Consider the following 54,368-nt stretch of genomic DNA (forward strand, 5'->3'; position numbering starts at 1 on the left):
GCCGCCGTCGCGGACGAAGTTGTTGGAGAAGAGCCACATGGTGCCGTCGGCCTTGACGCCGAGCAGGTCGGTGAAGCCGTCGCCGTTGGCGTCGGCCGGGACGATGTTGGCGTAGTTGGTCCAGCCGCTGCCGATCTGGCGCACGTCGCCGTAGGGGACGCCGCCGTCGCGGACGAAGTTGTTGGAGAAGAGCCACATGGTGCCGTCGGCCTTGACGCCGAGCAGGTCGGTGAAGCCGTCGCCGTTGGCGTCGGCCTGCACGAGGCGGTTGTAGTTGTTCCAGCCGGAGCCGATCTGGCGCACGTCGCCGTAGGGGACGCCGCCGTCGCGGACGAAGTTGTTGGAGAACAGCCACATGGTGCCGTCGGCCTTGACGCCGAGCAGGTCGGTGAAGCCGTCGCCGTTGGCGTCGGCCGGGACGATGCGGGCGTAGTTGGTCCACCCGCTGCCGACCTGCCGCACGTCGCCGTAGGGGACGCCGCCGTCACGGTTGAAGTTGTTGGAGAACAGCCACATGGTGCCGTCGGCCTTGACGCCGAGCAGGTCGGCAAAGCCGTCGCCCGTGACGTCGGCGTTGATCAGGCGGTCGTAGTTGCTCCAGCCGCTGCCGATCTGGCGCACGTCGCCGTAGGGGACGCCGCCGTCGCGGGTGTAGTTGTTCGAGAACAGCTGCATCGAACCGTCGGTCTTCGTGGCCACCAGGTCGGCGAAGCCGTCGCCGCTGACGTCGGCGATCCACGGGTCCCGCTCGGCCGGCGGGGTGCTGCCGGTGACCCCGGCCGCCGTGGTGAAGCCCACGACGTCGGAGTTGCTGGCGTAGTTGTAGTAGGTGTGCGCGGCGATCCGATCGCTGGTGTTGCCCTCGATGGTGTAGAGGTTGCTCCCCGACGCGTACTTGACGATGCCGACGTGGTCGATGACGCCGTCGTGCTCCCAGTCGAAGACGACCGCGTCACCCGGCTTCGGAACGTAGCTGCCGCGAGCGTGCCAGGTGCCGTGGTTCTGCCCGTAGGTCCGGAAGGACGCGGCGTAGCCGTTGATCTGGGAGAGGTCGGTGGTGACACCCCCTTCCCGCCACACGTACTTGGCGAACGCGGCACACCACGCGTAGGCGGAGCCTCCGCCGCCCCAGCCGGACCTGCCGCCGCAGGAGGGCCAGCCGAACATGGTGCCGCCGTAGTAGCTGCAGTTGACCGGGATCTCGTAATTCCGACTCGAGTCGTTGAGCTCCCGTTTCGCGATCGCCACTATGCCGTCGCCGCTCGGCGCCGCCTGAGCCGCCGGCGGGGCGGCGGCGATGCCGAGAATGATGCCCGCCGTCGCTGCGGCGGTGGCCATCCTGCGGAGGTTGCTGAGCTTTCTCATCGTGTCTCCAAACAGTTTCGTCGTGACATTTTCGAATGTGGAGCTGTCGCATGAATGGGGGGTCAGATGATCCGCCACAGGCGGAGCAGGGGTTCCTGACGAATCGCGGCGCGCACCACGTTGTGCAGGATCTCGGTGGCCGCCTCCGGGTCGTCGCTGTCGACGAACGCCAGGACATCGACACCCTCGGGGCCGGCACGTACGCGGACGTGTTCCATGCCGTCCGTCGGTAGCGCATGCGCGTAGATGAGGTCCCGCAGGACCTGCGGGGCGAGGGTGATCGCCGAGTCGAGCGGCGTGATGCGGAGATGCGCGGCCACCATCACGCCCACGTCCCCGGGCTCGTCGGCGCCGGCGTGCCCCAGCCGAATCCCTCGGCAAGCACCTGGGTCGCCGGAGCGGTTCCCCAGCCGAATCCCTCGGCGGCGACCGAAATGATTTCCTGGCCCGCGAATAATGCGGTGGCAATTGCCAGTGCGACGATGGCGAGTGTGGTCAGCCGGCAGGCAAAATTGGCATACGCGGGCATGGTGATCGAGCCTCCCCGAAGGATTTGATTGGAGCGAGATTTGCGAGACTTTGTGGTTTCCGTCGCGCTGAGAAAAGCATCGCCGGTCCGGATGCCGTTGTCACCGGTTCGCGGCGGGCGTGAGACCGCCTGGCGGGATCACGCCAGCGTCAATGGGGGGCCACGCGATCGGCGGGCCCACGGCACAATGTCGGCGTCGGTCTCACACGGGGAGGGACGATGTTCGATCTACTGGGGCTGTCCGCGCAGCACGAGATGGTCTACCGCACCATGCTGCAGCGTCCCGACCTGAACGTCGCAGGCCTGGCCGAATGCCTGGCTGTCTCGCCGGACCAGGTCCGCGAGGCTCTGGACGTGTTGGCCGATCTCGCGTTGGTGCGACTGGACGACCGGGGCGATCAGGTCCGGGCCATGCGGCCGCAGGCGGGGTTGATGGCGCTGCTGGCCAAGGTGGAGGCGGATGTCGCGGTCCGGCAGCGGCAGGTCGAGGCGACAAGGGCCGCGATCGTCGCCATCGCCAGCGCCCACGACGACCGCAACCGGGCCGGCGAGGGCCGGATCCTGGAGGGCGTCGACAGCGTTCGGGAGCGCCTGGCCGAACTGGCCCACTCCGCGCGCGACGAGTGCCTCTCCTTCACCACGGGGCGCGCCCAGAGCCCGGACACGATGCAGGCGGAAGGGCCGCTCAACCAGGTCGCGCTGCAGCGCGGCGTGGTAATCCGCAACGTCTACCAGGAGAGCTTCCGTAACGACCCGGCGACCCTGGCGCACGCCCGTTGGATGGCGAGCACGGGCGGCCAGTCCCGCACCGCGCCGACGCTGCCCATGCGCCTGGTGATCGTCGACCGGAAGACCGCGCTCGTTCCCATCGACCCGGAGGACTCGCGGCGCGGGGCGTTGGAGTTGCACAGTCCCGGCGTCATCGCCGGGCTGGTGGCCCTGTTCGAACAGGTCTGGCAGAGCGCGACACCCTTCGGTGAACAGGGCGCGCTCGACGAGCGTGGCCTCTCCCCGCAGGAGAATGCTCTCCTTCGACTCCTCGCGGGCGGCCACACCGACGAGTCGGCGGCACGGAAGATGGCGATCTCGCTGCGGAGCGTCCAGCGGATGATGACTTCGCTGACCGAGCGGCTGAACGCCGCGAGCCGCTTCCAGGCGGGTGTGCAGGCGAGCCGCAACGGGTGGGTGTGAGCGGCGTCCTTGTCGCCCGCCTCGCCGTGCGGCCTACCCGCGCCGGCGGGTGACCCGCCGCAACGCTGTCCCGGCCCGGCGGGTCAACGGGGCAGGCGGTACACGGAGACGTGGGACCGGGACTCGGCCGTGAACTCGGCCCCGGACCAGTCGGCGTGCCTGGACTCCAGCTCGAAGCCGGCCAGCTGGCCCATGAGGTCCAGCTCGGCAGGCCAGATGTAGCGGTGCGGGCTGCGGAACACCCGCGCCTCGCGGCCCTCGCCGAACTGGAAGTGGTGCGACACGACCTGCTGGCGTAGCACGTCGTAGGTGTCCAGGCCGATGTAGCCGGGCTCGGCGCGCCACACCGTCGCCTGCTGGCCGGGGGGCAGCTTGCGCAGCTCGGGCACCCACAGCTCGATGGCGAACCGCCCGCCGGGGCCGAGGTGCCGGGCCGCGTTGCGGAAACAGGCGACCTGCTCCGCCTGGTCGAGCAGGTTGGAGATGGTGTTGTAGACCAGGTAGACGAGGGTGAACGTGCCGGGTGCCGTGACCGTCGCCATGTCGCCGACGACCACCGGGATCGTGGCCTCGTCGGCCTTCGTCCGGAGCTGCGCGACCATCGGTGCGGACAGCTCGATCCCGGTGACCGGCACGCCGCGTTCGGCCAGCGGGACGGCCACCCGGCCGGTGCCGACGGCGAACTCCAGGGCGCGTCCGCCATCCGCGAGGGCGGCGAGGCGGTCCACCGTGGGCCCGAGGACGTCCGGCGCGAACATCACGGTGCCCGGTGTGTCGTAGCGCTGGGCCGTCTCGGCGTCCCAGATCTCCTCCTGGCGCATGGCGCCCACCATCGTCATCGATGCGGGCGCTGTCCACCGGGTTTTCCGGGTGCGTACCGGGCGGCGGCCGCGCGCAGCTCGTCGGCCACCTGCGTACGCAGCTCGGCGGGGGCCAGCACCTCGACCGCCGAGCCCAGGCCGAGCAGGGCCGACCGCGCCCAGCCGAGGTTCTCGAACGGCACGGTCAGCACGATCTCGCCGGTCGCGGTGACGGGCACCCGGTCCTTGCCGGCGACCGGCACCAGGCGGCGCAGGCGGGGCAGCGCCGCCGCGGCGACGCGTACGGTGACCTCGACGGCGACGGGTTCGTCCTCCAGGGCGCGGCGGGACTCGGCCCACGCCGCGGCGAGGTCGAAGCCGGGCGGGCGCGCCGCCGGCTCGTCGAGGAGCTCCACCGCGCGCATCCGGGAGACCCGGTAGGTGCGCCGCCGGCCGTTCCGCAGCGCCACGAGGTACCAGTCCCCGGCGGCGAGCACCAGCCCCAGTGGATCGACCTCCCGGGTGACCGGGCGGCCGTCCCGGACGTACCGGATGCGGATGCGGTGGTCGCGCCACAGCGCGTCGGCGAGGTCGGGCAGGCAGGGCACCGGTTCGGGGGCGCCGTACCAGCGGGTCGGGTCGAGGTGGAACCGCTCGGTGGTCCGGCCGGCACGTTCCCGCGCCGCGCCGGTGAGGCCGGCCCAGACCTTGGTCCGCGCCCCCTCCAGCAGTTCGCCCAGGCCGAGCTGCTCGGCCGGGCCGGCGAGGCCCAGGAACGCGAGGGCGCCGGCCTCGTCCAGCCCGACTCCGTTGAGCCGGGTCCGGTAGCCGCGGTCGAGGCGGTAGCCGCCCGCCGGCCCCCGGGTGGCGCGGATCGGGATGCCGGCGGCGACGAGTGCCTCGACGTCCCGCTGGACCGTGCGCTCGCTGACCTCCAGCCGCCGGGCCAGCTCCCGGCCACTGGCCTGGCCCCGCACCTGGAGCTGCAACAGCAGGGTCATCATCCGCGACGCGCGCACCTCACCATGGTCGCGCACATATACGACAGAGGGTGTCGGGAACTGGCGGGAGACTCGGGCGAGACGACGAGGGGAGTGGACGTGACCGAGCGGATCACGGCGGTGGAGTTCCATGCGGACGCGGGGGCGGCGGACTGGCGGGTGCTGGGTGAGGGGGCGTGCGCGTGGTTCCGCACCGGGTCGTACGCGGCCGGCGCACGCCTCGCCGCGGCGATCGGTGAGCTGCCGGGCCTGGACGAGCACTCGCCGGACGTCGACCTGCGGCGCGACGGGGTGGCCGTACGCCTGGTCACCCGCACGGCCGAGCACTACGGTCTGACCGGCCGCGACCTCGACCTGGCCCGGCGGATCTCGGCGCTGGCCCGTGACCTGGGCGTGCCCGCGGACCCGGCGGCCGTGCAGTCCGTCCAGGTCAGCGTCGACGCGCTCGACCTGCCGGCGGTGACCCCCTTCTGGCGCGCCCTGCTCGGCTACGAGCACCGGGCCGGCAGCCCGGAGGACCTGGTCGACGGGCGGGGGCGCGGCCCGGCGTTCTGGTTCCAGCAGATGGACGCCCCGCGACCGCAGCGCAACCGGATGCACGTCGACGTCTGGGTCCCGTACGACCGGGCGGAGGCCCGGGTCGCGGCGGCCGTCGCGGCCGGCGGGCGCCTGGTGGACGACTCACAGGCCCCGTCGTTCTGGGTGCTGGCCGACCCGGAGGGCAACGAGGCCTGCGTCGGCACGGCCGGCTGGCTCGACCCCGCGGCCGGAGCCCCGCCCGCGACGACCCCGCCGGCGTGACCGGCCTCCGGAACGGGCCGGTTTCCACCGGTCCGCGCTGTTAACCTGCGTGCGAGGGGCCGCGCGGTGAAATCGGCGGCCTCGACCGGGCGCCAGCCCCGGGCCATCGGGGTGGCAGTGGCTCACGTCGGTACCCTGCTAGTCCTGGCCTGCCCGCGACGACATGGTGGTACTTCGTGAACGATCTTCGAGTGGTGGCGTTCGACCTGGACGACACGCTGGCGGTTTCCAAGTCCCAGATCGATCGTCGGATGGCGGAGCTCCTCGGCCACCTGCTCACCGAGGTGGATGTGCTGGTCATCTCGGGTGGCCGGTTCGAGCAGTTCCAGGCGCAGATGCTGGCGCACCTCGACCTCACCGAGGAGCAGCGCGGCCGGCTGCACCTGATGCCGACCTGCGGCACCCGCTACTACCGCTGGCTGGACGGCGACTGGCGGCAGGTCTACGCCGAGGATCTGACCGAGGCCGACAAGGCCCGGGTCGTCGCCGCGCTGACCGAGTCGGCGCAGGCGCTCGACCTCTGGGAGGCGAAGACCTGGGGCGACATCATCGAGGACCGGGGCAGCCAGATCACCTTCTCGGCGCTGGGCCAGTCCGCGCCGCCGGCGGAGAAGTACGGCTGGGACCCGGACGGCAGCAAGAAGAAGCGGCTGCGGGACGCGGTCGCCGCGAAGCTGCCCGACCTGGAGGTCCGGGGCGGCGGCTCGACCTCGATCGACGTCACCCGCAAGGGCGTCGACAAGGCGTACGGCATGCGGAAGCTGCTGGAGTGCCTGGACCTGAAGATCGACAACGTGCTCTTCGTCGGTGACCGGCTCGACGTGGGCGGCAACGACTACCCGGTGAAGGCCATGGGCATCCGCTGTGTCGCCGTCACCCGCTGGGAGGAGACGGCCGACTACGTGGAGAGCCTCGTCGACGACCTCGTGAAGCAGCGGGCCGAGCCGGCCTGACCGCCGCCCCGGATCGAGGGGCGGCGGCCGGGCGGGCGTCAGAGAGCGGCGCGGATCGCCTCGGCGAGCGTGGTGGGGCTGCGGCCGAGCAGCCGGGCCAGGTCGTCGCCGACCTCCAGCTCGCCCTGGGCGATGCCCCGGTCGGCATCGGCGAGCATGGCCGCGTACCCCTCGGGCACGCCGGCCGCGACCAGCAGCTCGGTGTACTTGTCCACCGGCAGGTCGAGGTAGGAGATCGTGGCGCCGGTCTGCCGGGAGATCTCGGCGGCCAGCTCGGTCAGGGTGAACGGGATGCCGCCCAGCTCGTACACCGCTCCGGCCTGGTCGGCGGCGGTGAGCACCGCCGCGGCGGCCGCGGCGTAGTCGGCGCGGGTGGCGGCGCTGACCCGTCCGTCACCCGCCGCGCCCGCGACCCCGTGCTGGCGGTACGTGGGGAGCTGGCCGGTGTAGTTCTCCAGGTACCAGCTGTTGCGCAGGAACACGTGCGGCAGGCCGGAGTCGCGGATCAGCTGCTCGGTCGCCTTGTGCTCGGCGGCGAGCGCCAGGGTGGAGGTGTCCGCGTTCGCGATGCTGGTGTAGACGATCAGCCCGACGCCGGCCTCCCGCGCGGCGGTGACCACGTTGCCGTGCTGCACCACCCGCTTGCCGACCTCGCTGCCCGAGACGAACATCAGCTTCTCGGCGCCCGCGAAGGCCGCCTGGAGCGACCCGGGGTCGTCGTAGTCGGCCCGCTGGGTGACCACGCCCAGCTCGGCGAGGCTGGCGAGCCGGCCGACGTCCCGGCCGACCGCCACGATCTGGTTGGCGGGTACGCCCCGCTCGAGCAGCGAGGAGATGATCTGGCGGCCAAGCGGACCGGTGGCGCCGGTGACGACGATGGACATGAGCACTCCCTGTTTGGTGGCGACGTCAGCTGTCTTCCCTGGCCAACGGGAACAACTCCCCGACACTTCCCGTTGGAGAGTAGGCACCTTCAAGTTCGGTACGCACTGAAAGAGAGTGACTACGTGCAGGCGGACCCCTTCAACCGGAACTGCGGCAGCCGGAAGGTCCTGGACCGGATCGGCGACCGCTGGAGCGTGCTGGTCGTGCTCACCCTCGCCGGCGGCGACAAGCGCTACGGCGAGTTGGCCGAGCGGATCGACGGGATCAGCCAGAAGATGCTCACCCAGACCCTGCGCGGCCTGGAGCGCGACGGCATCGTCACCCGCACCGTGCACGCCAGCGTGCCGCCGCGGGTCGACTACGCGCTCACCGGCCTCGGCCGCAGCCTGCTCGACCTGGTTGCCGGCCTGGAGGCGTGGGCCACCACCCACCTGAGGGAGGTGGAGGCCGCCCGGGCCCGCTACGACGCGCGGGCCTAGTTCCGGAACCGGGGCCGAGTCTGGCGGGATCGGTGTCGATGCGGTAGGAACGCGCAGAGAGCGCTCTCCTTCCCCATCACCGAACAGGCAGGCAGATGAGACCACTCGACCCCTCCCGCCGCCGTTTCCTCGCCCTCACCGCCGCCTCGGCGGCGTCGGTCACCGCCCTCGGGCTCCCGGCCGGGCCCGCCGCCGCGTCCCCGGCCGGCCACGGCCACGGCGACGGCGCCGAGCCCGACTTCGGCCCCAACGTCTTCGTGTACGACCCGGCCACCCCGGTCGAGGAGATCCAGTCCACCCTGGACCGGCTCTTCGCCGCCCAGGAGCACAACGAGATGGGCCTCGACCGGTACGCCGTGCTGTTCAAGCCCGGCCGGTACGAGGTGAACGCCCGGCTCGGCTACTACACGACCGTGGCCGGCGTCGGCGCGCACCCCGACGACGTGGAGATCCACGGCGCGGTGCGGGTGATCGGCCAGCCCGACCCGAACTCCCCGGCCGGCATCTCCGCGCTGACCAACTTCTGGCGCTCGGCCGAGAACCTCGCCGTCACCCCGACCGACTGGTCGAACCAGTGGGCGGTCTCCCAGGCCTCCCCGATGCGCCGGGTGCACATCAAGGGCATCCTCTGGCTGGAACCCGGCAACGGCGGCTACTCCAGCGGCGGCTACATCGCCGACTCCAAAGTGGACGGCATCACCATCAACGGCTCCCAGCAGCAGTGGCTGACCCGGGACAGCGAACTCGGTGGCGACTGGACCAACGGGGTCTGGAACCAGGTCTTCTCCGGCGTCGTCGGCGCGCCCGCGCAGGGCTTCCCGGACCCGCCCTACACGACGCTGCCGACCAGCCCGGTGACCCGGGAGAAGCCGTACCTCTTCGTGGACGGCGCGGGCCGCTGGCGGGTGGCCGTTCCCCGGCTGCGCCGCGACACCGCCGGCACCACCTGGGCCGCCGGCGCCCCGCCGGTGCCCTCGCTGCCGCTGTCCGACTTCTTCATCGCCCGGCCCACCGACTCGGCCAAGCGGATCAACCAGGAACTCTCGCGGGGGCGGCACCTGCTGCTCACTCCGGGCGTCTACCACCTGGACCGGGCGCTGCGGGTCAAGCGTCCGGACACCGTCGTGCTCGGCCTCGGCATGCCGAGCCTCGCCCCGACCACCGGCGACGCCGCCCTCCGGATCGAGGACGTGGACGGCGTCCGGATCGCCGGGGTGCTGGTCGACGCCGGGCCGGTCGAGTCGGAGGTGCTCGTCGAGGTCGGCAAGCGGCACAGCCACCGGTCGCACGCCGGCAACCCGATCTCGCTCCAGGACGTCTTCTTCCGCATCGGCGGCCCGTACGCGGGCCGGGCGGTGACCAGCCTCGTGGTGAACAGCCGGCACACCCTCATCGACAACATCTGGGCCTGGCGCGGCGACCACGGCAAGGCCGGCACCATCGGCTGGACCGTCAACACGGCCGCCACCGGCGTGGTGGTCAACGGTGACGACGTGACCGCGTACGGGCTCTTCGTCGAGCACTACCAGCGCTGGCAGACCATCTGGAACGGCGAGCGCGGCCGGACCGTCTTCTACCAGAGCGAGCTGCCCTACGACCCGCCGAGCCAGGCGGCCTGGCGCAGCCCGACCGGCAACGGCTGGGCGTCCTACAAGGTCGCCGACCACGTGCGCGAGCACGAGGCGTGGGGGCTGGGGGTCTACTCGTACTTCAACCAGCAGGTGGACATCCGTTGCGACCGGGCCATCGAGGCGCCGCGCCGGGCCGGCGTGCGGTTCCACGACGCGATCACCGTGTTCCTGGACGGCAGCGGCGGCATCGAGCGCACCGTCAACGAGGCCGGCACCCCGGTCGTCGGCTCGTACGGCACCAGCCCGGTGGTCAGCTACCCCTGATCCGCCGATCAGGACACCGGCCGGCCGCGCCCCGCGGCCGGCCGGTGTTCGTCCGGGCGATGTAACGAGAATTCGCCGGAACACGCTGCACCCGTCGTCCCCTGCACGCTGGGAATCCCGCCCATAGGCTCGATCCGGCGGCACCGCGGCCACCCGCGAGGGGGCGACGGACGCGATCGAGGGGGCGCGTCCGCCGCCGGCCGGCCGCGTTGTCGGCCGCCCGCTCAGGCGGGGAGCTGCTCGGCGCGGGTGACCACCTGGTCGATCAGGCCGTACTCGCGGGCCTGCTCGGCGGTGAACCAGCGGTCCCGGTCCCAGTCGCGCTGGATCTCGTCCAGCGTGTGCCCACTGTGCTGGGCGATGAGCTCCTGCATGGTCCGCTTCACGTGCAGCATGTTCTCCGCCTGGATGGTGATGTCGGCGGCCGTGCCGCCCATCCCGCCGGACGGCTGGTGCATCATCACCCGCGAGTGCGGCAGCGCGAACCGCTTTCCGGCCGCGCCGGCGCAGAGCAGGAACTGCCCCATCGAGCCGGCCATCCCGAGGGCCAGCGTGGCCACGTCGTTCTTGACGTAGCGCATGGTGTCGTAGACGGCCATCCCGGCGCTGACCGAGCCGCCCGGGGAGTTGATGTAGAGGAAGATGTCCCGCTCCGGGTCCTCGGCGGCCAGCAGCAGGATCTGCGCGCAGATCTGGTTGGCCGAGGCGTCGGTGACCTCGGTGCCGAGGAAGATGATCCGCTCCTTGAGCAGCTTCTCGAAGACCCGGTCGCCGAGGGTCGGTTGCCCCTCGTCCAGCATCCAGATGCCGTATGCCATGACCTGACCACCTCCGTGCCGCCGGTGGGCGAGGGACCGCCCGGCAACCGGCGGTCTCCAGCCTCCGGCGGCCGGCACCCCGGGGCCCAGGGTTTCTGCCCGGGGCAGATCCGCCCTGGGCAGAACCTAGGCGGCGGTCAGCCGCCGCCGGCCGGCCCGGGCCCGCCGCCAGGCCAGCGTGACGGAGGTACGCGGACGGTGGCGGGCGGCCGGCGCGGAGGGGATCAGCCAGATCCGGGTGCCGGTGCCGAACGCGGTGGGGGAGGCGTACCCGAGCTCCGGGCCGACCGGCGCGGGCCCGGCGCCCGCCGGCCGCAACACCCCACCGAACAGGGGGGTCGGGGCGACCGGCCGCCGGGTGGCGTGCAGCCGTGGCCCGCCGGCGCGCAGCTGCGGCCCGGTCCGGGTGGCCGGCACCCGGTCCAGCCGGGCGAGCGTCACGCCGGAGGTCACCGGTGCCCGCCGCTCGACCCGGCGCAGCTCGTCGCGGGCCTCCTCGAGCAGGTCCGACAGGTGGATGCCGAGCGCCCGGCAGATCGCCGCCAGCACCTCGGAGGAGGCCTCCTTGCGGCCGCGTTCCACCTCGGAGAGGTAGGGCAGGGAGACGCCGGCCGCCAGCGCCACCTCGCGCAGGGTGCGGCCCTGACGCAGGCGTACCCGGCGGAGCACCCCACCGATCACCCGTCGCAGCAACGACATGCGGGCCTCCTCGCGGTCGTCGTCCCCCGGACGTCCCCATCATGCCCCGTCCCGGCGACGGACACGGGCCCGGCCAGGCCGGCACCTTGCCCCGGCCGGCCGGATCCCGGCGTACCCGCTATGTTGTGGGCGTGCAGGCGACGGTGGCGGAGCAGGGCCGACGGTGATCCATTTTCCCGCGCAACGGCGGGGGCCGCTGAGCGCGCTGAGCCTGCGCCTGCTCGCCGCCCTGGGCCTGGTCCTGGCTGTGGTGGCGGCGGTCTGGATCGACCGCGACGGCTACCGCGACGTCAACGAGGACGGCCTCACCCTCCTCGACTGCTTCTACTACGCGGTGGTCTCGCTCTCCACCACGGGCTACGGCGACATCACCCCGGCCGCGTCCTCGGCGCGACTCGTGAACGTCCTGTTCGTCACCCCCGCCCGGGTGCTCTTCCTGATCATCCTGGTCGGCACCACCCTGGAAGTCCTGACCGAGCAGTACCGGACCGGCCGTCGCCTGACGCGGTGGAGGAAAATCGTGAAGGACCACGTCATCATCTGCGGCTACGGCACCAAGGGCCGCAGCGCCGTCACCGCGCTGCTGGAGAACGGTCTGGACAAGTCCAAGATCGTGGTGGTCGAGCGGAGCGGCCCCGCGCTGCGGCAGGCCACCTCGGCCGGGCTGGTCGCCATCGAGGGCTCCGCCACCCGCTCGTCGGTGCTGGAGGAGGCGCACGTCCGCACCGCCAAGGCGGTCATCATCGCGACCGACAGCGACGACGCCTCGGTGCTGGTGGCGCTGACCGTCCGGCAGCTCACCGCCGGTCAGGTGCGGATCATCGCGGCGGTCCGGGAGGCGGAGAACGCGCCGCTGCTCAAGCAGAGCGGGGCGCACCACGTGATCGTCTCCTCGGCGACCGCCGGCCGCCTGCTCGGCCTGTCGACCTCCGCCCCGCCGCTGATCGACGTGGTGGAGGACCTGCTCACCCCCGGTCAGGGCATGGCGCTGGCCATGCGCTCCGCCGAGCGCAGCGAGGTGGGCCGCTCGCCCCGGGAGCTGGAGTCGCTCGTCATCGCCCTGGTCCGCCGAGGCAAGGTGGTCACGCTGAACGACAGGGCCGGCGCGGTGATCGAGACCGGCGACATGCTGGTCCACGTCCGCGACGACCGGCCGCAGTCCGCCGCGACGGTCTGACCTTCCCCCGACCCGCCCGCCGGCCCGGCGGTCAGCAGGCGACGTCCGGCTCGTCGCCGGACTCCCCGGCGCAGATCACCTGGCGGCCGCTGGTCGCCCGGCGGAGCAGGTCGTAGAGGGTGTCCCGCTCGGCCGGCTGCAGCGCGCCGAGCACCTCGTCCTCGACCCCGGCGAGGGCGCATTCGGCCTCGCGGAGCCGCTTCGCGCCCGCCGTGGTGAGGCTGACCACGTGACGGCGGCGGTCCTCGGGTGACCGTCGCCGCTCGACCAGGCTCTCCGCCTCCAGGTCGTTGAGCAGCCCGACCACGTTGGTGCCGTCGATCTGCAGCGTGCCGGCCAGCGCCTGCTGGCTGATGCCGCCCGACTCCCGCAGCACGGTGAGCGCGACGAGGTGCCGGGGGCGCAGGCCGAGGGGCGCCAGCACCGACTCGGAGCGCAGCCGCATCCGCCGCGCCAGATGGTCGAGCAGCGGCCCGGAGCGGTGCTCCGACTCCTCGACGGGCAGGGCTGGCATGTGACCCAGTTTACGCACGGCGTGGAACATCGGCCTGCTATAAATGGTTGGCGCTACACAAACGATCCGTGGAGGGTTAACCAAATGGCACACCTGCTGTACATCGACTCCAGCATCCGGGGCGAGCACTCGGTCAGCCGGCGGCTCACCGCCCGGGCCGCCACCGCGTGGCGCGCCGCCCACCCGGGCGGCACCGTCACCCACCGCGACCTCGGTCGGGAGCCGCTGCCACACCTCGACGAGGCCGGCGGCCTGGCGCGGATGGTGCCGGCGGAGCAGCACACCCCGGCGCAGCGCGCGTCCTGGCAGCTCAGCGAGCGGCTGGTGGACGAGGTGAAGCGGGCCGACACGATCCTGCTCGGCCTCCCGCTCTACAACTACGGCGCGCCGAGCAGCGTGAAGACCTGGGTCGACCACCTCATCGCGCCCGGCATCGCGTACGACCCGGCCACCGGGGCCGGCCTGCTCGGCGGGCGCGAGTTCATCGTGCTGGGCACCCGCGGTGGCGGCTACGGCCCGGGCACCCCGCGCGAGGGCTGGGACCACGCCGAGCCCTGGCTGCCGCACGGCCTGTCGATGACCGGCCTGGACCCGCGCTTCATCTCGGCCGAGCTGACCCTGGCGCCGGTCACCCCGGCCATGGCCGAGCTGATCCCGCTGCACGAGCAGAGCCTCGCGGCGGCCGAGCGGACCATCGACGAGCTGTGGGTGCCGGCCTCTGCGGTGGCCTGACCCGACGACGGAAAGGGCGGGCCCTCCCCTCGGGGAACGGCCCGCCCTTTCGGTCCTCGTCAGGGACGCGTCAGGGACGCGTCAGATGATCGTCCAGGTGTCGCCGGCCGACAGCAACCCGGCGAGCTGCTGCTCGGGGGTCTGGTCGACGCCGGCCTTCGCCGCCGCCACCTGCTCCTGCACCACCCGGTCGTAGGAGGAGCGGTTCACCGAGCGGAACACGCCGATCGGGGTGTTCCGCAGGTCCAGCCCGGGCAGCCGGGACAGCGCGAAGGCGTACGCCGGGTCGGCGACCCCCGCGTCGTGCACCACGATCTCCTCCGCCTGGGTGGCCGCCGTCTCCCGGACCTCCAGCCCGAAGCCGCCCGGCGGGTGGACGACGCAGAACTGGCCGTCCTTGCCGAAGGTGATCGGCTGCCCGTGCTCCAGCCGGATCAGGAAGTCGTCCCGGGTGGCCGGCTCCTTGAGCGGGTCGAACGCCCCGTCGTTGAAGATGTTGCAGTTCTGGTAGATCTCCACGAACGCGGAGCCCTCGTGCGCGGCGGCGGCCCGCAGCACCGACTGCAGGTGCTTGCGGTCCGAGTCGATGGTCCGGGCCACGAAGGTGGCCTCCGCGCCGAGCGCCAGCGACAGCGGGTTGAACGGGGAGTCCGCCGAGCCGACCGGCGTCGACTTGGTGACCTTGCCGATCTCGGAGGTCGGCGAGTACTGCCCCTTCGTCAGGCCGTAGATCCGGTTGTTGAACAGCAGGATCTTGAGGTTGACGTTGCGGCGCAGCGCGTGGATCAGGTGGTTGCCCCCGATGGAGAGCGCGTCGCCGTCACCCGTGACCACCCAGACCGACAGGTCCGGCCGGCTTACCGACAGGCCGGTGGCGATCGCCGGGGCGCGGCCGTGGATCGAGTGCATCCCGTAGGTGTTCATGTAGTACGGGAAGCGGGACGAGCAGCCGATGCCCGAGATGAAGACGACGTTCTCCCGGGGGATGTTCAGCTCCGGCATGAAGCCCTGGACGGCCGCCAGGATGGCGTAGTCGCCGCAGCCGGGGCACCAGCGCACCTCCTGGTCGGACTTGAAGTCCTTGGCGGTGAGCTTGAGGGCGACGGGCTCAGACATTCTTCAGGACCTCTTCCAGCATCGTCTCCAGCTCGGCGGCCGTGAACGGCAGGCCGCGGACCTGGTTGTAGCCGATCGCGTCGACCAGGTACTTCGCCCGGATCACGTGGGCGAGCTGGCCGAGGTTCATCTCGGGGATGACCACCCGGTCGTACGCGCGCAGCACCTCGCCGAGGTTGGCCGGCATCGGGGCCAGGTGACGCAGGTGCGCCTGGGCGACGGCGAGCCCGCGCTGCCGCAGGCCCCGGCAGGCCGCCCCGATCGGGCCGTACGTCGAGCCCCAGCCGAGCACCAGCACCCGGGCGTCGCCGTCCGGGTCCTCCACCTCGACGTCCGGCACCGGGATGGTCTCGATCCGGGCCGCCCGGGTGCGCACCATGAAGTCGTGGTTCGCCGGGTCGTACGAGATGTCGCCGGTCTTGTCGGCCTTCTCCAGGCCGCCGATCCGGTGTTCCAGCCCCGGGGTGCCCGGGATGGCCCACGGTCGGGCCAGGGTCTCCGGGTCCCGCAGGTACGGCAGGAAGGTGGTGCCGTCCTCGCCGTTGGGCCGGCTGGCGAACTCGACCCGCAGGTCGGGCAGGCTCTCCACGTCCGGCAGCAGCCACGGCTCGGAGCCGTTGGCCACGTAGTTGTCCGACAGCAGGAGCACCGGGGTGCGGTAGGTCAGCGCGATCCGGGCCGCCTCCAGGGCCGCGTGGAAGCAGTCCGCGGGCGACTTGGGCGCGATCACCGCGACCGGGGCCTCGCCGTGCCGGCCGTACAGGGCCATGTTGAGGTCGGCCTGCTCGGTCTTGGTGGGCATGCCGGTGGACGGCCCGGCGCGCTGCACGTCGACGATGACGAGCGGCAGCTCCAGCGCCACGGCCAGCGAGATCGTCTCGCTCTTCAGTGCCACGCCCGGACCGCTCGTGGTGGTGACGCCGAGCGAGCCGCCGTACGAGGCGCCCAGCGCCGCGCCGACGGCGGCGATCTCGTCCTCGGCCTGCATGGTGACCACGCCGAGCTTCTTGTGCTTGCTCAGCTCGTGCAGGATGTCCGAGGCCGGCGTGATCGGGTACGCGCCCAGGAAGACCGGCAGCCCGGAGCGGACCCCGGCGGCCACCAGGCCCAGCGACAGCGCCGCGTTGCCGGTGATGTTCCGGTAGGTGCCCGGCAGCATCTTCGCGGGCTTGACCTCGTAGCGGACGGAGAAGTCCTCGGTGGTCTCGCCGAAGTTCCAGCCGGCCCGGAAGGCGGCCACGTTCGCCGCGACCAGCTCGGGGCGGGCCGCGAACTTGCGCTTCAGGAACCGCAGCGTCGACTCGTACGGGCGCGAGTACATCCAGCTCAGCAGCCCGAGCGCGAACATGTTCTTGGCCCGCTCGGCGTCCTTCTTGGACACCTCGTGCTGGGCCAGCGCGCCGACCGTCATCGAGGTCAGGGCGACCGGGTGCACCACGTAGCCGGCGAGGGAGTCGTCGTCGAGGGGGCTGGTCGCGTAGCCCACCTTGGCCAGGTTGCGCCGGGTGAACTCGTCGGTGTTGACGATGATGTCCGCGCCGCGCGGCAGGTCGGTCAGGTTGGCCTTGAGCGCGGCCGGGTTCATCGCCACCAGCACGTTCGGCGCGTCACCGGGGGTGAGGATGTCGTAGTCGGCGAAGTGCACCTGGAAGCTCGACACGCCCGGCAGGGTGCCGGCGGGGGCCCGGATCTCGGCCGGGAAGTTGGGCAGCGTGGAGATGTCGTTGCCCAGCTGGGCCGTCTCCGAGGTGAACCGGTCACCGGTGAGCTGCATGCCGTCGCCCGAGTCGCCGGCGAACCGGATGACCACCCGGTCGAGTTGACGGATCTGCTTGGTCACGCCCGCACCTCGCTTCGCTGAGCGCCGTCGCACGGGCGGCTGAACATGATGGAGACCCCGCCTTGCCCGGCCACGTGCCCTCCTAGACGCGCTGCTGCCGCCGGCCGTCCGTCGATTGGTCCGACCCGCTTCATCTCTCACGTCAGAGCCTACGTCGGTCCCTTAGGGCAACCTTGGTGGAGGTCCGACGTATGGGACCTGATCGGGCCGGTGTATGCCCGGCTTTGCGGTGTTTAGTACCGCGGCCCGTAATTCAGATCACCGCAACCAGCCGGACGCATCCGCAACTCACTCCTCGGCGGGGCGGGCGACCGGCTCCGGGGTGGCGGCTCCCGTACGGCGGCGCAGCGAGGTGGTCGCCAGGGCCAGCGCGAGCACCACCAGCAGGCCGGAGACGCCGATGAGGGCCACCGCCGTCCCGTGCATCGAGGTGGCGCCGTCGTCGGCGGCCGGTGCGGCGGCGGCCACCACGCCCTGCGAACCGGTCGGGGCGGGCGTCACGACCGCCGGGGTGGCCACCGCGGCCGCGGCGGTGATCCGGAAGCTCATCTGCACCTGCCGGTCGCGCCCGCTGCGCGGGTCCAGCCGCCCGACGGCGGCGCCGGCCAGCGGGGCCCGGCGCTGGGCCTCCGCCGAGGCGGTCACCGGCAGGCGCAGGTCGACGGTCCGGCCGGCGGGGACGGTGCCCAGCTCGCACCGGGTCCGGTCGGGGCCCGCCGCGGCGCAGCCGGCCGGCGGATCGGTGACCGTCACCCCCGCGGGGAGGACCACGTCGACCCGGCCGGAGGCGTCGACCTTGCCGGTGTTGCCGAGGCGTACGCCCAGGGTGCTCGGCGCGCCGCTGATGTCGAAGAGCACCTCGTCGGCGCGGAGCGAGATGCCGGGCACCGGCGGCCCGGGCGGGAAGAGGACGGCGAAGCCCTCGTCGTCGCCGGCCGTGCCGGCCACCCCGGGCGCGGTGGCGGTGACCTGGACCGACCCGCTCAGCGGCATGGACCGCCAGGCCGTGCCGGCGACCCGGACGCGGATGGCGGCGCGGAACCGGTCCCCCGGGGCGGTGGCCCACCCGCCGCAGCGGTGGCTGCCGCCGCCGGCCGAGGCGCAGCCCGGGGTGCCGGCGTCGGTGAGCCCGGGCGGCAGGGTGTAGCCGAGGCGGATCAGCTCCGGCCGGCCACCGGTGTTGGTCACCGTCACCCGCAGCGTGGTCACCGTGCTGTCCGCGTTCCAGTAGGCGGGGGTCAGCACGACGTCGTCGGTGGTGACCCGCACGCCGAGCGGGCTGCCCGCCGGCTGGCCCGGCGGGGGCGGGGCGACAACGGGCGGCGGCCCGGCCGGCGGGGGCGGCGGCGTGGTGGTGGGCGCCGTGGTGGTGGGCGCCGGTTCCGGGGCCGTGGTCGTCGGCGCCGGCGGGGTGCTGGTCGGTGCCGCCGGCGTGGTCGGCGGCACCTCCTCCGTCGGTGGCGGGCTGGTGGGCGCCGGCTCCGTCGTCGTGGGGGTCACGGTGGGCGTGGCCTCGGTCGGATCGCCGGGCTCGCCGCCCGGCTCTCCCGGGTCGCCCGGATCGGCCGCCCGGACCGCGGCGGTCACGGTCGGCGAGGTCGCCGCCCAGGCCGGCCCCACCGCGACGGCCGCCACGATCCCGGCGAGCAGCGCGGGCACGAGCAGCGCGGGGGTGCCTCTGAGCGCGGCGCGCCGAGCAGGCCGTACGCGGGGGCGGGGCATCTGTCCTCCGTGACGCTCAGTGAGCTCTCATTATTTGGCAACAGTTGCCTTGGTGCACTAGTACCGCGAGGAAACAAATCCGTAACGGGTTCGAGGCGGCCCGACGGCCCGCCCGGTAGGCTCCCGACCGTGACCGGTTACCTCGGCTCGTACGCCACGCTCGGTCTCCTGCTCCTTGCCGCCGTGCTCTTCTTCGTTACGGCGTTCTCGGCCAATCGGGTGTTACGTCCTGGCCGTCCGGCTGATCCGTGGGGCAAGCGGGCCACCTATGAGTGCGGTCTCGACCCCGTCGGCGGCGACTGGGCGCAGATGCAGATCCGCTACTACGTCTACGCCTACCTGTACGTGCTCTTCGCCGTGGAGGCGGTCTTCCTCTTCCCCTGGGCGCTGGTCTTCGACCGGCCCGGGTTCGGCGTGACCACCGTGGTGGAGATGGGCGTCTTCGTCGCCGTGGTGGCGCTCGGCATCCTCTACGCCTGGCGCCGGAACATCCTCCGCTGGACCTGACCCCGGTCAGGCCAGCCCGCGCCGGGTCAGGGCCGGTGGCCGGTCCCCTCGGATCGACGCCACCATGTCCAGCACCCGGCGGGTCTCGCGGACCTGGTGGGCGCGGAACACCCGGGCGCCGAGCCAGGCCGAGACGGCGGTGGCCGCCAGGGTGCCCTCCAGCCGGTCGGGCACCGGCAGGTCCAGCGTCTCGCCGATGAAGTCCTTGTTCGACAGGGCCACCAGCAGCGGCCAGCCGGTGGCCGCCAGCTCGCCGAGCCGCCGGGTGATCTCCAACGAGTGCCGGGTGTTCTTGCCGAAGTCGTGCGCCGGGTCGATCAGGATCCCGTCCCGCCGTACGCCGAGGCCCGCCGCCCGCTCGGCCAGGCCGGTGACCGTCCCGACCACGTCGGCCACCACGTCGTCGAAGGCGGCCCGGTGCGGCCGGGTCCGCGGGGCGAGCCCACCGGCGTGCGAGCAGACCAGCCCGGCGCCGGTCGCCGCGGCGACCCGGGCCAGCGCGGGATCCGCCCCCGACCAGGTGTCGTTGAGCAGGTCGGCGCCGGCCGCCACCGCCTCCACGGCGACCTCGGCGCGCCAGGTGTCGATCGAGATGACCACGTCCGGGAAGGCGGCCCGGACCGCGGCGATGGTGTCCACCGTGCGGCGGATCTCCTCGGAGACGTCGACCTCGTCACCCGGCCCGGCCTTCACCCCGCCGATGTCGATGATCTCCGCGCCCTCGGTCACCGCCCGCTCGACGGCGCGCAGCGCGCTGTCCTGGGCGAAGGTGGCGCCCCGGTCGAAGAACGAGTCCGGCGTGCGGTTGACGATCGCCATCACGACGAGGTCGCCGGGGGAGAAGGTCCGCCCGCCGAGCCGCAGCGCCCCGGTCATGCCCGCCTCCTCGCCGATCTTCCACTGGTCGCTCCCGACGCTATCCGGTCCCGCCCGGCCCGGGCCGCGCGGCGTCACCGTCCCCTCCCGCGCGCAGGAGCCGGGCGCCGGCGATTCCGATCGGAGGCGGCGGAGGGCTCGCCCGATCCCCGCCCGCATGCCACGATCTCCCCATGGGTGAGGTTCTGCTCCTCTTGGTCGTCGCGCTGACCGTGGCGGCGGTGGTGTTCGGGGTGACGGTGCTGGTCTCCGGGCGGGATCCGGGCCTGGCGCCCGCCGAGCCGGACGGCCGGGCCGTGCCCCTGCCGGGCAGCCGCCCGCTGGACGAGTCGGACGTCGCCGAGGTGCGCTTCGACACCGCGCTGCGCGGCTACCGGATGGCGCAGGTCGACGCGGCGATGCGCCGGGCCGCCTACGACATCGGCTACAAGACCGAGCTGATCGGCGTCCTGGAGGCCGAGAACGCCGCCCTCCGCGAGGGCCGGACCGAGGAGGCCGACGCGCTGCGCCGGGCCCGCGCGGAGGCCGCCGCGACCGGTTCCGAGGCCGAGGCCCCCACCCCGCCGCCGGCCGCCGCGGGCGCCGAGCCGGTCTCCGCCGAGGCCGGCGTGGCGGAGGCCCCGGCCGCCGCCGCCGTCGAGGACGTGGCCACGCTGCCGTCCGCCGCCCCCGTGCCGGCCACCGGTGGGCCGGCCCCCGTCGCGCCGGTGGCGACCCCGGTGGCGACCCCGCCCGAGGTCGGCCTCCGGCCGCCCGCCGACCCCACCGCCACCCCGACCGACCGCGACCCCGCCGCGGAGGCCACCCGCGACGCCGCCCCGGCCGCCGAGGCCACCCACGGCAACGGCCTGACCGCCGAGGCCGGCACCGACTCCGACCGGGAGCGCGGGCCCGTCGTCCGCTCGGAGTCCGCGTGACCGGCGCGGGCGGTGGCGCCGGCTTCGCCGAGGCGGCGCAGCCCGGGGCCGCCGAGGTCACCGCGTCGGTGATCGTCGAAGCGCCGGCCGAGCGCGTCTTCGCGGCGCTGACCTCCTGGGAGCGGCAGTCCGACTGGATTCCGCTCACCACGGTCCGGGTCGTCGAGGGGGACGGCGGCGAGGGGAGCCTGGTCGAGGCGGTCACGACGCTCGGCCCGGCCGTGCTCCGCGACGAGATGCGGGTGGTCCGGGTGGACGCGCCGTACGAGGTCGGTGTGGTGCACTGCGGCAAGCTGCTCCGCGGGCCCGGTGTGCTGCGCTGCACCCCCATGGAACGGGACCGGACCCAGGTGGTCTGGCACGAGTGGTTCCACCTGCCGGGCGGGCCGGCCGGCCGGGTGGCCTGGCCGGTGCTCTGGCCCGGCTCGAAGTTCAGCCTGACCCAGGCGTTGAAGAAGTTCGCCCGGCTGGTCGAGCAGGGCCGGCTGCCCTGACTGTCGCCGCCCGCTGTCGGTGGGCTGGCCTACCGTGTACGGCGTGACTGACCTGGTGACCGGCGCCGACGGACTGCCCCGCTGCGCCTGGGGGGCGAGCACCCCGGACTACGCCGTCTACCACGACGAGGAGTGGGGCCGGCCGCTGCGCGGCGACGACGCGCTCTACGAGCGGCTGACTCTGGAGGCGTTCCAGTCCGGCCTGTCCTGGCTGACCATCCTGCGCAAGCGGCCCGCGTTCCGGCTCGCCTTCGACGAGTTCCGCATCGACAAGGTCGCCGGCTACGGCGAGGCCGACGTGGCCCGCCTGCTGGCCGACGCGGGGATCGTCCGCAACCGGGCCAAGGTCGAGGCGGCCATCGCCAACGCCCGGGCGGCCCTGGCGCTGCCCGACGGCCTCTCGGCGCTGCTCTGGTCCTACGCGCCGCCGCCGCGGGCGGCCCGGCCGCGGTCGTTCGCCGAGGTGCCGGCGCTGACCCCGGAGTCGACCGCGATGGCCAAGGCGCTCAAGAAGAGCGGCTTCCGCTTCGTGGGCCCGACCACGGCCTACGCGCTGATGCAGGCCACCGGCATGGTCGACGACCACCTCGCCGGCTGCCACGCGGCCCGCGGCCGTCCGGAGGCCTGACCCGGCGGCGGACGCGGCGGGACCGGGCCCGCTCCGGCGTGATGGGATTGGGACATGACCGACACCGAGCCGCGGACGAGCGGGACGATCGAGGGCGGCGCGGCCCCGGGTGCCTGGGCGGTGCTGCTGCCCGCCGAGCGCTACGAGGCCGAGCGGCTGGTGCACCACGACACGCTGGAGCTGACCGGGCTCGATCAGGCCGCGGGGCCCCGGCCCGGCGACCCGGTGGCGGTGCTGGTCGACGAACCGCTGCGGCTGGTGGCGCTCGGCCGGGTCGCACCGGCCACGGCGGAGACCCGGGAGGACCCGGACGACCCGCAGTCCGAGGCCGGTCCCGGGGTGCTCGTGGTCACGTACACCCGGCGGGTGCTGGACGAGCCGGTGCCGGTCGGCGGCCTGGCCCCCGGCGGGCCGGTCACCGGGCTCGACCCGGGCCGTTTCCGTGAGTTGGCCGACCGGATCGGCCCGCCGCCGGCCCGCCGCTCCTGGCTGGTCAGCCTCGACCTGCCGATCGAGGCGGCCTCGCCCGCCGAGGCGGTCCGGCTCTTCTGGGCCTACGTGCAGGAGCTGGGCCCGCGCGAGCTGCCCGCCTTCGTCTCGCCGGCCGGTGACGAGCTGGCCATGCAGGCGTTCGTGCTCGGCGCCGAGGCCAACCAGGATCCCGAGGAGGACGACTGACCCGCGCCGGTCAGCGGCCCTCGAAGACCGGCTTCTGCTTGTTCACGAAGGCCATGGTGGCGGCCCGGTGGTCGGCGGTGGCGCCGCAGATCGCCTGGGCCTGAGCCTCGGCGGCCAGCGCGTCGGCCAGGGTGCCGGCGTCGGCGATGGAGAGCTGCCGCTTGATGGCCCCGTACGCGACGGTCGGGCCGGCGGCGAGCCGGGCGGCCAGCTCCTGCGCGGCCGGGAGCACCTGCTCGTCGTCGTCCACGAGCCGGGTGAGCAGGCCCAGCCGGCAGGCGTCCTCGGCGCCCACCGGCTCGGCGAGCATCAGCAGCTCGACGGCCTTGGCGTGGCCGACCAGCCGGGGCAGCGTCCAGGAGGCGCCGGTGTCGGCGGCCAGCCCGACGCCGGCGAAGGCCATCAGGAACCGGGTCTTGGGGCCGCCGACGCGGAAGTCGGCGAGGAACGCCAGCGAGGCGCCGGCCCCGGCGGCCATGCCCCGGACCGCGGCGATCACCGGCTTGGGCAGGTTGGCCAGCCGGGCGGCGATCGGGTTGTAGTGGGCCCGCACGGTGCCCAGCGGGTCGGCGTCGGCGGACTCCAGCGTCTGCACGTGCTCCCGCAGGTCCTGCCCGGCGCTGAACGAGCCGCCCGCGCCGGCCAGCACGACCGCCCGGCAGGACCGGTCGGCCTCCAGCTCGGCCAGGGTGTCCCGCAGCGCCTCCTTGAGCGCCACGTCGAGCGAGTTCATCGCCGTCGGGCGGTTCAAGGTCAGGGTGACGACGGCGTCGGTGCGGTCGACGAGCAGGGGCTCGGTCACGTCTCTAACGACCCTTCTGTCGGGCGAGGCGGTTGCTGGCGTCGAGGCACTGCTCGACGTACCGGTCGGCGGCCGGCCGGAGCCGGGCCGCGTGCCGGTCGAAGAAACTGGCGGCGCTGCTGCCCGGCCAGCGCTCGGGAAGCAGCGCGGGCGGTAGCTGCGGGTCCCGGAACAGGAAGGTACGCCACGCGTGCACGAGCCGGAACCGGGCCGCGTACGCCTCCTCGTCGCTGCTGCGCACGGTGACCCCGGTGAGCAACGGCTTCTGCTCGGCGACGAACCGCTCGTACGCGCGGCCGATCTCGGCCAGGTCCCAGGCGCGGCGGACCACCCCCATGGCGCCGGGGGTGCCGGAGGCGTGCGCGGCGGTGAACCGCTCGAAACGCACCCCGGCCTCGGCGAGCAGGACGTCGACGTCCTCGCCCGGCCGGGTCGCCACCCAGGTGCAGTCGTCCAGCGTGCCGTAGCCGAGGAAGGTGAGGTTGGCGGCGAGCCGCTGCCGGTCCCGGCGGGACGCGGGCGCGTCCAGCACCAGGAGGTCGAACCGTCCGTCCCAGGCGTGCCGCCCCGTGCGGTAGATCCGGGCGCCCGCCTCGTCCAGTCTTCGGGCCGCCTTCGGTGTGATCGAATATCCGGGCCCGGAGGCGAGCCGGAGCGGTTCGAGCCAGCCCTGACGGACCATCCGGGAGACCGCGGTGCGGACCGCCGGCGGGGCGATCCCGAGCGGTGCCAGCAGCTTGACCAGGGCGGCGACCGGTGCGCGGCCACCCCTCGCCCGGAGGTGGTCGCCGTACAGGTCGAAGAGTGCCGACCGTGCCTGCATGACCGCACATTGTGACAGGCCTATCCAAGATAAGCTAGATGCTGTTACATCAATGCTGCTTCGGTTTGGGTCCGGCGGTGTTCATCAGGGAAAATCGTTGGTCGACGCCCCCGCGACGGTTGCGGGTGGTCATGACGAAGTGGCTGTGGGGCAACCCACCGACCCTGGTGTAGGTCTGAGGGGAGACAACATGGCGGCGATGAAGCCGCGGACGGGCGACGGTCCGCTGGAGGTCACCAAGGAGGGCCGGGGCATCGTCATGCGGGTCCCGCTGGAGGGTGGTGGCCGGCTCGTCGTCGAGATGACTCCCGACGAGGCCACCGCGCTGGGTGACGCGCTGAAGGCGGCTGCCGGCTGATGCGGGGAGCGGTTCGCGCGACGTCCGTCGTGCGAACGGTTCGCCCTACCCTGAGCCACCGGCAGAGCCGGTGGCTCAGGGCCTTCCTCGCCCGGTGAGCGGCAAAGTGTCCCGCTTCGAGCAGTTTCGGAGGTACGGTCCAGCGTGCTGGCCATTCGTCTGGTGAGCGGGCCCACGCGGCCCGACACCCTTGTCCTGCCCGTTCGTCCCGAAGGGCCGGACGCGCCGGCCGCGCTGGTTCCCACCGCCGTCCCGCCCGGCGACGACGTCCGGGCCGAGGCGGCGGCGCTGCTTCCCGCCGCCCGGCTCACCGGCGCCGCCGGTGAGGTGCGGGAGCAGCTGCGTCCCGGCGGCACCCCGGCCCGGCTCTGGCTGCTCGGCGTCGGCGACGGCGACGAGCGCGGCTGGCGGGTCGCCGGCGCGGCGCTCGCCCGGGCCGCCAAGGATGAGACGCACATCACCATCATGCTGCCGGACGAGGCCACCGACGCGCTGCGCGGCCTGGCCGAGGGGCTGCTGCTCGGCTCCTACCGCTACCGGCTCACCCAGGCCGGCGGCACGCCCGCGCTGGCCGAGGTGGACCTCGTGGTCGGCGACCCGGAGGCGCTCGCGCCGACCCTGGCCGCAGCCCGGACCACCGCCGAGATGACCCGCCTGGCCCGGGACCTGACCAACACCCCCTCCTCCACCAAGAACCCGGAGTGGTTCGCCGCCCAGGTGGCCTCCGCCGCGTCCGGCCGCGCCGACCTGCACCTGCGGGTGCGCGGGCCGGAGGAACTGGACGCCGAGGGTTTCGGCGGCATCCTGGCCGTCGGCGGCGGCTCGGCCAGCGGCCCCCGCCTGGTCGAGCTGGACTGGCGGCCGGCCGGCGCGCGTACCCACGTGGTGCTGGTGGGCAAGGGGATCACCTTCGACACCGGCGGCATCTCGATCAAGCCGGTGCCGGCCATGAAGCTCATGCGCAAGGACATGGCCGGGGCCGCCGCGGTGGTCGCCGCCACCCTGGGCGCCGCCGCGCTGGACCTGCCGGTGCGGGTCACCACGCTGGCCCCGCTCGCCGAGAACATGGTCAGCGGCTCGGCGTTCCGCCCCGGCGACATCGTCCGCCACTACGGGGGCCTGACCAGCGAGAGCACCAACTCCGACGCCGAGGGCCGGCTGGTCCTCGCCGACGCCATGGCGTACGCCGTCCGTGAGCTGAAGCCCGACCTGATGGTCGACCTAGCCACCCTGACCGGGGCGAACGCGGTGGCGCTGGGCAAGCGGCACGCCGCCCTCTACAGCGAGAACGACGAACTCGCCGCCGACCTGCTGGGCGCGATCGCGGCGGCCGGCGAGCGGGCCTGGCGGATGCCGCTCGCCGACGACTACGTCGAGTACCTGGGCAGCGACATCGCCGACCTGCACAGCTCACCGAGCCGGGGCGCCGGCTCGGTGGTGGCCGCGCTCTTCCTCCGCGAGTTCACCGGCGACCTGCGCGACCGCTGGGTGCACATGGACATGTCCGCGCCCTCCTGGTCGGACGACGTGCACGGCGAGCTGGTCAAGGGCGCCACCGGCTGGGGCGTCCGCGGGTTGCTGCGCTGGCTGGCCACGCTGGGCTGACCGGGCGCGGTGGTCAGCCCTTCACGGCGGCGAGCAGGCCGTGCCCGACGGGCAGGAGCGCCGGCACCCAGTGCTCCGACTCGCGGATCGCCTTGATCGTCTCCCGCACGGTGACGGTCTCCATGTCGCGGGCGGCCGGGTCACCGATCCGGCCCCCGGCCAGGGCTCCGTTGAGCGCGAGCACCCCGCCGGGGCGCAGCAGCCGCAGGGCGGCGTCCACGCAGGCGGCGAAGCCGGTCGCCTCGGCGTCGACGAAGACCAGGTCGTAGGCGCCGTCCGCGAGCCGTGGCAGCACGTCGAGGGCGCGGCCGGTGATGATCCGGGTACGCCCCGACGCGAAACCCGCCTCCTGGAACAGCCGCCGGGCGATGCGCTGGTGCTCGACCTCCACGTCGATGGTGGTGAGCACCCCGTCGGGGCGCATGCCGCGGAGCAGCCAGACACCGCTCACCCCGGTGCCGGTGCCGATCTCCACCACCGCCCGGGCGTTCCCGGCGGCGGCGAGCAGGCGCAGCGCGGCCCCGGCGCCCGGCGTCACCGCGTCCACGCCCACCTCGTGGGCGAGGGCGCGGGCCGTCCGCAGCACGAGATCCTCGGTGACGTACGACTCGGCGAACTGGAGCACCTGGGCGGTCGAGTTGCCGGAGCCGGCGACCGTGGCGATGGGACACCTCCGGGCGGACTGGTGCGAGGGGTCGGTTGGCACTGAGAGCCTAGAGGCGCGCCTCGACACGCGCAGCCGCGAGTCGGCCCTCAGACGATCACGCGCGGCAACCCCTGACTCCGCTCGGGGCATCCGTGCAATCCTGGACGGAGTCCCGTGCGGCACGGCCGGCTCCGCCGACCGCCCGTCGGGGCCTGGGGGACGGACTGGGAGGCACCGACGTGACCGACGGCTGGGACTGGCGCCAGCCCGGCGGGGGCACGGCACCGGCGGGAGGGCCGCCGCCGGGGCAGCCACCGCAGGGCGCCGGGGGCGGCACCTCGCCCTGGTGGTCCGACGCGCTCGCCGACCCCTGGCGCGACCCGTACGCGCCCGCTGCCGTGGTGGTCCCGGCCGCGCCGCTCCCCGGGAGCAGTGAGCCGGAGCCGGTGACCGACCCCGACGCGCCGAGGCGGCCGGGCCTGCGCCAGGTGGTGCTGGTCTCGCTGATCACGGCCCTGCTCGCCGGCTCGCTCGGCAGCGCCCTGACCTACGCGTTCCTGCGCACCGGCGGTGCGGTGCCGACGCTGGGAGCGCAGTCCGGGCAGGCCCCGGCGCTCGCCCAGCGCAAGCCCGACTCACTGGCCGGGGTCGCCGAGAAGGTGCTGCCCAGCGTGGTCACCGTCCGGGTGGCCAGCCTCGGCGGCACCAGCGAGGGCTCCGGCTTCGTGGTGAGCGCCGACGGGCACATCGTCACCAACGACCACGTGGTCGCGGGCGGGCCCGGCAAGGCCACGGTGGTCTTCAACGACGGCAGCACCGCCCCGGGCACCGTCGTCGGGCAGGATCCGGAGTCGGACATCGCGGTGATCAAGGTGACCCGCACCGGGCTGAAGCCGGTCGAGTTCGGCGACTCCGACGCGCTCGCCGTCGGCGACCCGGTGCTCGCCGTCGGCTCGCCGCTCTCCCTGGCCAACACGGTCACCGCCGGCATCGTGAGCGCCCTGGACCGCACCATGATGGCCGGCGAGCCGGGCGGGCCGACCCGCTACTACGCGGCCATCCAGACCGACGCGGCGGTCAACCACGGCAACTCCGGCGGCCCGCTGGTCGACGGCGCCGGCCGGGTGGTCGGGGTGAACTCGACGATCAAGTCCCTGGTGGCCGACGGGCAGGAGGCCGGCAACATCGGGCTCGCCTTCGCCATCCCGATCAACCAGGCGAAGCGGGTCACCGAGGACATCATCGGCACCGGCAAGGCCCGGCGTACGGTGATCGGCGCCCAGGTCGGCGGCACCGGTGTGAGCGGCGGCGGCGTACGCCTCAACAACGTCGAGCCGGCCGGTCCGGCGGCGGCGGCCGGTCTGCGTACCGGGGACGTGGTGCTCCGGCTGGACCGGCACCCGATGAACGACCCGACGGACCTGGTGGCCCTGGTCCGCAAGTACGCCCCCGGTTCGGTGGTGACGGTCGAGTACAGGCGCGGGTCCAGCCGGCAGAACGCCTCGGTGACGCTCGCCGCAGACGCCAAGTGAGGTCCCCTCACCCCCTCCCGTCCGGTCACCTGACGTGCGTAGTCTTGCCCTGACGCGCCACGAGGAGGCCGAGTGTTCGAGAACCTGAACTGGTGGGAGATCGGCGCCCTGCTGCTCCTGGCACTGTTGATCTTCGGGGACCGGCTGCCCACGGTGATCAACGACGGCCTCCGGATGGTCCGCAACCTGCGCAACATGGCGCGGAACGCCACCGGCGACCTGAGCCGCGAGCTGGGCACGGACATCCAGCTGGAGGACCTGCACCCGAAGGCGTTCATCCGGAAGCACCTGCTCAGCGAGGAGGACGAGCAGGCCCTCCGGAAGCCGCTGCAGAGCATGTACGACAACATCCGCTCGGACGTCACCGGCGTGCACGAGGACCTGAAGGACGTGGCCAAGGCGGCCGACCTGCGCACCAACGGCACCCGCCCGGCCACCGCCACCGGCGGCACGACGGCACCAGCCCCCCGCCCGTCCTACGACGACGCCACCTGACCCCACCTCCCACCCCACCCCCCCCCCGGGGGCTCCCCGCCCCAGCCCGTTGATCATGAAGTTGTTGTCCTGACACGCCGAGGCGCGTGACAACAACTTCATGATCAACGGAACCGACCCTCCGCGGCGGGGCCGGGGAGGGTCGGTGCGGGGAGGGCGGGAGGAGCGGTCAGCGACCGGTGGGCTTCAGGCCCAGGGGCTTGCCGAGCAGGGACTCGCGGCGCACCGCGAGCCGGTCGGCGACCTGGACGAGCGCCCGGGCGGCCGGGGCGTCCGGCTCGGCCAGCACGATCGGGTTGCCGGCGTCGCCGCCCTCGCGCACCCGGGTGTCCATCGGGATCTGCCCCAGCACCGGCACCTGCGCGCCGATGGTCCGGGTCAGCGACTCGGCGACGGCCTCGCCGCCACCGGCCCCGAAGACCTCCATCCGGGAGCCGTCCGGCAGCTCCAGCCAGGACATGTTCTCGATCACGCCGACCACCCGCTGGTGGGTCTGCAGCGCGATGGCGCCGGCCCGCTCGGCCACCTCGGCGGCGGCCGCCTGCGGGGTGGTGACGACCAGGATCTCGGCGTTCGGCAGGAGCTGGGCCACCGAGATCGCGATGTCACCGGTGCCCGGGGGCAGGTCGAGCAGGAGGACGTCCAGGTCGCCCCAGTAGACGTCGGCGAGGAACTGCTGCAGCGCCCGGTGCAGCATCGGGCCGCGCCAGACGACGGCCGCGTTGCCCGGGGTGAACATGCCGATCGAGATGACCTTCACGCCGTGCGACTGCGGCGGCATGATCATGTCCTCGACCCGGGTGGGCGCGCCGTCGGCGCCGAGCATCCGGGGCACCGAGTGGCCGTAGATGTCGGCGTCCACCACGCCGACCGAGAGGCCGCGGGCGGCCAGAGCGGCCGCCAGGTTGACCGTGACGCTGGACTTGCCGACGCCGCCCTTGCCGCTGGCGACCGCGTAGACGCGGGTGCGGGAGCCGGGCTGGGCGAACGGGATGACCGGCTCGGCGGTGGCCCCCCCGCCGCGCAGCTTCGACTGGAGCTCCTGGCGCTGCTCCGGGCTCATCACACCGAACTCGATCTCGACGCCGGTCACGCCGGGCACCGCCCCGACGGCGGCCGTGATGTCGCTACGCAGCTTGTCCTTCAGCGGGCAGCCGGCCACGGTGAGCAGCAGCTCGACCCGGACCACGCCGTCGTCGCCGACCTCGGCGGAACGGACCATGCCCAGCTCGGTGATCGGCCGACGGATCTCCGGGTCGTTGACGGTGGCCAGGGCCGCCTGGATCGCGTCGGAGATGGTGCTGACGGGTGCTGACATGTCCGCAATGCTACGTCGGTGGTCATCGGCGTCCGCCGCTGGCGGGGGCCGGTGTGAGCGAATCGATGGCCGCCCGAGGGGTGGACGGGCCGTGCCGAGAAGTGGGACGATCGAACCGAACGCCGCTCGCCTGGCCCCTTGAGGCGCGCGGCGTTCAATACGTTCCGGGCTCAGCCCTCGAACCGCCCGTCGCGGGCGAAGTCGCCGTCGAGGTCGTCGCGGGGCTCGTCGAGCGGCTCCCCGCCGGCCTGCCGCCGGGCCTCCCGCTCCTGCTGTCGGCGTTCCAGCTTCCGCCGCCGCTCGGCCGCCTCGTCCAGCTCCTCGGCCAGCCGGGTCAGCTCGGAGCGGAGGAAGTCCCTGGTCGCCACCTCGCCCAGGGCGATGCGCAGCGCGGCGATCTCCCGGGCCAGGTATTCCGTGTCGGCCTTCTGCATGGTGGCCCGCCGCCGGTCCTCCTCCAGCGCGATCCGGTCCCGGTCGGCCTGCCGGTTCTGCGCGAGCAGGATCAGCGGGGCCGCGTACGAGGCCTGGAGGGAGAGCACCAGGGTCAGGAACGTGAAGGTGTACGGGTCGAAGCGCAGGTTCGCCGGAGCCAGGGTGTTCCACGCGAACCAGGCGGCGATCACCAGCGTCATGTAGACGATGAAGTTCGCGGTGCCCATGCCCCGGGCGATCCCCTCCGACCAGCGGCCGAAGGTCTCCGCGTCGATCCGCGGCAGCCGGAGGCCCCGGGGCGCCCGGGGCTGGTCCAGCCGCTCTCGTCGCTGGTCAGCCATGGTCGCCGTCCAGCGGCGCGTCGTCGTCGACCGGCGCGCCGGTCATGGCGTCCCGGTCCCGCCAGTCGCGCGGCAGCGAGTGGTCCAGCACGTCGTCCACGGTCACCGCGCCGACCAGCCGCATGGTGCGGTCCACCACCGGCATGGCGACCAGGTCGTACGTGGCCATCCGGCGGGTTATCTCGGGCAGCGGGGTGGTGGGCCGCAGCGGGTCGATGTCGTTGACGACGACCCCGCCGAGCAGGTCGGCCGGGGGCTCCCGGAGCAGCGCCTGGAAGTGGACCATGCCCAGGTAGCGCCCGGTCGGCGTGGTGAGCGGGGCGCGGGTGACGAAGACCTGCGCGGCCACGGCGGGGGAGAGCTGCGGCTCGCGGATCCGGGCCAGCGCCTCGGCCACCGTGGCATCCGGCGGCAGGATCACCGGCTCGGAGGTCATCACGCTGCCGGCCGTGCCGGAGGCGTAGCGCAGCAGCTGGCGGACCGGGGTGGCCTCGTCCGGCTCCATGAGGTCGAGCAGCACGTCCTGTTCCGGCGGGGGCAGCTCGTTGAGCAGGTCGGCGGCGTCGTCCGGGTCCATCTCCTCCAGCACGTCCGCGGCGCGTTCCCGGTCCAGCGCGGCCAGGATCTCCACCTGGTCGTGCTCGGGCAGCTCGCCGAGCACGTCGGCGAGGCGCTCGTCGTCCAGCGCGGCGGCCACCTCGTTGCGCCGGGCGTCGGGCAGGTCCTGGAGGGCGTTGGCCAGGTCGGCCGGGCGCATGTCCTCCAGCACGGCGAGCAGGTTGGCCGTACCCCGGCTGTCGGCGAGGCCGCCCAGGCCGCGCACCCGGTCCCACTCCACCTGGTGCAGGTGGCCGCGGCGGGCGAGCCGGCTGGTCTGCTCGCGGACGGCGACCCGGGTCAGCGCCCACTCGCCGCCGCGGCTGCGCTCCATGGCCACGTCGACCACCGAGCCGGCCTGCCCGGTGTCCAGCTGGACCCGCCGGTCCAGCAGCTCCTGGAGCACCAGCAGCTCGTTCGGGCGCTTCTCGAACCGGCGCAGGTTGAGGGTGCCGCTGCCCAGCACCACGGCGTCCGGGTCGATGGAGGTGATCCGGTTGATGGACAGGAAGATGCGCCGCCGCATCGGCATCTCGGCCACCAGCCCCACCACCTCGGGCGGCCGTTGGGTCGGCCGCATCCGGGCCACGGCGTCGCGGATCCGGCCCACCTGGTCGCCGTTCGGGTCGAAGACGGCGACTCCGGCGAGTCGAGCGATGTAGACCCGGTTCGGCGTGCTCACGGGCACCAGCCTAAGGGCCTAGTGTTTATCAACATGTCGACCTTGGCCTACGAGATCGTGGACGTCTTCACGGATCGCCCGTTCGCCGGCAACCCGCTGGCCGTGGTGTTCGGCGCGGAGGGGCTCGCCACCGAGCAGATGCAGGCCCTCGCGGTGGAGTTCAACCTGTCGGAAACGGTGTTCGTGCTGCCGCCCACGCAGGTCGGAGCGACGTACCGGGCGCGGATCTTCACCCCGGCCGAGGAACTGCCGTTCGCCGGGCATCCCAGCGTGGGCGCCGCCGTGACCGCGAGCCGACGCGGCATGTTCGATGTGGGCAGGGTCACCCAGGAGTGCGGCGCCGGGGTGCTGCCGATCGAGGTCACCCCCACCGGGGCGACGCTCACCGGGGGCACCCCGACCCTCGGGCCCGAGCTCGACCCGGAGCCGCTGCTGGAGATGGCCGGCCTCTCCGCCGCCGACCACGCCGGCCCGGCCCCCCGGGTCGCCGGCTGCGGGCTGGAATTCCCCTACCTTCCGGTACGCCCGGACGCGGTGGCCCGCGCCAAGGTGAACGCGGCGGCGGCGGAGCGGTACGGCGTGGAGCACGTCAGCGTCTTCTCCTGGGACGCCGACTCGCAAACCGCGCACGCGCGCGTCTTCGTGCCGGGCCTCGGCGTGCCGGAGGACCCGGCGACCGGCTCGGCCGCCCTGGGCCTGGGCGTCTGGCTGGTGGCCAGCGGGCTGCTGCCCGGCGAGGGCCGCTCCGAGTACGCGGTCCGCCAGGGCATCGAGATCAACCGGCCGTCCGCGCTGGCCTGCACGGTGACCGCGGCCGGCGGGGTGGCGGTCGGCGCGACCGTCGCCGGCCACGTCATGCCGGTGGCCCGGGGCGAGATCGCCGTCCCGCCCTTCGTGGGCTGAGGCGGCGGGTCGCGGCGCGGTAGCGTGCCGCTGGGAACGTCCCCGGCCGGGCCGGGATGGGGGAGGATGCCGGAGTGAGCGACGAGGTCGAGCGGACCGCCGCACCGCTGGTGGACGAGGCGATGAAGAAGGCGGCCGTCTGCTGGGTCAGCGTCGACGGCGGTCCGGCGTACGGCCTCTGGTGCCTTCCGCTCGAGGGCGCGCTGCTGGTGGTGAGCGGCCCGGGCGAGCAGTCCGCTCCCGGGCTGGCCGACGCGGGCACGGCCGAGGTGACCCTGCGCGGCGACCACGGCGGCCGGATCGTGACCTGGCCGGCCCGGGTGACCCGGCTGCGGCCGGGCAGCGAGGAGTGGGAGACGGCCGCGCCGCTGGTCGCCGCCAAGCGGCTGAACGCCCCGGGCCCCTCCGCCGACCTGGTGGCCCGCTGGGCGGCCGAGGGGTGCGCGTTGCAGCGGCTGAGCCCGGCGGGCACCGCCGTGGCCGGCGCCGACCTGCCGGCCGGCTCGCTCGCCGAGCAGCCCCGGGAGACGACGGCGGTGCGGGCCACCCGCAAGCCCTTCCGGCTGCACAAGGTCCGCCGGCGCTGAGCCGCCCCGGCCCGTCCGCCCTGGACGTGCTGCGCGGCCGGGTGGACGCCGCTCAGCCGACGGCGACCGGGTCGAGCAGGTCGAGCACCTCGGTGAGCGAGGTCAGCGCCGGGCCGTCCCAGCCGTGGTCGGCGTTGAAGACCATGTGACGGGCGAGGTCCGGGGCGGCCAGCCGGACGGCGGTCATGCCGGCCCGCTCGGCGCCGGTGAGTTCCTGGCTGCCGCCGTCGCCGACGTAGAGGCAGTCGGCCGGGGCGAGGTGGAGCCGGTGGCAGGCGGTCAGGTAGAGCGCCGCGTCGGGCTTGCAGCGGCCGACCTGCACCGAGAAGACCCGGACGTCGAGCAGCGGGGCGACCGCCAGCTGGGGCAGGAACGCCGGCAGCTCGTGCGTGCAGTCGCTGATCAGGCCGGTGCGGACGCCCTGCCCGCGCAACGCGGCCAGCACCGGCACCGCCTCGGCGCGCAGCCGGGTGTCGGCGCGCACCGCCCGGTGCCGGGAGGCGACGGCGGCGCGTACCGCCTCGTCGGAGGGGTGCACGCCGGCCTGCCCGCAGACCCAGCGCAGGGTCGCCTCGGCGTTGCCGAACCGCCCGCTGGCGCGCTGGTAGTAGCTGCGGTCGAGGACCTCGATCAGGGTGTCGGCCGAGCAGCCGAGCAGCTCGGCGATGGTCCGGTGAGCGGACCCGCGCTGGACGCAGCGGGTCAGCGTGCCGAAGAAGTCGAACAGCACCGCCTGGTATCTGGGCATGGGGGAACGGCTCCGGACGTCGAGGGGGGATCGCCGGGACGCGCATGATCGTAACGGAGTGCTGACCGTCCGTGGTGTCCGGCGGCGTGTGAGTATTGCTCTCCGTGCCCCACGCCCCACACCGCCCGCCGCTCGACGCGCTGACCGTCGGCGCGCTCGCGCTGGCCGTCACCGCCGTCTCGTCCTCCGCGCCGCTGGTCGCGTTCGCCGCCGCCCCGGCCCTCGCCATCGCCTTCTGGCGGAACGTGCTCTCGCTGGCCGTGCTCGGCCCCGTCTCGGTGACCCGGCGGCGGGCCGAGTTCCGGGCGCTGACCGTCGGCGCGGGCCGGCGGGAGGGGCTCTACTGCGTACTCTCCGGGGTGGCGCTGGCCGCCCACTTCGCCACCTGGATGCCGAGCGCGCAGCTCACCTCCGTGGCGGCCGCCACCGCGCTGGGCGCCACCCAGCCGGTCTGGCAGGGCCTGATCGCCCGCTGGCAGGGGCGGCGGCTGCCGGGGGCGGTCTGGGCCGGCATCGCGGTCGCCGTGCTCGGCGCGGTGCTGGCCACCGGGGCCGACTTCGGCGTCTCCGGCCGGGCCTTCGCCGGTGACCTGCTGGCCGTCGCGGGCGGCATGTTCGCCGCGGTCTACACCGCCTTCGGCGAGCGGGCCCGGGCCAGCATCAGCACCACCACCTACACCACCATCTGCTACGGCGTCTGCGCGGCGATCCTGCTGGTGGTCTGCCTGGCCGGCGGGGTGCGCCTGCACGGCTACGACGGCGGCACCTGGCTCGCCATCCTCGGCCTGGTGGCCGGCGCCCAGCTCCTCGGCCACTCGATGTTCAACTACGCCCTGCACCGGGTCTCCGCCACCACGATCAGCGTGCTCATCCTGCTGGAGGCGCCGGGCGCGGCGCTGATCGCCGGGGTCTGGCTGGGCCAGTTGCCCCGCCCGCTCGCCCTGCCCGGGCTGGCCCTGCTGCTGGCCGGCGTGGCCGTCGTCATCCTCGGCGGGGCGCGGGCCGGCCGCCGCGCCGTTCCGGTGGCGGTCCCCGCCGACCCCGCACCGCTGATCGAGTGACGGCTTTCGCGGAAAGTGCTCCCCGCCGGACCGGTTTCGGTGAAAGTGCGGGGGGTGAAAGCGGCAGGGGAAGGCGGCGATGAGGCCGAGCGGGGGACGGTCGTCACCCCGTCGGCCGAGTTCCCGCCGCTCGGCCACGACGAGCGGGCAGCCCTGGGCCGGATCGGGGAACGCTGGCGGGAGCCGCGCCGTCCCGACGACCTGCCCATCGACCCGACGCTCGGTCGGAGCGGGCGGTCGCCGCGGCCGACCCGGTTCGGCCGGCTGGCGCCGATCGAGATGTTCACCGTCGAGGAGCCGGACGAACTGCTCGCCCGCGAGCCGGCCCGCGTGCCCGGCTCGCGGGCCGGCCGGCTGCTCTCCCGGACCCGCCGGACGCTGTTCGGCCCGCCGATCTCCAGCGCCTCCGTGCTCTACGAGCGGATGCGCAAGCTGGTCGCCCTGCCCGTGCTCTCCTCCGACCTGCTCAGCTCGGTGGCGTACGGGCCGGAGGCGATGCTCGGCGTGCTGTTGCTGGCCGGCAGCGCCGCGCTCGGGCTCTCCCTGCCGCTGGCCGCCCTGCTGATGGTGCTGATGATCGCGGTCGGGGTGTCCTACCGGCAGACCATCCCGGCGTACCCGCACGGAGCCGGGTCGTACATCGTGGCCGGGGACAACCTGGGGCGCACCCCCGGGCTGGCGGCGGCGGCCGGGCTGATGCTCGACTACGTGCTGACCGTGTCCGTGTCGGTGTCGGCTGGCGTGCACGCGGTCACCTCGGCGCTGCCGGCGATGGCCCCGGCCACGGTGCCGCTCGGCGTGCTGGTGATCGCCGTGGTCCTCGCCGGCAACCTGCGCGGCGTACGCACCGCCGGGAACATCTTCGTGCTGCCCACGTACGCCTTCGTGGTGGCGGTCGTGGCGCTGCTGGTGGTCGGCTACGCGCGGGCGGCGGGCCGGGGCTTCGCGCCGGTGCCGTCGCCGGCGGTGCCGGCCGCCGAGGGGTTGGGCCTGCTGCTGGTGCTGCGCGCGTTCTCCTCCGGCGCGGTGTCGATGACCGGCATCGAGGCGGTCTCGAACGCGGTGCCCGCGTTCCGCCGCGTCGAATGGCGCAACGCCCGCACCACGCTGGGCTGGATGGTCGCCATGCTGGTCGTGCTCTTCGCCGGCCTGGTCGGGTTGGTCCACCTCGACGGCCTGGTGCCGAGGCCGGGCGAGACGCTGCTGTCCCAGCTCGGTCGGGTGACCTTCCCGCCCGGCCCCTGGTACGCGATCCTCCAGGCCACCACGGCGCTGATTCTGCTGCTGGCGGCGAATACCGCGTTCAACGACTTCCCCCGGCTGCTCTTCTTCATGGCCCGGGACGGCCATGTGCCCCGCCGGTTCCTGCACATGGGAGACCGGCTGGCGTTCAGCAACGGCCTGGTCGCGCTGGCGCTCGCCGCGGGGCTCATCCTCGTCGCCTTCCGGGGCAACACCGCGTCGCTGATCCCGCTCTACGCGGTCGGCGTCTTCCTCGCCTTCACCCTGTCCCAGGCCGGCATGGTGGTGCACTGGCGGCGCCGCCGGGGGCGGGGCTGGCGCCGGCGCCTGGCGGTCAACGCCGTCGGCGCCATCCTGTCCGGGCTGGTGCTGCTGACGGCCGCCGTGTCGAAGTTCACCGAGGGCGCCTGGGTGGTCGTGGTCGCGGTGCCGCTGCTGGTGCTGCTCTTCCAGCGGATCCACCGCCACTACGCCACGCTGCACCGGGCGCTGGCGCTGCACCCGCCCGTGACCGCGCCGCCCGGACCCGCCGGGTCCGCCGAGGGCGAGGAACTGCCCCAGGAGGTACGCCACCTGGTCGTCGTGCCGGTGGCCCGGCTGAACCGGGCGTCGCTGCGCGCCCTGGCGTACGCGGCGTCGCTGGGCCAGCCGACGCTGGCCGTGCACATCGCCCCGGAGGAGAGCGAGGCGGACCGGTTCCGTGAGCAGTGGCGGGCCTGGGGCGACCACCTGCGGCTGGAGACGATCGTGTCGCCGTACCGGGCGGTGATCGGGCCGCTCGCGCACTACCTGGAGGCGCTGCACACCACCCGGCCCGAGCTGACCCTGACGGTGATCGTGCCGGAGGTGGTGCTCCGCCGCCGCTGGCACCGCCCGCTGCACAGCCGCGCCGAGCAGCGGCTCCGCGCCGCCCTGCGGGCCCTGCCCGGCGTGGTGGTCACCACCGTCCCGGTCCACCTCGCCGAGTGAGCGTCAGAGGTACGCCGCGAAGTGGTCGGCCACCAGCGCGGCGACCGTCTCCGCGTCCCGGCTCCCGTCCACCTCGACCACCCGGATCCCCAGGCCCCGGGCCTGGGCCACGGCGTCGGCCGCGACCAGTTCGTCGCGGGCGATCCGGTTGCGCCAGGCCCGTTCCGGGTCGCGCACCCCGGGGTGGCGCGCGGTCGCCCGGGGCAGCCGCGTCATCTGGTACGCGCGGAACTCCGGCGTCGGCACGAGCACCACCATCTGTCCGGTCGACTCGACGACCGGGGCGACCAGCTCCGGTCGCAGCCCCCAACCCTCGGCCACCACCCGGCGGCCGCTGACCAGCGCGCTGAGGTCGTCCAGCACCCAGGCGAACCGGCGTGGAAACGCGGCCAGTGTCTCGGCCGCCATCCGCTCCGGGTCGGGGTCCACCCAGACCGCGTCCGGCTCGGGACCGGCGGGCGGATCGCCGCGGCGGACCCGGTCGGCCACCCGCCGGTCCTCGTGGCCACGGGCGTCGTGCCGGTCGTAGAGGTACGCGGTCAGGCCGTGCCGCAACGCGAGGGTGACGGCGAGGGTCGTCTTGCCGGCCCACTGGGCGCCACCGATCCACAGGGCCCGGCGCGCGGTGGCGAGGGGATCGAAGTCCATGCCTCGACCCTGCGCGTGGTCGGCTGCAAGATCAAGTCTTGTTCCCGCCGGCCGCCCGTGATGAGGTGAGGGGGAAGAGGGAAGTCGGGTCAGACGTCGTGGACGTCGAGGACCTGGGTGGTGGGGGCGGCGTCGCCGAGTGCGGCTCGCAGCGCGACCCGCTCGGGGTCGACCAGGAAGGCGTCGTAGCCGGCCCGCGCCGCGAAGCGGATCACGTGCACCTCGGTCTTCCCGTCCCCGGTGCGCAGCCGGCGCTCCAGCCGCCCGCCGTGCCGCCCGAGCAGGGCGAGCACCGCGTCCTCGTACCGGCGGCCGGCCTCGGGGCCGGCGCTCAGGTCGACCAGGGCGACCACCCGGAGGACTCCGGCCGGGTCCGTGTCGAGCGGCTTCCAAAACTGGTGGTCGACGTGGCCGCCCGGGATGCCGTCCCGGATGCCGGTGTCGGTGTAGCCGTGGCGGCGGTAGAAGTCCGGCGCCTGGAAGGAGAACGAGGCCACCGAGATCTCGGTGCAGCCGCGCCGCCGGGCCTCCTCCTCGGCGGCGCGCAGCAGCCGGCCGCCCCAACCCTCGCGGCGGCGGTCCGCCCGCACCCAGACGGTGTTGATCCCGGCCCGGCCGCCCCAGGTCCACCCGGTCAGCCCGGCCACCAGTTCGCCGCCGGCGTCGACCACGCGGACCGTCAGGTCGGCCTCGTCGGTGGCGCCGGTTTCGGCGTTGTTGAAGGCGGTCAGCTCCCGGTCGATCCGGGCGGCCAGCTCGGCGTCCGCGCCCCCGACGTGCAGGGTCGCTCCCTCGTGCTCGGTCATGCGGCGGAGTATGGCAGCGACCCGCCCGGTGGGGGCACCCGGAAACGGTTCAGGCGTCGATCCCGACGGCCTTGGCGCTGGCCGTCCAGAGCCGGGCGGCGAGCGCCGGGTCGGCCGCCTTGGGCAGCGGCCGGCGCAGCCGCCGGTCGGCGTAGTAGCCGCCGTCGACCAGCCGGGCCGGGTCCTGGTTGGCCAGCCAGACCAGGGTCTCCGCCCCCCGCTCGGGGCTGCGGAACGGGAGCAGCCGCATGCCGAGGGCGACCAGCCGGCTCTCGTTGCCGAACCGGGTCCGCACCACGCCCGGGTGGAACGAGTGCGCCGGCACCCGCGGCCAGCGCCGGGCCGCCTCGGCGGTGAACAGGATGTTCGCCTGCTTGCTGGTGCCGTACGCGCGCATCGGCCGGTACCGGCGCAGCGCGGCGTTGAGGTCGTCGGGGTCGAGCGCGCCGCTGCGGTGCGCGCCCGAGGCGGTCACCACCATCCGGCCGACCCGGTCCCGCAGCAGGTTGCTGAGCAGGAACGGCGCGAGGTGGTTGGCCTGCATGCTCAGCTCGAAGCCGTCGACCGTGGTGATGGGCTGGAGCACGATCGCCCCGGCGTTGTTGGCCAGCACGTCGATCCGGTCGTACGCGGCGCGCAGCCGCTCGGCGAGCCCGCGCACGTCGTCCAGCACAGCGAAGTCCGCGCGGAACAGTTCGGGTTGCTCGCCGCAGCACTCGCGGACGCGTTCCCCGGCGGCGCGCAGCCGGGCCGGATCCCGGCCGACCAGTACCACGCGGTCACCGCGTCGCGCCAGGTCGACCGCGGCGGCGAGGCCGATGCCCGAGCTGGCGCCGGTCACCACCACGGTCCGACGCTCAGTGAGATCTTCCACAGGTCCATTCACCCCGGTCACGGCACGAGGTTACCGTGGCGTCACAACGCCCTTTGGGATCGTTAAGTTCTCGTCTTTCACCTGGAGGCGTCGGCGTGCCCGCCGGACGCTGGAAGGAGCGCACCCATGGCCGCAGTCGGTCGCCCCCGCCGGTCCTGCCTCGCGGTACCCGGCTCCAGCGTCAAGATGCTCGGCAAGGCCCAGGGCCTGCCGGCCGACCAGGTCTTCCTCGACCTGGAGGACGCGGTCGCCCCGCTGGCGAAGCCGGACGCCCGCAAGAACATCGTCGCCGCCCTGAACGAGGGCGACTGGGCCGGCAAGACCCGCGTGGTCCGGGTGAACGACCTGACCACGCCGTGGACCTACCGGGACGTCATCGAGGTGGTCGAGGGCGCGGGGGCCAACCTGGACTGCATCATGCTGCCGAAGGTGCAGAACGCCGAGCAGGTGCACTGGCTGGATCTGCTGCTCACCCAGATCGAGAAGACCCTGGGCCTGGAGGTCGGCCGGATCGGCATCGAGGCGCAGATCGAGAACGCGGCCGGCCTGGTCAACGTCGACGCGATCGCCGCCGCCTCGCCCCGGGTCGAGACGATCATCTTCGGCCCGGCCGACTTCATGGCCTCGATCAACATGAAGTCGCTGGTGGTCGGCGCGCTGATCCCGGACTACCCGGGCGACCCCTACCACTACATCCTCATGCGGATCCTGATGGCCGCCCGGATGCACGACAAGCAGGCCATCGACGGCCCGTTCCTGCAGATCCGGGACACCGACGCGTTCCGCGAGGTGGCGAAGCGCTCGGCGGCGCTGGGCTTCGACGGCAAGTGGGTGCTGCACCCGGGCCAGATCGACGCGGCCAACGAGGTCTACTCCCCGGCCCAGGCCGACTACGACCACGCCGAGCTGATCCTCGACGCGTACGACTTCTACACCTCGGAGGCGGGCGGGAAGCTCGGCGCCGTGATGCTCGGCGACGAGATGATCGACGAGGCGTCCCGCAAGATGGCGCTGGTGATCGCGGCCAAGGGCCGGGCCGCCGGGATGAGCCGCACCACGTCGTTCACCCCGCCGTCGGAGTGACCGCGAGCCGTTGACCGCGACGGGCCGCCCCGGCCGACCGGGGCGGCCCGTCCGCGTCAGTAGGTGCTGGAGCTGTCCGAGTTGATGGCAATGATGATCATCACGACGTAGAAGATGATCAGCAGCACCAGCAGGGCGGTGAGGATCCAGCCCACGATGATGGCCGCCTTCGCCATGCCCTCGCCCTGCTCGCCGGTCTGCCGGATCTGCTTCCGGGCGACGTGGCCCATGATCGCGCCGATCGGGGCGGTGATGCAGGAGGTGAAGCCGACCAGCGAGAGCACCAGCGCCACGATGGCCAGGGTGTTCGTCTTGCTGGACGGGGGCGCGTAGCCGGGGTACGCCGCCGGCGGGTAGCCGGCCGCCGCGTAGGGGTCGCCGGCCGGCGGGTAGCCGGGTGCGGCGTACGGGTTGCCGGGCGGCGCGTAGCCGGGCGCGGCGTACGGGTTGCCGGGCGGCGCGTAGCCGGGCGCGGCGTACGGGTCGGCGGGCGCGTACGGGTCCGCCGACGTCGGCTGGGTCGGGATGGGGTTGCCGGCCATCGGCATCGTCGGGTCGACCGGCGGGCTCGACTGTGGCCCGGCCGCCGACGGGTCGTGCCAACCACCGGGCGGTGGGGAATAGGTCATCAGATCATCTCCTGGACGTGGTGCGGTCAGGGTAGCCACCGGCGGGCAAGTCGCAGGGCCCCCTTTCCGGGTGCCGCGTTGCCCGGAACGTCCACAGCGGGCAGGATCGCGGCATGGCACTTGACGCGCGCGGTGGTCGGTCCCGACGGGACGTCAGCCGGCCGGGCCTGGTGCGCCGGCCCCGCGGCGGCGCCCCGACGGGCTCCGCCGACCAGGACCAGCCGGCACCCCTGGAGGAGCCGACCACCATGCGCCTGGACGGCCGCGTCGCGCTGGTCACCGGCGCGGGCAGTCCGGACGGCATCGGGTACGCGACCGCGCGCCGCCTCGCCGACCTGGGCGCCCGGGTGGCGATCGTCTCCACCACCCGGCGGATCCACGAGCGGGCCGGCGAGCTGGGCGTCACCGGCTTCGTCGCGGACCTCACCGACGAGTCCGAGGTGGGCGCGCTGGCCGACGCGGTGGCCGAGCAGCTCGGCGACGTCGAGGTGCTGGTCAACAACGCCGGCCTGGCCAGCCGGGCCAGCCCCGAGGTGCTGCGGCCGGTGGCCCAGCTGACCTACGACGAGTGGCGCGGCGAGATCGACCGCAACCTGACCACGGCGTTCCTGTGCAGCCGCGCGTTCATCAGCGGGATGGCCGAGCGGGGCTGGGGGCGGATCGTCAACCTGGCGGCCACCGCCGGGCCGGTCAACGCGCTGCCCACCGAGGCCGCCTACGCGGCGGCGAAGGCCGGCGTGGTCGGGCTGACCCGGGCGCTGGCCATGGAGATGATCGCCGACGGGGTGACCGTGAACGCGGTGGCGCCGGGCATCATCCACACCGCGGCGTCCACCATGGTCGAGATCAAGCAGGGCCTCGGCACCCCGGTCGGCCGCCCCGGCACGCCGGACGAGGTGGCCGCGGCGATCGCCTTCCTCTGCTCGCCGGCCGCCTCCTACATCACCGGGCAGATGCTGGTGGTCGACGGCGGCAACAGCGTCCGGGAGGCCGAGTTCCGCTGACGGTCAGTAGGTGCTGCCGTTGTCCGAGTTGGCCCAGATGGCCAGGCCGATCCAGCCGCAGCAGATCAGCAGGCCGAGCGCGGTGAAGACGTAGCTGAGGATCAGCCCCCAGGTGGCGAGCTGGTCGCCCTCCTCGCCGGTCCGCCGGATCTGCCGCTTGGCCAGGTGGCCGCAGACGATGCCGGCCGGGGCGAAGACGAAGGCGAAGACCAGCGACAGGATGGCGAGCACGTTCGGGCCGCCGCCGCGTGGCTGCGGGCCGGGACCGGGCGGCCCGTACTGGCCGTACGGGGGTTGCGGGGCGTAGGGCGGCTGGGCGGCCCCGGGCGGCTGGTGCCCCCAGTGCGGCTGCTGCGGCGGCTCCCCGTACGGCTGGCCGTAGGCGGGCGGCTCGTACGGCGACGGTGGCTGCTCGGGCTCACCGGGTGGTTGGCTCACGTCCCTCCTCGCCCTTCGTCGCAGGTCGACGGCCCTCTCTCTTGCGGACGCTACCCGCAGCGGTGAACCTTTTCACAGCGGTTGTGTGGACTGGTCACCTTGGCTCCGCCGGTCCCGGGGCCGATACTGACCCAGCGTTCAGTTACCCACGAGTAGTGCGCCGATCCCCCGGAGGCTGAGATGGCCCGACTCGCCCAGACGCCCGGCCTGACCGACGTGCAGCGGTCGATTCTGGAAACCGTCCGGGAGTTCGCCGACAAGGAGATCATCCCGCACGCCCAGCGGCTGGAGCACGCCGACGAGTACCCCACCGACATCCTCGACGGGATGCGCGAGATGGGGCTGTTCGGCCTCACCATCGACGAGGAGTTCGGCGGTCTCGGCGAGTCCCTGCTGACCTACGCCCTCGTGGTGGAGGAGCTGTCCCGGGGTTGGATGTCGATCTCCGGCATCGTCAACACCCACTTCATCGTGGCGTACCTGATCTCCCAGCACGGCTCGGCCGACCAGAAGGCCCGGCTGCTGCCCCGGATGGCCACCGGCGAGGTGCGCGGCGCCTTCTCCATGTCGGAGCCCGAGTGCGGCTCCGACGTCTCGGCGATCAAGTCCAGGGCGGTCCGCGACGGCGACAACTACGTGCTCAACGGCCAGAAGATGTGGCTGACCAACGGCGCGTACTCCTCGGTGGTCGCCACCCTGGTCAAGACCGACACCGGGGCCGACTCGGTCTACGGCAACATGAGCACGTTCCTGCTGGAGAAGGAGCCGGGCTTCGGCGAGACCGCCCCCGGCCTGACCATTCCCGGCAAGATCGACAAGATGGGCTACAAGGGCGTCGAGACCACCGAGATGGTGCTCGACGGCGTCACCGTTCCCGCGTCGGCGGTGCTCGGCGGCGAGGAGAAGGTGGGTCGCGGCTTCTACCAGATGATGGACGGCATCGAGGTCGGCCGGGTCAACGTGGCAGCCCGTGCCTGCGGCATCTCGATCCGCGCCTTCGAGCTGGCCGTCGCGTACGCCCAGCAGCGCCGCACCTTCGGTCAGCCCCTCGCGAAGCATCAGGCCGTCGCGTTCAAGCTCGCCGAGATGGGCACGAAGATCGAGGCGGCCCACGCCCTCATGGTCAACGCGGCCCGGCTCAAGGACGCCGGCCAGCGCAACGACGTCGAGGCCGGGATGGCCAAGCTGCTCGCCTCGGAATACTGCGCCGAGGTCGTCCAGGAAGCGTTCCGCATCCACGGCGGCTACGGCTACTCCAAGGAGTACGAGATCGAGCGGCTGATGCGGGAGGCCCCGTTCCTGCTGATCGGCGAGGGCACCTCGGAGATCCAGAAGACCATCATCAGCCGCGGCCTGCTGAAGGAGTACAAGCTCTGAGCCGTGCCGGCGCACCGCGTTGATCAAGAAGTTTGCGTCGGTTCCGACCGTGCCGGTGACGCAGACCTCTTGATCAACGCGGCCGGGTGGTGGGGTTTGGCGTCGGCAGGTGCTGGCGGGCCAGCTTTACCAGCGCGCCGGGGTCGTCGGCGTAGAGCCGGATCTCGGTCGCCGGCTCGCTGGGGCCGCTCGGCAGCCGGACCGAGAGCGGGCGGTGCAGCACCAGGTCCACGCTGGTCTGCTTGCCGGTGACGATGTTGAGCACCGTCCCGGCCTCGGTCCGCTCCACCTGCACCGTGCGGCTCCCGGTCAGCGAGCGGTACCGGGCGTCGACCCGGGCCACCGCCTCCCAGGGCACGGTGAAGTCCACCGAGAAACCGTTGCGGACCCGCAGGCCGGCAGGGTGAGCGACGTGCGGGTGGATCTGGAGGGCGGCGTAGAGGCCGATCATCCACAGCACTCCCCAGATGCCGAGCCCGAGCGCGACCTCACGCGCCGCCTGCCAGGGCATGGTGTGCCGGATGATCACGTCGAAGATCGGAATCTCGACGGCGGAGAGCGCGATGAAGGCGATCAGGATCGGCTTCACCGCACCGATGTAGCCGAAGGCTTCGGCTCCCTCGGCAGGAGCGACGGGCCGGCGCAGGAGCCAGCGGAAGAGGCTCCGCCACATTCGCCACTCGTAGACGATCACCCGCCGTAGCAGGCCAAGTGCCTTCCTCATGTCGATCCCCCCTCCGATCGTTTTACGATGCAGTCGCAACGTAAACGCTCGCAGGCGGCGTGTCAATGCAGTCGTATTGTGAAAGCATGGGGGAATGCCGAAGCGGGTCGACCACCGGGAGCGCCGGGCGCTGATCGCGGACGCGCTCATGCGGGTCGCGGCCGAGCAGGGCCTGGAAGCCGTGAGCCTCCGGCACGTGGCCGCCGCGGCCGGGGTCAGCGCCGGGATGGTGCAGCACTACTTCCGCACCCGCGACGAGATGATGACCTTCGCGCTCGCCGTGGTCCGGGACCGCAACGAGGCCCGGGTGAGCCGGGCCCTCGGGGCGCTCGGCGCGACGCCGGCACCCCGCACGCTGCTGCGGACCATGCTGGCCGAGCTGCTGCCCCTCGACGAGGAGCGCCGCGCCGACGGCCGGGTCGCCCTCGCGTTCCTGGCCTACACCGCCGTACGCCCCGCCGTCGCCGCCGCGCTGCACGACGAGACGGCAGCCCTCCTCGGCTTCATCGCCGGCCAGATCCGGGCGGGCGCCAACCCCGGGGTGGACCCCGAACGGGCCGCGGTCGGGTTGCTCGCCGTGATGGAGGGCCTCGGCATCTACCTGATCGGCGGGCACTACCCGCCGGAGACCGCGCTGGCCGCCCTCGACACCCAGCTCGACCTGCTGTTCGGCCCCGATCCTGATCGTGGGAGTGGGGACTAGCCGCGCCGGGTCAGGCCACCGGCGGCCCGCTCGATGATGAGGCAGCGGTCCTCCACGTAGTCGATCCCCGCCTCCTCGGCGATCCGCCGCGCCTCGTCGGAGAAGATCCCGAGCTGCAACCAGACCGCCGGCGCGCCGATCGCCACCGCCTGCCGGACCACCTCGACGGCGTCCCGAGCCGGGCGGAACACGTCCACCAGGTCGACCGGGTGCGGGATGTCGGCCAGCGACGCGTACGCCTTCTCGCCGAACAGCTCGTCCACGGTCGGGTTCACCGGGATGATCCGCCAGCCGTGCCGCTGCATCTCCAGCGGCACACGGTGGGCGGCCTTGCCCGGGTCGCGGGACGCCCCCACGACGGCGATCACGGCGGAATCGGCGAGGATCTGCTGGGCGGAACGCATTCGCCGAGCCTAACCCGGCCGACCCTCGGCGACCCGACGGTGCCGCTCGTCAGGCGGTGCGCTGAGCAGCCGCCGTGAGGGCGTGCCGGAGCCGGGCGTACTCCGCCGTGGTGCCGGTGGCCGCCCGGTGCTGTGGATGAGTGGCGTAGTGCTGGATGGCGACGGCCAGGAGCGCCGGGGCGACGGTCAGCTCCCGGACCGCCACGAAGACGCCTGGTCGTAGTCCCCGGCCGACCCGGCGGATCAAGTCCGGCCGGACGACCGGCAGGCGCAGGTAGCGGCCGGCCACGCCCGGCCCGACCGGCAGCTCCGCACCGAGCGCCTCCCACGGCACGAGAGCAGACCACCGCCGAACCTCGCCGCCGGTGCGATCAGGACGGCTGTCCGCTGGCGGCGCAGCGCCGCAGCGATGATCTCTCGCACCGGCGCATCGTAGGCGGTCGCGGCTACAGCAGGGAGAGCTGTTCGGCCGCCGGGGCGGCCGGCGCGGCGGGCAGCTGCCGGTTGTCGCCGGCCTCACCCCGGTGCAGCCCGTGCCGGCGGGCCGCCATCCGCACCCGCGCGGTCACCTCCCGCTGGTAGGCCTGCGGCGCGTACGCCCCGGCCTGGTAGAGCTGCCGGTAGCGGGGGACCAGGTGCGGGAACTCGCGGGCCAGCCAGCGCGCGTACCACTCGCGGGCGCCGGTGCGCAGGTGCAGCGGCAGCGGGGTGACGCTGGTGGCCCCGGACGCGGCGATCGCGGCCACCGTCGCGTCGATCGACTCGTCGCCGTCGCTGAGCCCCGGCAGGATCGGCGCCATGAGCACCCCGACGGAGAAGCCGGCGTCGGTGAGCCGGCGTACGGCGTCGAGGCGGCGACGTGGGCTCGGCGTGCCCGGCTCGACCGTCCGCCACAGCGCCTCGTCGACGAACCCCACCGAGTAGGACAACCCGACCCGGGTCACCTCGGCGGCCTGGCGCAGCAGCGGCAGGTCCCGCAGCAGCAGCGTGCCCTTGGTCAGGATCGAGAACGGGTTGGCGAAGTCGCGCAGCGCCGCGAGGATCTGCGGCATGAGCTCGTAGCGGCCCTCGGCCCGCTGGTAGCAGTCCACGTTGGTGCCCATGGCGATGTGCGCGCCGCGCCACTTCGGGGCGGCCAGCTCCCGGCGTACCAGCTCGCCCGCGTTGACCTTGACGATCACCTTCCGGTCGAAGTCCGCGCCGACGTCGAGGTCGAGGTAGGTGTGGGTGTTGCGGGCGAAGCAGTTGTGGCTGACCACCCCGTTGGCGATGAAGTCGCCCGTGCCGGTGGTGATGTCCCAGAGCGGAAGCTCCAGCCCGAGATCCTCGATGCTCGCCACCCGCAGCCGGGCCCGGCACTTGAGCGCCGTGCCCTCGATCGAACGCTTGCGGGTCACCGCCGGGTCGGTCAGGTGGAAGAAGCGCAACCGCTCCGGCAGGCCACCGGTCAGCCGGAGCTGGCGGGCCCGGTTGAGGTTGCCCGGGTCGTCGAGCACCCACCGGAAGCCGAACCGGTCCAGCGCGGCGGCCGCCCGGCGCAGGCTCTCGTCGTCGCGCACGTTGATCCGGAACACGCCCCGCCGGCAACTGCCGACGGCGTCGAAGGTGCCGGCCAGGAAGCCCAGCCACCAGTCGTCGGTCGGCTCGTCCTCGGGACGGATCAGCCCGGCGACCGCCTCGGCGTCGCCGGGGCGGGCGGTGCGGATCGGGGTGGTCGACCGGCGGCCGGCCCGGACCGGCGGGCCGGACACCCGACCCGTGCCGATGCCGGCGTCGGCCAGGAACCGCTCCGCGCGCTCCAGCGCCTCCTCGTCGGCGGTGGCCAGCCGGAAGCGGCTGCCCGGGTGGTCGGCGTCGCGCACCATGGCGCAGAGGTAGCCCCGCCGGTAGTCGGCCGAGCGCTTCGGGGCGGAGGCGAACCCGCCCGTGCCGAGCAGGTGGTTGCGGGTGGTCAGGTAGGGCCGCCGGCCGCCGCCCCGCATGCTGCCGGTCACGTGCTTCCAGCCGCGCTCGGTGAGGAACCGGTGGTCGCCGCTGGCGACCAGCGTGGTGCCGTCCTCCAGGGTCACCCGGTAGGCCCGCTTCACCGTCGACCACCTGGCGCGCACGGTGGTGACCACGTAGTGCCGGTAGGCGCCCCGCCGCTCGGTGCCGTAGATCCGGTCGCCGACCGCCAGCTCGCTGATCGGCTTCGTGCGGCCGTCGGCCATCAGGATCGGCGTGTCACCCGCCAGGCAGTAGACGCAGGCATGGGAGCAGCCCCGGTAGGGGTTGATCGTCCACTCGAACGGGACGCGGGACTGGCCCGGCACCCGGTTGATGATCGACTTGGCCCGCACCTCGTAGAAGGTCATGCCGGCGAAGCCGGGGGTGTCGAACGCGCGGGCGATCGCGCCGGGGAGCGCCAGCGGCAGGGGTGGAGCCGCCGGCGCTGCCCCGTCGGGAGTCCCCTCGTCCGGGGGAGCGGAGAGGTTGTCCCAGCGCATGTGCTTCATTCGAACACGCGTACGAAAGAAGCGCAAGTGACCCGCCGGACACCGGCCACCGGAGTGGGACCCACGGGGTGCAGGATGGAGGCATGGAGACGTCGACCTTCGTCTACGACGGCGACTGCGCGTTCTGCACCAAGTGCGCGCGGATCATCGAGCGCTGGATCCCGACCCGGGCCCGGGTGCTGCCCTGGCAGTTCGCCGACCTCGACGCGCTCGGCCTGACCGTCGCCGAGTGCGACGAGGCGGTGCAGTGGGTCGGCGCGGACGGCGTACGCGCCGCGGGCCCGGACGCCATCGCCCGGCTGCTCGGCGACAGCAACCCGCTCTGGCGGACCGCCGGAGCCGGTCTCCGGTTCCCTCCGGTACGCGCCGCCGCCTGGCCGGCGTACCGCTGGGTGGCCCGCAACCGCCACCGCCTGCCGGGCGGCACCGCGGCCTGCGCGGTCCCGTCCGCCGGGCGCAACTGAGGCCCCGGCCCGCCGGTCAGCCGGGCAGCCCCGTGCAGGCGGCGCCGTCGATGGTGCACGCCGTGGGCGTGGCGCTGATCGCCGCGCCGCTCACCCGGAACGTGACCCGGACGGTGCCGTGGCCCGGCACCCGGCCGGCGTCCCCCTCCGGCACGAAGGTCCACGTGGCGCCGTCCCGGCTGGCCCGGGCCCCGGTGACCGAGGTGACCCGGAGCGACTCGCGGGGCAGCACGACGACAAGGGTCCAGGCCGGCGCCGGCGCCGGGCCTGGGTTGCCGATCGTCACCGCGGCGCCGTAGCTCAGCAGGGCGTTCTCCTCGACGGCGAAGGCGGCGCCCAGCGGGACGGGTGGGGGCGGCGCCGGGGTGGTCGCCGTCGACGCACCGGTCGAGGGCAGCGCGGCCGGTGGGGCGGGTGCCCCGGGAGCGGCCGTGGTCACGGGCGGTGTGGCCGTCCGGGCGGTGGCGTCGCTCGGCTCGGGCTGCTCCTCCGGCGTCCCGGTCGCCACGGGGTCGGTCGCCGGCACGCTGCCGGCCGGCCCCACGGCCACCGGGGTGAGCCGCTCCGGCGTGCGCAGCACCGTGACGATCGAGTACGCCGTCGCGAGCAGCACCCCCAGCGAGGCGGCGATCGCCACGTACGCGAGCCGCGAGCCGTCCCGCCGGCCGACGACGGCGCGGCGCACGGCCCCCACCGCGGCGACGAGCCCGTCCAACAGGATGATCGGCAGGGTCCGCCGTGGCGGGGACGGTGGTGCCGGCACTGGGCCTTTCCCCCTTCAGGTCGTCCATCGGGCCGGAGTACGCGGTTCCCGGTTCCGGCGGTCACCACTCGTCACAGCGTGCGAAGGCCGTCGAGCAGCGCCTCAAGCAGTTCCCTCGTCGGCGCCCCGGACAGTGCCGGTGGTTCGTGCGTCTCGATCAGGCCGGCCTCCAGCAGATCGCCGAGCAGCACCCGGACGGTACCCAACGGCAACTCCAGGTCGGCAGCGACCTCCGCCACCGACAGTGGACGGTGGCACCGCTCGACTATCCGGGCCTGTTCGGGAAACAGCTGCGCGGACGTCGGCGCCACCCCCCGGGCCACCACGAGGGAGATCAGGTCGAGCTGGCCGTGGTCGGACGTGATCCGGCCGCGCGTCACCGTGTACGGCCGGGCCACCGGCCCGGCGTCCTCGTCGTACCACGCCTCGTCATGGTCTCCAGTGGTGCGCACCGCTGATCCCGCCTGTCACCGTCCGGGCCGGTTCGAGGTAGACGGGCAGGGCCCGCTCGGCCTGCGCCGCGAACAGCGCCACCTCGTACGCCATGTCGCCGACGTCGGCGTCGCCGCCCATCCGGACGGTGAGGATCGCTCCGCCCCGGGTGGTGGCGACGAACACGAACGAGCGCGACATCTGCACGACGACCTGCCGCAGCCCGCCGGCGACACACACCCGCCCGGCGGCCTGTCCCAATGCGTACAGCCCGCTGACCAGGCTGGAGACCTGCTCCGCGACGTGGTCCTCGACGTGCCGGGACCGGCCGAGCAGCAGCCCGTCGGGGGAGAGGACCACGGCGACCTCGGCCCCGGGGACCCGGTCGACCAGGCCGTCCAGGGCGGCGGCCAGGCTGTCGGTGGCGACCGCTGAATGTGTCATCTGGGTCCTCTCCCGCTGTTGCGGAGCGTTGTCTCGACGGTGTCGGGGACGGTGGCGTCGGGTGCGGGCCGGACCGCCCCGGACTGGCGGATCCGCGTGGGCAGCGGGCCGCCGGGGACCGTCGCGGCCGGCGGGGGCGTGGCCGGGGCCGGTCCGGCCACGGATGCGGTTCCGGTGACCAGGCCGTGGGGCAGCAGCACGACGGCGGCGGTCCCGCCGCGCGGTCCCGGACGCAGCGACACCCGGGCACCGCAGCGGGCGGCGAGCAGGGCGGCGACGTGCAGTCCGGCGCAGCCGGCGGGCGGGCTGTCCGGGGGCGGACGGTCCAGGAGTTCGTTCGCCTCGGCCAGCGCTGCGGCGTCCAGGCCGGGCCCGTCGTCGAGGACCACCACGGCGCAGCCCTGCGGCCCCGGCTCGCCGGCGACCCGGACGGTGGTGTGCTCCGGCGAACAGGCCAGCCCGTTCTCGATCAGCTCGGCCAGCAGGTGGACAACGTCGGTGACCGCGGAGCCGGCGAGCGTCCACGGCCAGTGCGGCGCGACCAGGACCCGCTGGTAGTCCGGCACCTCGGCGACCGCCCCGCGTACCACGTCGAGCAGCGGCACCGGCCGCCGCCAGCGGCGGGCCGGCGTCGCACCGGCGAGTATCACCAGCTTCTCCACGTTGCGCCGGATCCGGGTGGCGAGGTGGTCGAGCCGGAACAGGTCGGCCGTCTCCTCCGCCGTCCGCTCCCGCCGCTCCATGGCGCCCAGCAGGTCGAGCTGCTCGCGCAGGAGGGCCTGGTTGCGCCGGGTCAGCCGCAGGAACAGCTCGCCGGTGGCGGCCACCGTCGGTGTGGAACCGCCGTCGTCGCCGGTCCGGCGGGCGAGGTGGCCCGGGGTGCCCGCCCGGGGAACGGTCTCCGGGCGGTCCGGCCCGTCGGTCAGGCGGCGGACCGTGCGGGACCAGCCGACCAGCACGACGAGCACGGCGATGAGTCCGAGCCCCACCACCACGCCGGTCCGGGTGACCACCAGCGCGGCGGCCGGCGCGGCCCGCTCGACGCTGCCGCGGGCCGTGGTGGTCACCAGGTCCCGCAGCCCGCTCAGCGCCGGGTCGGCGGCCTCCCGCCAGCTCCGCGCGCTGATCCCGGTCGTGCCGCCGGTGCCCGCCGCCCGCAGCAGCCGGTCCTCCAGCCGCAGCAGGCCGGCGAACCGGGGGCCCTCCACCAGCCGCTGGTGCTGGTCCCGTGCGCCGGCCGGCAGTGCGGCGGCGGCCGCCGTCCGGGCGTACCGCTGGACGGTCACCAGCTCGGCCAGGTGGCGCCGGTCGTCGTCGCCGACCCCGCCGGCGGTCAGGACGGCGGTCACCAGGGTGTCCTCGCGGGCGAGCAGCTCGCGGGCCCGGGCCAGCGCGACGACGGCGCGGGTCTCACCGGCCAGCTCGTCCTCGCGCCCGCCCCACTCCGGGCCGTACACCGCGAAGGCGGCGTCCACCAGCCGGTCGTACGCGGCGACCGCGCTGGGCCGGTCGAGCCGGCCGCCGTCCACCTCGGACCGGAGCGTCGCCAGCCCGGTCAACTGCCGGACCAGCTCGTCGGCCCGGTCCCGCACCGCGCCCGCCGTGAGCAGGCGCGGGTCGTGGCCCTCGGTGAACGCGCGCACCGGGGCGACGGCGCCGTCCGTCCGGTCCCGCGCCCCGTCCAGGGCGTCCCGTGCCCGTCCGGCACCGGCGATCGTCTCGGCGGTCAGCCGGCGTTCGAGCTGAAGGTTGAGGATCAGCAGGTCGGTGGGCTGGCCGAGGGTGTCCGCCAGGGCCCGGACCCGTACGAGGTCGGCGGCGTCCCGGCCGGTCAGCACCGCCGCGTACGCCCAGAGGGTCAGCAGCACGGCGGCCAGCGCGCCGAGCTTCAGGCGTGTCCGTCGGTCACCGGTCCGCCCGGCCGGCCGGCTCACCGTGGTTCCCGTTCCGGCCACGGCTGCCGGCCGGCGCTCGACCGGTCCGCCACGACGGTGCGCAGCAGGGCCAGCAGCTCCGCCCGGTTGGCGCAGTCGAGCCGGGACCGCATCCGTGCCACGTGGTGCTCCACCGTCTTCGCCGAGATGAAGAGCCGGTCCCCGATCTCCCGGTAGGTCAACCCGGCCAGCACCAGCTCGGCCACCTCGTGCTCCCGGTCGCTGAGCCGGTACCGGGTGGGACCGGTGGCGGCGTCGGTCACCGGCGCGGAGCCGTCACCCGCGGCGTCGGTGCGGGCGGGCGGCCGGGCCTGGAGCACCCGGGCGCACTCCAGCAGGGTGGTCATCGCACGCCGGTCCGAGGTGCGGATGGCGGCCTGCCCGGCGAGGCGGGCGGCGTCCCAGCACAGCCCGGCGTCGTGCAGCCCACGGGCGGCGGCCTCCACCCGGACCGGGTCCACGACGCCGCGCAGCACCTCGACCCAGACCGTGGCGGCTCCGGCGGCCACGGCGGCGTAGCGGCTGTGGTCGGCGGCGGCGAGCAGGGCGGCGACGTGCGCGTCGGCGACCGCCGGCTCCTCGGTGAGGATGGCGGCGTGCAGCCCGGTCCAGTGCAGCGGCGCGCTCCACAGCACCGGGCCGCCGAGCCGGTCCAGCAGCAACCACGCCTCCCGCAGGTGGGGCTTCAGCCGGGCCAGGTCGCCCAGCCGGGCGCCGGCCACCGCGAGCTCGCCCAGCGGCAGCAGCGTGAACAGGTCCACCGGGTGCCGGACCACGGCCTCCAGCGCCGGGCCCCAACCGCGTTGTAGCCCCGCGACATCGCTGTTGCGTCGCGCGATGCCGAGGTGCAGCGCACTGGCCAGGAGCAGGTCGCGCGACTCCAGCGGCCGGCCGCCGGCGGTCACCGCGGCGAGGTGGTCGGCCGCGGCGGCGGTCTGGCCGCGGACCATCAGGATCCAGGCCTGCAGCAACCGGTGGCGGCGGGCCATCAGCGGTCCACCGATGCCGGTCGCCACGGCCCGCTCCAGCACGCCCTCGGCGATGTCCAGCTCGGCGCAGTGGACGGCCGTCAAGGCGGCGAGCGCGGCCGGGCTGTCCGGCAGGAGCACCCGCCGCCCGTCGGGCTCCAGCAGTGCGGTCGCCTGCACCAGCCGGGACAGGGCGCTGGTCGGCGGGGCGGTGATGCTCTCGCGTACCCCCTCGGCCATCAGCCGCGCGGCGCTGGCGTGCAGGGTCGGCGGCGCCCCGGCCGGATCGTCGGGAAGGTCGACCTCCGCGACCGGGCGGCCGAGGGCGAGCGCTCCGACGGCGGCGAACGCCGCGGACGGGGCGAGGCCGGACCACCGGTACAGCTCGACGCTGCGCTCCACCTGGCCCCGGTGCGC

At 73.9% G+C, this 54,368-nt stretch carries 59 protein-coding genes (1 of these 59 cut by a window edge); 25 read left to right on the forward strand and 34 right to left on the reverse strand.

Going from position 1 to position 54,368, the window contains the following annotated elements; genetic code table 11:
• The 3 genes from ABZ452_RS09070 to ABZ452_RS09080 form a co-directional block, all read right to left on the reverse strand.
• Positions 1–1,338: CHAP domain-containing protein (locus ABZ452_RS09070; RefSeq protein ID WP_357940553.1), on the reverse strand; the 1,338-nt coding region annotated here is incomplete at its 3' end.
• Between the two features lie 89 nt (positions 1,339–1,427).
• Positions 1,428–1,688, reverse strand: coding sequence for a hypothetical protein (locus ABZ452_RS09075; RefSeq protein WP_357941055.1), 261 nt, complete (start codon positions 1,686–1,688; stop codon positions 1,428–1,430).
• Positions 1,688–1,894, reverse strand: coding sequence for a hypothetical protein (locus ABZ452_RS09080; RefSeq protein ID WP_357940555.1), 207 nt, complete (start codon positions 1,892–1,894; stop codon positions 1,688–1,690). The genes ABZ452_RS09075 and ABZ452_RS09080 overlap by 1 nt, the downstream gene beginning before the upstream one ends.
• Before the next feature lie 219 nt (positions 1,895–2,113).
• Here ABZ452_RS09080 and ABZ452_RS09085 point away from each other — a divergent pair, with 219 nt between their 5' ends.
• Entirely contained in the window at positions 2,114–3,085 is a 972-nt protein-coding gene (locus ABZ452_RS09085) for a helix-turn-helix transcriptional regulator (RefSeq protein ID WP_357940557.1), read from the forward strand.
• Positions 3,086–3,168: 83 nt separating this feature from the next.
• Here the strand turns inward: ABZ452_RS09085 and ABZ452_RS09090 are convergent, their stop codons facing one another.
• Together ABZ452_RS09090 and ABZ452_RS09095 are read right to left on the reverse strand one after the other, a co-directional pair.
• The gene (locus ABZ452_RS09090; protein ID WP_357940560.1) at positions 3,169–3,906 is read right to left on the reverse strand and encodes a class I SAM-dependent methyltransferase; all 738 of its coding nucleotides are present in this window, start codon (positions 3,904–3,906) and stop codon (positions 3,169–3,171) included.
• A 14-nt stretch (positions 3,907–3,920) separates the two neighbouring features.
• Complete coding sequence (locus ABZ452_RS09095; RefSeq protein WP_357940562.1) at positions 3,921–4,904, reverse strand: YafY family protein; 984 nt, start codon at positions 4,902–4,904, stop codon at positions 3,921–3,923.
• Between the two features lie 81 nt (positions 4,905–4,985).
• Here ABZ452_RS09095 and ABZ452_RS09100 point away from each other — a divergent pair, with 81 nt between their 5' ends.
• On the forward strand, positions 4,986–5,687 hold the full coding sequence (locus ABZ452_RS09100; protein WP_357940564.1) for a VOC family protein: 702 nt from the start codon (positions 4,986–4,988) through the stop codon (positions 5,685–5,687).
• A gap of 176 nt (positions 5,688–5,863) precedes the next feature.
• Positions 5,864–6,640 (forward strand): HAD-IIB family hydrolase, encoded by a 777-nt coding sequence (locus ABZ452_RS09105; RefSeq protein WP_357940567.1) that lies wholly within the window; start codon positions 5,864–5,866, stop codon positions 6,638–6,640.
• 38 nt (positions 6,641–6,678) lie between these two features.
• Here the strand turns inward: ABZ452_RS09105 and ABZ452_RS09110 are convergent, their stop codons facing one another.
• Positions 6,679–7,524 carry an SDR family oxidoreductase gene (locus tag ABZ452_RS09110; RefSeq protein ID WP_357940569.1) on the reverse strand — a complete coding sequence of 282 codons (846 nt, stop codon included), beginning with the start codon at positions 7,522–7,524 and terminating at the stop codon, positions 6,679–6,681.
• A 123-nt stretch (positions 7,525–7,647) separates the two neighbouring features.
• On the opposite strand from ABZ452_RS09110, the gene ABZ452_RS09115 reads away from it, so the two are divergent.
• Positions 7,648–8,004, forward strand: a complete 357-nt coding sequence (locus ABZ452_RS09115; protein WP_357940571.1) for a helix-turn-helix domain-containing protein — start codon at positions 7,648–7,650, stop codon at positions 8,002–8,004.
• 95 nt (positions 8,005–8,099) lie between these two features.
• Positions 8,100–9,899, forward strand: a complete 1,800-nt coding sequence (locus tag ABZ452_RS09120; RefSeq protein WP_357940574.1) for an adenylyl cyclase — start codon at positions 8,100–8,102, stop codon at positions 9,897–9,899.
• A 224-nt stretch (positions 9,900–10,123) separates the two neighbouring features.
• Here ABZ452_RS09120 and ABZ452_RS09125 read toward each other — a convergent pair whose 3' ends face one another.
• Together ABZ452_RS09125 and ABZ452_RS09130 are read right to left on the reverse strand one after the other, a co-directional pair.
• Positions 10,124–10,699, reverse strand: coding sequence for an ATP-dependent Clp protease proteolytic subunit (locus tag ABZ452_RS09125; RefSeq protein ID WP_357941057.1), 576 nt, complete (start codon positions 10,697–10,699; stop codon positions 10,124–10,126).
• Positions 10,700–10,843: 144 nt separating this feature from the next.
• Positions 10,844–11,416 (reverse strand): helix-turn-helix transcriptional regulator, encoded by a 573-nt coding sequence (locus ABZ452_RS09130; RefSeq protein ID WP_357940576.1) that lies wholly within the window; start codon positions 11,414–11,416, stop codon positions 10,844–10,846.
• Between the two features lie 163 nt (positions 11,417–11,579).
• Between ABZ452_RS09130 and ABZ452_RS09135 the strand changes: the two genes are divergently transcribed.
• Positions 11,580–12,593: a potassium channel family protein gene (locus ABZ452_RS09135; protein ID WP_357940578.1), complete on the forward strand. Its 1,014-nt coding sequence runs from the start codon at positions 11,580–11,582 to the stop codon at positions 12,591–12,593.
• 31 nt (positions 12,594–12,624) lie between these two features.
• Here ABZ452_RS09135 and ABZ452_RS09140 read toward each other — a convergent pair whose 3' ends face one another.
• On the reverse strand, positions 12,625–13,107 hold the full coding sequence (locus ABZ452_RS09140; RefSeq protein WP_357940580.1) for a MarR family winged helix-turn-helix transcriptional regulator: 483 nt from the start codon (positions 13,105–13,107) through the stop codon (positions 12,625–12,627).
• An 84-nt stretch (positions 13,108–13,191) separates the two neighbouring features.
• Between ABZ452_RS09140 and ABZ452_RS09145 the strand changes: the two genes are divergently transcribed.
• Entirely contained in the window at positions 13,192–13,839 is a 648-nt protein-coding gene (locus ABZ452_RS09145) for an NAD(P)H-dependent oxidoreductase (RefSeq protein WP_357940582.1), read from the forward strand.
• 81 nt (positions 13,840–13,920) lie between these two features.
• Here ABZ452_RS09145 and ABZ452_RS09150 read toward each other — a convergent pair whose 3' ends face one another.
• The 3 genes from ABZ452_RS09150 to ABZ452_RS09160 all read right to left on the reverse strand — a co-directional run bounded on the left by ABZ452_RS09150 (position 13,921) and on the right by ABZ452_RS09160 (position 18,517).
• A complete protein-coding gene (locus ABZ452_RS09150) occupies positions 13,921–14,955 on the reverse strand; it encodes a 2-oxoacid:ferredoxin oxidoreductase subunit beta (RefSeq protein WP_357940584.1) in 1,035 nt (344 codons plus the stop codon).
• Positions 14,948–16,795, reverse strand: coding sequence for a 2-oxoacid:acceptor oxidoreductase subunit alpha (locus ABZ452_RS09155; protein ID WP_357940586.1), 1,848 nt, complete (start codon positions 16,793–16,795; stop codon positions 14,948–14,950). The genes ABZ452_RS09150 and ABZ452_RS09155 overlap by 8 nt, the downstream gene beginning before the upstream one ends.
• 288 nt (positions 16,796–17,083) lie before the next feature.
• The gene (locus tag ABZ452_RS09160) at positions 17,084–18,517 is read right to left on the reverse strand and encodes a hypothetical protein (protein ID WP_357940588.1); all 1,434 of its coding nucleotides are present in this window, start codon (positions 18,515–18,517) and stop codon (positions 17,084–17,086) included.
• 129 nt (positions 18,518–18,646) lie between these two features.
• On the opposite strand from ABZ452_RS09160, the gene ndhC reads away from it, so the two are divergent.
• Positions 18,647–19,024, forward strand: coding sequence for an NADH-quinone oxidoreductase subunit A (gene ndhC / locus ABZ452_RS09165; RefSeq protein WP_154229793.1), 378 nt, complete (start codon positions 18,647–18,649; stop codon positions 19,022–19,024).
• A gap of 6 nt (positions 19,025–19,030) precedes the next feature.
• Here ndhC and folP read toward each other — a convergent pair whose 3' ends face one another.
• A complete protein-coding gene (gene folP, locus ABZ452_RS09170) occupies positions 19,031–19,900 on the reverse strand; it encodes a dihydropteroate synthase (RefSeq protein WP_357940591.1) in 870 nt (289 codons plus the stop codon).
• A 173-nt stretch (positions 19,901–20,073) separates the two neighbouring features.
• On the opposite strand from folP, the gene ABZ452_RS09175 reads away from it, so the two are divergent.
• The 4 genes from ABZ452_RS09175 to ABZ452_RS09190 are packed head-to-tail and all read left to right on the forward strand — an operon-like array spanning position 20,074 to position 22,617.
• Positions 20,074–20,817: a DivIVA domain-containing protein gene (locus tag ABZ452_RS09175; protein WP_357940593.1), complete on the forward strand. Its 744-nt coding sequence runs from the start codon at positions 20,074–20,076 to the stop codon at positions 20,815–20,817.
• Positions 20,814–21,311: an SRPBCC family protein gene (locus tag ABZ452_RS09180; RefSeq protein WP_357940595.1), complete on the forward strand. Its 498-nt coding sequence runs from the start codon at positions 20,814–20,816 to the stop codon at positions 21,309–21,311. The genes ABZ452_RS09175 and ABZ452_RS09180 overlap by 4 nt, the downstream gene beginning before the upstream one ends.
• A 43-nt stretch (positions 21,312–21,354) precedes the next feature.
• Positions 21,355–21,939, forward strand: coding sequence for a DNA-3-methyladenine glycosylase I (locus ABZ452_RS09185; protein WP_357940597.1), 585 nt, complete (start codon positions 21,355–21,357; stop codon positions 21,937–21,939).
• Between the two features lie 54 nt (positions 21,940–21,993).
• Entirely contained in the window at positions 21,994–22,617 is a 624-nt protein-coding gene (locus ABZ452_RS09190; RefSeq protein WP_357940599.1) for a hypothetical protein, read from the forward strand.
• Positions 22,618–22,627: 10 nt separating this feature from the next.
• Here ABZ452_RS09190 and ABZ452_RS09195 read toward each other — a convergent pair whose 3' ends face one another.
• Together ABZ452_RS09195 and ABZ452_RS09200 are read right to left on the reverse strand one after the other, a co-directional pair.
• Entirely contained in the window at positions 22,628–23,419 is a 792-nt protein-coding gene (locus ABZ452_RS09195; RefSeq protein ID WP_357940601.1) for an enoyl-CoA hydratase-related protein, read from the reverse strand.
• A 4-nt stretch (positions 23,420–23,423) separates the two neighbouring features.
• Positions 23,424–24,242 carry a PaaX family transcriptional regulator C-terminal domain-containing protein gene (locus ABZ452_RS09200; protein ID WP_357940603.1) on the reverse strand — a complete coding sequence of 273 codons (819 nt, stop codon included), beginning with the start codon at positions 24,240–24,242 and terminating at the stop codon, positions 23,424–23,426.
• Between the two features lie 190 nt (positions 24,243–24,432).
• Between ABZ452_RS09200 and ABZ452_RS09205 the strand changes: the two genes are divergently transcribed.
• Together ABZ452_RS09205 and ABZ452_RS09210 are read left to right on the forward strand one after the other, a co-directional pair.
• Complete coding sequence (locus ABZ452_RS09205) at positions 24,433–24,600, forward strand: DUF3117 domain-containing protein (protein ID WP_013283866.1); 168 nt, start codon at positions 24,433–24,435, stop codon at positions 24,598–24,600.
• Between the two features lie 144 nt (positions 24,601–24,744).
• The gene (locus tag ABZ452_RS09210; protein WP_357940605.1) at positions 24,745–26,205 is read left to right on the forward strand and encodes a leucyl aminopeptidase family protein; all 1,461 of its coding nucleotides are present in this window, start codon (positions 24,745–24,747) and stop codon (positions 26,203–26,205) included.
• A 13-nt stretch (positions 26,206–26,218) separates the two neighbouring features.
• Here the strand turns inward: ABZ452_RS09210 and ABZ452_RS09215 are convergent, their stop codons facing one another.
• Positions 26,219–26,830, reverse strand: a complete 612-nt coding sequence (locus ABZ452_RS09215; protein WP_357941059.1) for an O-methyltransferase — start codon at positions 26,828–26,830, stop codon at positions 26,219–26,221.
• A 245-nt stretch (positions 26,831–27,075) separates the two neighbouring features.
• On the opposite strand from ABZ452_RS09215, the gene ABZ452_RS09220 reads away from it, so the two are divergent.
• Both ABZ452_RS09220 and ABZ452_RS09225 read left to right on the forward strand, forming a co-directional pair.
• Positions 27,076–28,383: a trypsin-like peptidase domain-containing protein gene (locus tag ABZ452_RS09220; RefSeq protein ID WP_357941061.1), complete on the forward strand. Its 1,308-nt coding sequence runs from the start codon at positions 27,076–27,078 to the stop codon at positions 28,381–28,383.
• 72 nt (positions 28,384–28,455) lie between these two features.
• The gene (locus ABZ452_RS09225) at positions 28,456–28,878 is read left to right on the forward strand and encodes a preprotein translocase subunit TatB (protein ID WP_357940607.1); all 423 of its coding nucleotides are present in this window, start codon (positions 28,456–28,458) and stop codon (positions 28,876–28,878) included.
• A gap of 169 nt (positions 28,879–29,047) precedes the next feature.
• Here the strand turns inward: ABZ452_RS09225 and ABZ452_RS09230 are convergent, their stop codons facing one another.
• From ABZ452_RS09230 to ABZ452_RS09240, 3 genes are all read right to left on the reverse strand, one after another.
• Positions 29,048–30,196: an Mrp/NBP35 family ATP-binding protein gene (locus ABZ452_RS09230; protein WP_357940609.1), complete on the reverse strand. Its 1,149-nt coding sequence runs from the start codon at positions 30,194–30,196 to the stop codon at positions 29,048–29,050.
• Between the two features lie 170 nt (positions 30,197–30,366).
• Positions 30,367–30,972, reverse strand: a complete 606-nt coding sequence (locus ABZ452_RS09235; protein ID WP_151463925.1) for a DUF1003 domain-containing protein — start codon at positions 30,970–30,972, stop codon at positions 30,367–30,369.
• Complete coding sequence (locus ABZ452_RS09240) at positions 30,965–32,251, reverse strand: CBS domain-containing protein (protein WP_357940612.1); 1,287 nt, start codon at positions 32,249–32,251, stop codon at positions 30,965–30,967. Before ABZ452_RS09240 ends, ABZ452_RS09235 begins: the two co-directional genes overlap by 8 nt.
• A gap of 33 nt (positions 32,252–32,284) precedes the next feature.
• Between ABZ452_RS09240 and ABZ452_RS09245 the strand changes: the two genes are divergently transcribed.
• On the forward strand, positions 32,285–33,154 hold the full coding sequence (locus tag ABZ452_RS09245; RefSeq protein WP_357940614.1) for a PhzF family phenazine biosynthesis protein: 870 nt from the start codon (positions 32,285–32,287) through the stop codon (positions 33,152–33,154).
• 56 nt (positions 33,155–33,210) lie between these two features.
• Complete coding sequence (locus ABZ452_RS09250) at positions 33,211–33,741, forward strand: hypothetical protein (protein ID WP_357940616.1); 531 nt, start codon at positions 33,211–33,213, stop codon at positions 33,739–33,741.
• Between the two features lie 52 nt (positions 33,742–33,793).
• Here ABZ452_RS09250 and ABZ452_RS09255 read toward each other — a convergent pair whose 3' ends face one another.
• Positions 33,794–34,489, reverse strand: coding sequence for an HAD family hydrolase (locus ABZ452_RS09255; protein WP_357940618.1), 696 nt, complete (start codon positions 34,487–34,489; stop codon positions 33,794–33,796).
• 104 nt (positions 34,490–34,593) lie between these two features.
• On the opposite strand from ABZ452_RS09255, the gene ABZ452_RS09260 reads away from it, so the two are divergent.
• Together ABZ452_RS09260 and ABZ452_RS09265 are read left to right on the forward strand one after the other, a co-directional pair.
• On the forward strand, positions 34,594–35,550 hold the full coding sequence (locus ABZ452_RS09260; protein ID WP_357940620.1) for a DMT family transporter: 957 nt from the start codon (positions 34,594–34,596) through the stop codon (positions 35,548–35,550).
• Between the two features lie 54 nt (positions 35,551–35,604).
• Positions 35,605–37,761 carry an APC family permease gene (locus ABZ452_RS09265; protein WP_357940622.1) on the forward strand — a complete coding sequence of 719 codons (2,157 nt, stop codon included), beginning with the start codon at positions 35,605–35,607 and terminating at the stop codon, positions 37,759–37,761.
• Between the two features lie 3 nt (positions 37,762–37,764).
• Here ABZ452_RS09265 and ABZ452_RS09270 read toward each other — a convergent pair whose 3' ends face one another.
• The 3 genes from ABZ452_RS09270 to ABZ452_RS09280 form a co-directional block, all read right to left on the reverse strand.
• Entirely contained in the window at positions 37,765–38,409 is a 645-nt protein-coding gene (locus tag ABZ452_RS09270) for a hypothetical protein (protein ID WP_357940624.1), read from the reverse strand.
• An 89-nt stretch (positions 38,410–38,498) separates the two neighbouring features.
• Entirely contained in the window at positions 38,499–39,215 is a 717-nt protein-coding gene (locus ABZ452_RS09275) for a GNAT family N-acetyltransferase (RefSeq protein ID WP_357940626.1), read from the reverse strand.
• 49 nt (positions 39,216–39,264) lie between these two features.
• Positions 39,265–40,089 (reverse strand): SDR family NAD(P)-dependent oxidoreductase, encoded by an 825-nt coding sequence (locus ABZ452_RS09280; protein ID WP_357940628.1) that lies wholly within the window; start codon positions 40,087–40,089, stop codon positions 39,265–39,267.
• Between the two features lie 126 nt (positions 40,090–40,215).
• Here ABZ452_RS09280 and ABZ452_RS09285 point away from each other — a divergent pair, with 126 nt between their 5' ends.
• Entirely contained in the window at positions 40,216–41,172 is a 957-nt protein-coding gene (locus ABZ452_RS09285; protein WP_357940630.1) for a CoA ester lyase, read from the forward strand.
• Positions 41,173–41,228: 56 nt separating this feature from the next.
• Here ABZ452_RS09285 and ABZ452_RS09290 read toward each other — a convergent pair whose 3' ends face one another.
• Positions 41,229–41,801, reverse strand: a complete 573-nt coding sequence (locus ABZ452_RS09290) for a DUF4190 domain-containing protein (RefSeq protein WP_357940632.1) — start codon at positions 41,799–41,801, stop codon at positions 41,229–41,231.
• 113 nt (positions 41,802–41,914) lie between these two features.
• Here ABZ452_RS09290 and ABZ452_RS09295 point away from each other — a divergent pair, with 113 nt between their 5' ends.
• Positions 41,915–42,805 carry an SDR family NAD(P)-dependent oxidoreductase gene (locus tag ABZ452_RS09295; protein WP_357940634.1) on the forward strand — a complete coding sequence of 297 codons (891 nt, stop codon included), beginning with the start codon at positions 41,915–41,917 and terminating at the stop codon, positions 42,803–42,805.
• 3 nt (positions 42,806–42,808) lie between these two features.
• Here ABZ452_RS09295 and ABZ452_RS09300 read toward each other — a convergent pair whose 3' ends face one another.
• Positions 42,809–43,243: a DUF4190 domain-containing protein gene (locus ABZ452_RS09300; RefSeq protein ID WP_357940636.1), complete on the reverse strand. Its 435-nt coding sequence runs from the start codon at positions 43,241–43,243 to the stop codon at positions 42,809–42,811.
• A gap of 180 nt (positions 43,244–43,423) precedes the next feature.
• Here ABZ452_RS09300 and ABZ452_RS09305 point away from each other — a divergent pair, with 180 nt between their 5' ends.
• Complete coding sequence (locus tag ABZ452_RS09305; protein WP_357940637.1) at positions 43,424–44,620, forward strand: acyl-CoA dehydrogenase family protein; 1,197 nt, start codon at positions 43,424–43,426, stop codon at positions 44,618–44,620.
• Between the two features lie 73 nt (positions 44,621–44,693).
• Here ABZ452_RS09305 and ABZ452_RS09310 read toward each other — a convergent pair whose 3' ends face one another.
• Positions 44,694–45,344 carry a PH domain-containing protein gene (locus ABZ452_RS09310; protein ID WP_357940639.1) on the reverse strand — a complete coding sequence of 217 codons (651 nt, stop codon included), beginning with the start codon at positions 45,342–45,344 and terminating at the stop codon, positions 44,694–44,696.
• A 94-nt stretch (positions 45,345–45,438) separates the two neighbouring features.
• On the opposite strand from ABZ452_RS09310, the gene ABZ452_RS09315 reads away from it, so the two are divergent.
• Entirely contained in the window at positions 45,439–46,047 is a 609-nt protein-coding gene (locus tag ABZ452_RS09315; RefSeq protein ID WP_357940641.1) for a TetR family transcriptional regulator C-terminal domain-containing protein, read from the forward strand.
• Here ABZ452_RS09315 and ABZ452_RS09320 read toward each other — a convergent pair.
• The 3 genes from ABZ452_RS09320 to ABZ452_RS09330 all read right to left on the reverse strand — a co-directional run bounded on the left by ABZ452_RS09320 (position 46,044) and on the right by ABZ452_RS09330 (position 48,946).
• Complete coding sequence (locus ABZ452_RS09320) at positions 46,044–46,451, reverse strand: CoA-binding protein (protein ID WP_357940643.1); 408 nt, start codon at positions 46,449–46,451, stop codon at positions 46,044–46,046. The two genes, ABZ452_RS09315 and ABZ452_RS09320, sit on opposite strands and share 4 nt — an antisense overlap.
• A gap of 49 nt (positions 46,452–46,500) precedes the next feature.
• The gene (locus ABZ452_RS09325) at positions 46,501–46,785 is read right to left on the reverse strand and encodes a hypothetical protein (protein ID WP_357940645.1); all 285 of its coding nucleotides are present in this window, start codon (positions 46,783–46,785) and stop codon (positions 46,501–46,503) included.
• Between the two features lie 112 nt (positions 46,786–46,897).
• Entirely contained in the window at positions 46,898–48,946 is a 2,049-nt protein-coding gene (locus ABZ452_RS09330; protein ID WP_357940647.1) for an intein-containing Rv2578c family radical SAM protein, read from the reverse strand.
• Between the two features lie 83 nt (positions 48,947–49,029).
• On the opposite strand from ABZ452_RS09330, the gene ABZ452_RS09335 reads away from it, so the two are divergent.
• The gene (locus ABZ452_RS09335) at positions 49,030–49,410 is read left to right on the forward strand and encodes a DCC1-like thiol-disulfide oxidoreductase family protein (protein ID WP_357940649.1); all 381 of its coding nucleotides are present in this window, start codon (positions 49,030–49,032) and stop codon (positions 49,408–49,410) included.
• A gap of 16 nt (positions 49,411–49,426) precedes the next feature.
• Here the strand turns inward: ABZ452_RS09335 and ABZ452_RS09340 are convergent, their stop codons facing one another.
• From ABZ452_RS09340 to ABZ452_RS09360, 5 genes are all read right to left on the reverse strand, one after another.
• The gene (locus ABZ452_RS09340) at positions 49,427–50,173 is read right to left on the reverse strand and encodes a cellulose binding domain-containing protein (protein ID WP_357940651.1); all 747 of its coding nucleotides are present in this window, start codon (positions 50,171–50,173) and stop codon (positions 49,427–49,429) included.
• A gap of 71 nt (positions 50,174–50,244) precedes the next feature.
• Positions 50,245–50,625, reverse strand: a complete 381-nt coding sequence (locus ABZ452_RS09345) for a DUF742 domain-containing protein (RefSeq protein ID WP_357940653.1) — start codon at positions 50,623–50,625, stop codon at positions 50,245–50,247.
• A complete protein-coding gene (locus ABZ452_RS09350) occupies positions 50,603–51,049 on the reverse strand; it encodes a roadblock/LC7 domain-containing protein (protein WP_357940655.1) in 447 nt (148 codons plus the stop codon). The genes ABZ452_RS09345 and ABZ452_RS09350 overlap by 23 nt, the downstream gene beginning before the upstream one ends.
• Positions 51,046–52,983 (reverse strand): ATP-binding protein, encoded by a 1,938-nt coding sequence (locus tag ABZ452_RS09355; protein WP_357940657.1) that lies wholly within the window; start codon positions 52,981–52,983, stop codon positions 51,046–51,048. Before ABZ452_RS09355 ends, ABZ452_RS09350 begins: the two co-directional genes overlap by 4 nt.
• On the reverse strand, positions 52,980–54,368 hold the 3' portion of the coding sequence (locus ABZ452_RS09360) for a LuxR C-terminal-related transcriptional regulator (protein ID WP_357940659.1). The gene runs 1,170 nt beyond the window's last position; only the last 1,389 of its 2,559 coding nucleotides appear in the window; the start codon falls outside the window, past its right edge; it ends in the stop codon at positions 52,980–52,982. Before ABZ452_RS09360 ends, ABZ452_RS09355 begins: the two co-directional genes overlap by 4 nt.

Origin of the sequence: Micromonospora sp. NPDC005707, from assembly GCF_040631005.1 — a bacterium.
GTDB lineage: Bacteria > Actinomycetota > Actinomycetes > Mycobacteriales > Micromonosporaceae > Micromonospora.

Coding starts and splice junctions, on each gene's coding strand:
- ABZ452_RS09075 (WP_357941055.1), bottom strand. CDS start 1,688: ATGGTGGCCGCGCATCTCCGCATCACGCCGCTCGACTCGGCGATCACC.
- ABZ452_RS09080 (WP_357940555.1), bottom strand. CDS start 1,894: ATGCCCGCGTATGCCAATTTTGCCTGCCGGCTGACCACACTCGCCATC.
- ABZ452_RS09085 (WP_357940557.1), top strand. CDS start 2,114: ATGTTCGATCTACTGGGGCTGTCCGCGCAGCACGAGATGGTCTACCGC.
- ABZ452_RS09090 (WP_357940560.1), bottom strand. CDS start 3,906: ATGCGCCAGGAGGAGATCTGGGACGCCGAGACGGCCCAGCGCTACGAC.
- ABZ452_RS09110 (WP_357940569.1), bottom strand. CDS start 7,524: ATGTCCATCGTCGTCACCGGCGCCACCGGTCCGCTTGGCCGCCAGATC.
- ABZ452_RS09120 (WP_357940574.1), top strand. CDS start 8,100: ATGAGACCACTCGACCCCTCCCGCCGCCGTTTCCTCGCCCTCACCGCC.
- ABZ452_RS09125 (WP_357941057.1), bottom strand. CDS start 10,699: ATGCTGGACGAGGGGCAACCGACCCTCGGCGACCGGGTCTTCGAGAAG.
- ABZ452_RS09130 (WP_357940576.1), bottom strand. CDS start 11,416: ATGTCGTTGCTGCGACGGGTGATCGGTGGGGTGCTCCGCCGGGTACGC.
- ABZ452_RS09140 (WP_357940580.1), bottom strand. CDS start 13,107: ATGCCAGCCCTGCCCGTCGAGGAGTCGGAGCACCGCTCCGGGCCGCTG.
- ABZ452_RS09145 (WP_357940582.1), top strand. CDS start 13,192: ATGGCACACCTGCTGTACATCGACTCCAGCATCCGGGGCGAGCACTCG.
- ABZ452_RS09150 (WP_357940584.1), bottom strand. CDS start 14,955: ATGTCTGAGCCCGTCGCCCTCAAGCTCACCGCCAAGGACTTCAAGTCC.
- ABZ452_RS09160 (WP_357940588.1), bottom strand. CDS start 18,517: ATGCCCCGCCCCCGCGTACGGCCTGCTCGGCGCGCCGCGCTCAGAGGC.
- folP (WP_357940591.1), bottom strand. CDS start 19,900: ATGACCGGGGCGCTGCGGCTCGGCGGGCGGACCTTCTCCCCCGGCGAC.
- ABZ452_RS09175 (WP_357940593.1), top strand. CDS start 20,074: ATGGGTGAGGTTCTGCTCCTCTTGGTCGTCGCGCTGACCGTGGCGGCG.
- ABZ452_RS09190 (WP_357940599.1), top strand. CDS start 21,994: ATGACCGACACCGAGCCGCGGACGAGCGGGACGATCGAGGGCGGCGCG.
- ABZ452_RS09200 (WP_357940603.1), bottom strand. CDS start 24,242: ATGCAGGCACGGTCGGCACTCTTCGACCTGTACGGCGACCACCTCCGG.
- ABZ452_RS09205 (WP_013283866.1), top strand. CDS start 24,433: ATGGCGGCGATGAAGCCGCGGACGGGCGACGGTCCGCTGGAGGTCACC.
- ABZ452_RS09230 (WP_357940609.1), bottom strand. CDS start 30,196: ATGTCAGCACCCGTCAGCACCATCTCCGACGCGATCCAGGCGGCCCTG.
- ABZ452_RS09235 (WP_151463925.1), bottom strand. CDS start 30,972: ATGGCTGACCAGCGACGAGAGCGGCTGGACCAGCCCCGGGCGCCCCGG.
- ABZ452_RS09245 (WP_357940614.1), top strand. CDS start 32,285: ATGTCGACCTTGGCCTACGAGATCGTGGACGTCTTCACGGATCGCCCG.
- ABZ452_RS09250 (WP_357940616.1), top strand. CDS start 33,211: ATGGGGGAGGATGCCGGAGTGAGCGACGAGGTCGAGCGGACCGCCGCA.
- ABZ452_RS09255 (WP_357940618.1), bottom strand. CDS start 34,489: ATGCCCAGATACCAGGCGGTGCTGTTCGACTTCTTCGGCACGCTGACC.
- ABZ452_RS09270 (WP_357940624.1), bottom strand. CDS start 38,409: ATGGACTTCGATCCCCTCGCCACCGCGCGCCGGGCCCTGTGGATCGGT.
- ABZ452_RS09275 (WP_357940626.1), bottom strand. CDS start 39,215: ATGACCGAGCACGAGGGAGCGACCCTGCACGTCGGGGGCGCGGACGCC.
- ABZ452_RS09285 (WP_357940630.1), top strand. CDS start 40,216: ATGGCCGCAGTCGGTCGCCCCCGCCGGTCCTGCCTCGCGGTACCCGGC.
- ABZ452_RS09290 (WP_357940632.1), bottom strand. CDS start 41,801: ATGACCTATTCCCCACCGCCCGGTGGTTGGCACGACCCGTCGGCGGCC.
- ABZ452_RS09295 (WP_357940634.1), top strand. CDS start 41,915: ATGGCACTTGACGCGCGCGGTGGTCGGTCCCGACGGGACGTCAGCCGG.
- ABZ452_RS09305 (WP_357940637.1), top strand. CDS start 43,424: ATGGCCCGACTCGCCCAGACGCCCGGCCTGACCGACGTGCAGCGGTCG.
- ABZ452_RS09310 (WP_357940639.1), bottom strand. CDS start 45,344: ATGAGGAAGGCACTTGGCCTGCTACGGCGGGTGATCGTCTACGAGTGG.
- ABZ452_RS09315 (WP_357940641.1), top strand. CDS start 45,439: ATGCCGAAGCGGGTCGACCACCGGGAGCGCCGGGCGCTGATCGCGGAC.
- ABZ452_RS09320 (WP_357940643.1), bottom strand. CDS start 46,451: ATGCGTTCCGCCCAGCAGATCCTCGCCGATTCCGCCGTGATCGCCGTC.
- ABZ452_RS09330 (WP_357940647.1), bottom strand. CDS start 48,946: ATGAAGCACATGCGCTGGGACAACCTCTCCGCTCCCCCGGACGAGGGG.
- ABZ452_RS09335 (WP_357940649.1), top strand. CDS start 49,030: ATGGAGACGTCGACCTTCGTCTACGACGGCGACTGCGCGTTCTGCACC.
- ABZ452_RS09350 (WP_357940655.1), bottom strand. CDS start 51,049: ATGACACATTCAGCGGTCGCCACCGACAGCCTGGCCGCCGCCCTGGAC.